This is a genomic window from Mycobacterium asiaticum (genome assembly GCF_001673635.1).
GTDB classification, from domain to species: domain Bacteria; phylum Actinomycetota; class Actinomycetes; order Mycobacteriales; family Mycobacteriaceae; genus Mycobacterium; species Mycobacterium asiaticum_C.
This window is the reverse complement of record NZ_LZMH01000073.1, coordinates 1-57,406: the sequence shown is the minus strand read 5'-3', so window position 1 is coordinate 57,406 and position 57,406 is coordinate 1. Positions and strand designations below refer to the sequence as shown.

The window sequence follows — 57,406 nt, the reverse complement described above, 5'->3', positions numbered from 1 at the left end:
TGTTCCGTGAAGGCATGGGGGAGCCGCCCCATCGGTGGTTGATGAACCGCCGTGTCGCGAAAGCCTGCGAGCTGCTGGGTAACCCCTCCTTGAGTATCGGTGAAATCGCGGAGCTATGCGGGTTCGCCAGTCCGCAACACCTGGCCACCGTGATGCGTCGGCGGCTCGCCATCACACCGACCGAATATCGGGCGAACAAGCTTGGAGCCGAAGGTGTCTGAATCGAGCGGTAGTGCCGTCGTGCTCGGGGCCGGCATTGCCGGACTGCTGGCCGCCCGGGTGCTTGCTGATCATTACGGCGACGTGACTGTCGTCGAACGTGATTCGTTACCCAACGGCCCGCTGAACCGTCGGGGAACTCCTCAGGGCGCCCTGCCACACATCCCGTCCGCACGCGCAACGCAAAGCATGGAGGAGCTGTTCCCCGGCTTTCTTACCGACCTGGTCGCCGGCGGTGCGCGGGTCTGGGACGACGGTGACCTGTCACGGCTATGCATGACCTTCGGGGGAAGCCAACTGCTGCGTTCCGGCAGGATCCCGGACCCGGGGTCGATCGTCGTCCATTACGCGCACCGACCGTTTCTTGAGTGGCGGTTGCGTCGCCGAGTGCAGGCCATTGGCAATGTGACGTTCGCCGAAGCCCACGACGCGGTACGGCTGACATCGACGCAGCAGCGCGGTCGCGTGACCGGTGTGGTGTTGGCACGGCGCGACTCTGGTGCGGAGCGAACCCTCGCAGCAGATCTCGTGGTAGACGCCACCGGCCGCGGCTCACGGACCCCAATCCTGCTCGAGCAACTGGGCTATCGTCGGCCACTCGAAGATGAACTGAAGGTCCACGTCACCTACTCAGGTTTGCCGGTCTACGTAGCGCCCGGCAGATTGCGGGAAAACATGGTCCTCACCGCGGCCGAGCCGAATCGCCCCTTGGCCTTTGCGATGTTCGCCGGCGAGAATGACAACTACATGCTGGCCGTGCAGACGCTGGCAGGTCATCCAGCGCCCACCGACCGTGCCGCGTTGTTCGACTGCCTGACAGATGTCGCACCACCACATGTGCTGGCGGCCGCGCGGTCCGCGGAACCACTTGCCGACGTCACGCAGTACAAGTTCCCGGCTAACCGGTGGCGGCGGTACGACAAGCTGCCCCACACGCCCGACGGCCTGATCGTGCTGGGGGACGCCATGTGCAGTTTCAACCCGCTTTACGGCCAAGGCATGACGATCGCCGCCATCGAGGCACTGATCCTGCGCGATTGCCTGCGCCACGGCGACGGAGATCTGCCGCGGCGATTCTTTCGCCGCGCGGCGAAAGAAGTGGGTGTGGCTTGGCGGATGGCGGTGAGTTCTGACCTCGCGCTGCCGCAGATCGCGGGGAAGCGAACCGCGTCGGTCCGGATGCGAAATGCAGTTGTTGATCGCATGGTTACCGCGGCACAGACCGATCCATTGGTGTTTCAGCGATTCCTGCACCTGATGAATATGGTCGGTCGACGTGGGCCGCTCACCACCGCATCAACGTTGCTGCGCACCGTCATTCGATGAGAAGGGACAACATGGCACGAAGTGAGAACGACACCTGGGACCTGGCGACTAGCGTGGGTGTGACAGCCACCATGGTCGCTGCGGCCAGGGCAGCGGCCAGCAGGCAGCCAAAGCCGATCATCAACGATCCCTATGCCGCACCCCTGGTCAGCGCTGCCGGTGTCGATTTCTTCGCGCGATTGGCACGCGGCGACCTCGAGTATTCCGATCTCGGAAGTGCCTGGATAGCAGATTTTTTCGCGGTAAGGGCGCACTTCTTCGACCAGTTCTTCCCGGACGCGACGGCCGCCGGTATCCAGCAGGCTGTGATCGTCGGCTCGGGGCTGGATTCGCGTGTCTACCGGTTGGCATGGCCGGCGGACGCCGTGGTTTACGAGATCGATCAACCCGCGGTGCTCGAGTTCAAGCGCTCGACATTGGCCGAGATCGGCGCGAGCCCGGCGGCCGAATTGCGCACGGTGGGAACCGATCTACGCCAGGACTGGCCAACGGCGCTGCAGGAGGCAGGCTTTGACAGCTCACGGCCCAGCGCGTGGATGCTTGAGGGACTGATGATCGGGTATCTCCCCGGTGACGCGCAGAATCACATGCTCGACGACATCACCGCACTCAGCGCCCCGGGCAGCCGACTGATCGCCGACCACTTGCCACGCGGGGCCCAGTCCATCGGAACCTTGATGGCGGAGCTGGGGGAAACCTGGCGGCAGTACGGGCTCGACGCCGACCTCAGCGGGCTGACGTATACGCATGAACGCAACGACGCGGACAATTACTTGCTAACGCACGGCTGGGCCACCAGCTCCCGCGACCTGACCGACCTGCTGCAGGCGGCGGGGGTGCCGGTCGGTGACATGGACACCAGTTCCAACGGGCAGGGCGCGATCAAATACTTGCTCGCCGCGCGGACCGCTCGATGACCCAAAGTGTGGGAAACAGGTCTCGTTGCCCTAAGTAGGTGAACGCCGGGGGCGCCGATGCTTGACGCATGAGTTTGAAGCCCCGATCCGTACCGCGATGGTGTATCGCGGCCTCGTGCGGAAGCCTGCGGGCGACCGTGCTGGTGGGCCGGGATTCGAACTCGGAAGGTGCGGCACCGCACCGGTTCGAGGAGGTGGTTCCCATGACCGAGAAGCAAGTGACGGGCCGGCGTTTGGTCTGGCATGGCATGCTGTTGTTCCTGATTGGCGTAGTGACAGGCACCCAGCAACGCCGCTTCACCAACATGCGCATGGCCCTTTCGGCGCACCTGGAGGGGGTGATGAACGGGACCTTCCTGATCGCGCTGGGTGCGGTCTGGACCCAGCTCGACCTGCCGCCCAATCTCGCGCGCGCAGCGCGCTGGACGACCCTCTACGGAACGTACGGCAACTGGCTGTTCACCACGGTTGGTGCCGCGCTCGGCACCGCTGCCGCCAATCCGACGTTGTCGCAGGGACATCACGGCAAGCCGTGGCAGGAGCGCCTGGTCCTGCTCGGTTTCCGGAGCATGCGGTACGCGTTCCTCAGCGCGGTGGTGCTGATTGTTTCGGGCTTGACGCGTGGACTGTCCGAGGAGTGATCATCATGCGTTTGGTAGTTGGCATGACCGGTGCAACCGGAGCCGCCCTCGGTATCCGTCTGCTGGAAGTTCTCCGCGACCTCGACGTCGAAACCCATCTCGTACTGAGTGATTGGGCTCGCGCGACGATAAAAATGGAGACGGATCACACGGTCAACGATGTCCGGGCCTTGGCGTCACACACATACAGTGCGCGTGACCTCGCCGCCGGCATTTCCAGTGGGTCCTTCCGCACGGACGGCATGGTGGTCTGCCCGTGCAGCATGAAAACCTTGAGCGCCATCCGAATCGGCTTCAGCGACAATCTGATCACCCGTGCTGCCGACGTAACCCTAAAGGAACGCCGCAAGCTGGTTCTGGTCGCGCGTGAGGCACCGTTGAGTGAGATCCATTTGGACAACATGCAATACCTGGCGCGGATGGGGGCGGTGATCTTTCCACCGACGGTTGCGTACTACGCGCGGCCCACCTCCATCGCCGAGGTGACCGACTACGTCGTCGGCCGGGTCATCGATCAACTCGGCATCGAGCACGACCTGATTAAACGTTGGAAAGACGGCGTGAACGGCACACGAGAGGTTGCGGGGGTGACATCGTGAGCAACGAACCGGGACCCGACCTGCGCAGTTGGCTGGCCACCCTCGATGCCGCGGGCCAGTTGCGGCATGTTACGGCCCGGGTGGACTGGGACGAGGAAATCGGCGCGATCACCCGGGCGAATCTGGCCCTGGGCGGCCCGGCGCTGCTGTTCGAGAACATCGTCGGCCACGAAGACACCCGGTGCACCAAATTTCTGACGTCGGCGATCGGGAACCGGTGTCAGATCCGGCTCATGCTGGGCCTGCCGCCGAGCGCCCCCGATGCCGCGGTCGTTCGGCACCTCAAAGACGCTTTCCTGAAACCGATTCCGCCTCGCATTGTGCAGACCGGTCCGGTCAAGGAGAACATCGTCTCCGGCGATGAGATCGACCTCTGGCAGTTTCCGGCGCCGAAATGGCATGCCGCCGACGGCGGTCGGTATATCGACACATTCTGCGGCGTCGTCACCGAGGACAAGGTGACCGGGCGCGACAACATCGGCGTCTACCGCGGCATGATCGTCGACCGGGACAAGATCGCCAAACTGTTGGCGCCCATCCAAGGGTGGGGCGGTCATCTTCAGCAGTACAAGCCGGAGCCGATGCCGGTGGCCATCGTCTACGGCTGGCACGACGTGTTGCCGTTCTGCGCCGGCAGCCCGTTCCCAAAGGATGTCTGCGAGTGGGACATGATGGGCGCGTTGCTCGGTCGGCCGGTAGATCTGGTGCCGTGCGAAACGGTGCCGTTGCATGTTCCGGCGAGCGCCGAGATCGTCGTCGAGGGGTATCTCGACCCTGACCCGGCAACCTATCTGCCCGAGGGACCGTTCGCGGAATACCCCGGGTACCTCGACGGCCACGCGGCACCGACGCCGGTGCTGCGGGTCACCCGGATCACCCATCGCAACGATCCGGTGCTGCGGGGTTCGCTGGAAGGGATGCGGCCGGGTCTTCTGGTCGAGGATTCGATGATCAACTACGCCCGCTCGGCGATCGCCTGGAATGTACTGGAAAGCCAAGGGGTTCGCGGCGTGACCGATGTCTGGATGTCGCAGGTGTCGAACGGCACCAACATCGTCGTGCAGATCCATAAGGCTTACCGCGGCCACGCGCAGCAGGTCGCTGCGGCGCTGTGGGGGACCAGCGGCTCCATCTGGTTCTACAAGAACGTGATGGTCGTCGAGGAGGACATCGACATTCACGATCCGGTGGCACTCGACTGGGCGATGGCCTACCGCGTCAACGCCGGCCTCGGTGACATCTCCTTCTATGGGCACACACTCGGCTCACCTCTGGACCCCTCCACGCCACCGCAAAAGGCGGACATGGGCAGGTATGGCAGCGGTGAGTGGACGCGGGTGCTCATCGACGCCACGCGCAGCTGGGAGTTCGAGCCGCGCCCGGAGTGGGGTGGACGCCACTATCCGGCGGTCAACAAGATCTCGCCGGCGCTGGAGGCCCGGGTTGCCGCCCGGTGGGACGAGCTGGGAATCGGCATCCCGTATCTGAGCGCGGAACGCCGTGAACTGCTGACGATGGAGCAGCTCAGCAAGCGCCTGCCGGACGTCTAGGTGCCCTTGACGTTCATGATCTGCCGCAGCGAGGTGACTATCTCGACGAGCGGTTCCGCGTCCGCCATCACCTGGTCAATGTCCTTGTAGGCCTGCGGAATCTCGTCGATCCACTCCTTGCCGTGGCGGTATTCGATACCCACCATCGCGGCGGCCAGATCCTGCTCGGAGAACAGCTGCTTGGCCTTCGTCCTGCTGTACCGGCGCCCGGCGCCGTGCGGCGCCGACCACAAGCCGTCACGGTTTCCCTTGCCGCGCACGATGTATGAGCGGCTGCCCATCGATCCGGGGATGATGCCCAGCTTGCCCTCGGTCGCGTCAATTGCGCCCTTGCGGGTCAGCCAGACTGCCTCGCCGTCGATCTTGGTCGGCGCGGTGTAGTTGTGGTGGGCGTTGACGCGGTCGACTTCCACGTGTTCGGCGGGCACGCCCAACCATTCGGCGAACACGTGGACGAACCGGTCCATCATCTCGGCGCGGTTGAGATAGGCGAATCGTTGTGCCCAGCGCAGATCCTTGATGTACCGGTCGAATTCGGGAGTGCCTTCCGTGAGGAACGCAAGGTCCCGGTTCGGAAGCTTGATCAACGGCTCCTTCGTGCACTGCTGCAGGGCGATGTTGATGTGGCGTTGGGCAATCTTGTTGCCGACACCGCGGGAACCGCTGTGCAGGAACAGCCAGACGTTACCCTCGGTGTCCAAACACAACTCGATGAAGTGGTTTCCACCACCTAGAGATCCCAACTGCTCCTTCCACTTTGGGCTGTGTGACAGGTCGACGTCGAGGTCGGCCTGCAGTCGAAGCAGTTCGTTGTGCTTCTCGGCGGTGAATGGGAAGCGTTGCAGGGTCTTGTTGTAGTTGCCGGGTGACAACGGAATCGCGTCCTCGACCAGGCGTCGCAGCGTTCTGAGCTTGGGTGTGTAGCCACCGTCGACCCTGGCGTCCAAATCGTGCTCTGTGAACCGCGTCTTGGCGGCGACCATGCCACATCCGATGTCGACCCCGACGGCCGCGGGGATCACGGCGCCCCTGGTGGGGATGACGGTGCCGACGGCCGAACCCTTGCCGAGGTGCGCGTCGGGCATCAAAGACACGTGCGGGTGCACGAACGCCATGGACGCCGTGACTTTTGCCTGCTCGACGGTGTCGTCGGCGATCTCGGTGGCGAAGCTGACCAGCTTCGGCCCGAGGCGTTGCGACATGGCCGTCTCCCTGCACAGGTTCGGTGCGGATCTCCCCGTGGTACTACCCGGTTACCGACGCCGCAAGCCGCGCTGCCGTGTGGCTGACCGCGCGATTTGGTCAGGTCCCCACGGGTTGGGTAACCTTGCGTTTACCGACGCGGGGTGGAGCAGCTCGGTAGCTCGCTGGGCTCATAACCCAGAGGTCGCAGGTTCGAATCCTGTCCCCGCTACCAGCGGAAATGGCCCTCAGGCGCAAGCCTGGGGGCCATTTTCTATGCGGTTGGGAACACTTTTGGGAACATTCGCAAAGCTAAAGACTTTTGTGGGAACGGGTCGTAACTGCGAAACCCCGTTCCGGCCGTCGTGATCGGAGCTGCGCGGTGTAGGCGCGAGTCAGCTCAGGTGCCCAGTTTGAGCTGTTCAGCGGGCGTGGCGCGGTACGTCACAGTTGGGAGATGCGTGGATAGGGCGCTGGGCGCTGGGCGCACTGTTGGGCAGCAGTCGGCGGTGTATGCGGAGCTGGAAGGTACGGACTGCGTGGTGTCAATTGATCAGTTGACGGTGACAGTTGCGATAAGACACCCGTAGGTGGCGCAGATTGCTTGTGATGAATCCCGCGCTGGGGGAGGCAACTTGCCAGGTGGGAGCGTGCCGCAAGCGGAGCCGGATCGCAAGTTGCTCCAGAAGGCGGTCGACCTTCCCGAGATCAGTCCACGCGATCGTACGGAGCGACATCAATTTGACCAATTTCACCGGCATCCCCGCGTTGCGACGGCACCCAACGCCGCTCCAATGCGCCGACGATCACAGCGATCCATTCGACCGCGTAGGGCGGGCTGGCGACACGGTACTGCATGCTGATCGCACCGCCCCCGACGACGTCGATGCAGGACTCGCAGATGGCATTAGCGAGTTGCTTGGACGCCGCATCAAAGAGCTTTGGCGGCACGGTGAGAGTGACGACTTGGTAGTCGTTATCGCCGTCCCAGGCGATATCGGAGCGGTAGTGCGACACTGCCACCACGGCAGCCGCTTCCGCATGGCCGCGAGCTTGAAGCAACTGCGCTAAAGCATGCCGTCGCCCTTCCCACACAGCCTCTTGCTCGTTGAGATCTTCTTCGGGCATTCCGAATCCCATCGCGCCGCCTCCTTCATGTCGGTGATTCACCATCGCACGCGGCACCGACAGGTCCGCGGACTTCGTAGGCGGGCGCTTCCGGCGCAACTGCCGAAAGGAACCAACCGGCGACTTCCGGTCCAAAAATCGGTTGTATTGCGCGACGTGGTTGGTGTCCCAGATGCGCTATGGACCAGCCGCCTTCGACGCTTCTGCACAACTCTGTCCGGCGAGCAATCTGTGGCTCGCGCGCATCGGCCATGTGCAGCTGACACGTCGCGCATATAGGCGTGTTACCAATCTGTTTCTGTCATAGTCGTTGTAAACTCGCTAACGCCAAAGTCACGACCTGAAGGAATGCCAACCGGGAAGAGACGCCTCTTCATGCATATTTCTAAACTTAGCTTAGTAAACTATCGGAATTTCTCGAATGGACGCTTCGTGTTCGAGTCGGGTGTCAATACAATTATTGGCGAAAACGGCTCCGGAAAAAGCAATGCACTGCGTGCGCTTCGGTTGTTATTGGATTCAAACCTTCTCGCGTCTGCATATCGAATTGGCGCCCGCGATTTTCATCGCGGGCTGGAAGACTGGCGTGGTCACTGGATTATTATCAGTGTAGAGTTCGCAGAAATATCTGCTGACGAGGCGATCCAAGCTCTGTTTGTGCATGGTACTGGAAACATTCCCGGCGACCACGTCGAACGAGCGACCTACAACCTTATATACCGGCCAAGCAAAGATGTACGTTGGCGGCTGGCGGCTCTTACGGATGGTGACCACGCCGGACTTCAAGAGATCATCGAAAGCATTACAACTGAGGACTACGAGACGGTTTTTACGGGCCGGAGTGCCGCTGACTTCAATGATGACACGGTGTATAAGTCCATTGTCGGAGATTTCGATCTTGTGAAGTTCAACGCGGAAATCGATGCATCGCTAATCGGTGCTCCAATTCCAAGACAGCTCTCTGTGACAAAGGAGATTTCTTTCACGTTCATCCAAGCCCTTCGAGATGTGGTCCAGGAGTTTCAAGATAATCGAACGAATCCGCTCAGATCCCTCCTTAGACACAAAAGCGGGGAAATCGATTTAGATGAATTCAAGGTTATTACCGACCAGGTACGAGTGTTGAATGACAAGATTGAAGGATGGCCGGATGTCATGGAAATCCGAGATGACGTCAAGCAGACTGTCATAGACACCGTAGGTGCGGCATTCTCACCTACGTCGTTGTCGATCAAGTCGGACCTGCCCGACGATGCGGATCGCCTGTTCCAGTCATTAAAACTCTTCCTCGGCGAGCATGGCGAGGAGCACGAAGGCGCGATCCACGAGCTCAGTCTTGGCGGCGCGAACCTCATCTATCTCACATTGAAGCTCCTTGAGTTCAGTTATCAGAAGGCGAATCGATCAGTAGCTAACTTCCTACTTATCGAGGAGCCTGAGGCTCACATACACACGCATATCCAACGGACACTCTTTAACCGGCTCGATTACCCCGACACCCAGGTGATCTACTCGACTCATTCACCGCAGATATCAGAGGTAAGCAATGTTCAGACGATGAATATTTTGGGCCGCGAAGGCGCCCTCTGTGAGGCCTACCAACCCTCCGCCGGCCTTGATCAGAGTCAGATTCAGAAAATTCAACGCTACTTGGACGCCATTCGAAGCAACCTCCTGTTCGCGAAGAGTGTCATCCTTGTCGAAGGCGACGCTGAAGAGATTCTCGTTCCGATACTGGTGCGGAAGGTGTTAGGCGTCAGCTTGGATGAACTCGGCGTGAGCCTGATAAATATCCGTAGCACTGGCTTCGAGAATGTGGCGGTCCTTTTTCATGACGAGCGGATCAAGCGTCGTTGCAGCATCGTCACCGATAGCGACACTGCTGTGGTGAAGGTTGACCCAGTCACTGGTGACTCAGAGGGGATGAAGAGATATCGGGAGCAGGCGCGCCGCTCGCAACTTTCGGGTGAGGCGCGGAAAGCGCAACTTGAAGACTTCGGCGCAGGGAACCCGTGGCTGGCGTCGTTTTATGCTGATCACACCTTCGAAGTCGATCTCATAACCGCTGGGAATTCGTCACTTTTCGTAGATGTGCTTGGTGATGTCTATAGCGACCAAGCCACAATCGAGGCGGCTACGGCTGCCCTGGAGAGTGGCGAGGTCTCCGTGTACGGACGTCGGGCACTTGCGATGGCGAAGAAGAGCAAGAAGGGCTGGTTCGCAATTCTCCTTGGCGGAAAGGTGAACCATCAGACGTCGATACCGCGTTATATCCTCGACGCGCTTCGGTTCGCGCAACCGGCACTCGACACCGAGACGGTGCACCACATCCTGCTTTATCGCCTTCTGTCAGGCGGCCCTACCGGCACCTACTCTGACGATACGCACGCCATCTTTCGTCCTGTCCTGGAACAGTTTCGGAGCGGTGACATCGATCTGGAGGCTATCAAGGAACACACGAAGACCTATCTCACTGACGACAGGATCGTCGATATCCTTCAGGTTTATTGATGGGCTTCACGTGGAAAGTTGGTGCGTTAACCGATGAACAAGAGGATGTAGTCAACCATCCTGGCAGCATATTCGTCATCGCGTGCCCGGGAAGTGGTAAGACCCGCACACTGACTTACAAGGTAGCAAACGAACTCGCCAAGTTAGATTCGCATAAGCGATTCGTAATTGCGATTACCTACACGCACAAAGCTGCCGACGAGATCGAGGAAAGACTTACTGGGCTCGGCGTCGGCACTGAACAGCTGTGGATAGGAACGATTCACTCCTTCTGCCTGGAATGGATTCTCAAGCCCTACCAGGGATATCATCCGCAGTTAGCGCGTGGATTCAGCGTTATCAACTCGCATGAGTCTGAGCTGATACTCACACGCCTATGCCACGGTATGGGGGTTACCTATTACGACTGCGATTTTTACTTCACGGGTACCGCATATAAGCTGGGATGTCCAAACCCCAACAAACATCATGCAATCCACCAAGTCCTTGCTGCGTATTTCGACGAGCTTCGGACGGATACCAAGATCGATTTTGAGATGATTCTTCAATACGCTTACGAGATTTTGCGGGCGAAGCCTATGATTTCAAAGATCCTCTCCGGTCTCTTTAAGTTCATCGCTATGGATGAGTATCAAGATACAAAGCTAATACAATATGAGATCTTGATGTCCGTTGTGAAAGCAAGCAACGGCCGAACAAGGACCCTGATCGTCGGCGATCCAAATCAGGAAATATACACGTCACTCGGAGGGTATGCCATGACCGCTGAAGAGGTTGGTGAACTGGCCAACCGGACGATCGAGGTGAAGCAACTCAGCAAGAACTTTCGCTCGTCAGCACGAATCGTTGATTATTTCGAGAACTTCAACACTGTCGGAACGGTGATCGAATCTTCATCGGCGGACAAACACTATCCCAGCGAGATTACTCTCAATAAGACGGTCACGATGGACGGCCTTTCGGCGGAAATTACACAGCTGATTACTCATAGTGTGTTCGATTTGGGGATCAAGCCTAGCGAGATTTGTGTACTTGCTCCCTGGTGGACGCACCTAGCCGCCATGACTCGATCACTTGTGGCACGACTCCCACAATACGAGTTCGACGGCCCCGGGCTTGTTCCCTTCGCCCGCGACGTAGACAACTTTTGGTATAAGACGGCCAGGATCGCGTTAACCGACGCATCTCCGGGACTGTATGTACGCCGACTTAAATGGGCGCGCGAGATGATTAGCGATATTAGTGACGGTGGTATTAATGTGGCCGGCTTATCATCCCGAGAGTTATTACGGGCATCTAATTCTATTGGGCTGTCGACGCAAGACGGATTAGACTATCTGGCTGAGTATTTCGAGCAGCTCATGTCGCTACTTGGGGTGCGCTTTCGTGATTCAAAGTCACTGTCCGAACAATATGATGCCTTTTTCACCAGTTCTGAAATGCGCATCGATCGACTTGAGAAAGAAGGCGCACCGCATATCCGCGACATCGCGATCTTTCGTCGGGTCTTCAGCCATCGGAGCGGAATCACCGTATCGACCATCCATGGTGTGAAAGGTGGCGAGTTTGATACGGTGATCGCATACGGATTACTGCAGGATGTTGTTCCGCATTTTCGTGATATTGACGGTGATCGGAGCGCGAAGAAACTCTTGTACGTCATTGCCTCGCGCGCGCGGAAAAACTTACATCTGATAGCGGAGAGCAACAGGCCAAGGCGGTTCGGCTCCTACTCGATCACGAGAGTCCTTGATGAAGTTGATTACGAGTACACCGTCCACTAGTGGTATACCCATTGGTGTGAGGTCGAGCTGATTACGACTCAGAACGATCGGTGTGTCGTGCGGCACCTGCTACGTCGGAGATAGCTCGTCCAGAAGAAATGAACTGGGTCGAATTCGACGGTATCGCTTTGAAACAGCCTGTTATGTATGCGCGGTGTCACCTGCATGAACCATGCCGCCCCATCACGCCCGTCGGACGCTTTCGCCGGACCCGCCGCCACTGTCATACTTCCTGATACACCCGTGAGTATGTCTGCGACCTCACCGGTGTTCTCGCGCTGCCGCCGTTGACGCTTGAGAATGTGCAACGGCCGATGCCGTCGTTCCCGAACACGAGGTGCGATGACGGCAGGAAGTTGGGGAAGTCTTACCCCGAGTTTTGAACTGGTTGTTACGCTTCTTGAGCGCTCGACCCTTAGCCCTCGCTAGTCAGCTCTACGCTGCTTTCACCAAATTCCGCGACGATCCTCAGGTATCCGCCCAGCGCAGCGACGTACGACTGCAGCGTGCCCAGTTCGGTGTGCGAGAGGTCGCCGCCTTCCAATTTTGACACCCGCGCCTGGGAAACACCCATTTGAGCTGCGACGTCGGCCTGACGGGCGTGGCCGTGCTGACGGCGTATGTCAGCTAGGCGCTGTGTACGGACGGCGTCATGCATTTCCTTGCGTGCGGCATCGGCGTGGGTGGGGTTCACCCGTCCCTGCGCGATGGCGTCAGCGCGGATCTCGCGCCACTTGCGTGCCATGATCATTCACCTCGCTCATTTGCAAGCCAGTCTTCGTAACGTCGTTCTGCTATCGGAAGTTTTCTGTCGTACCAAGCTTTCCAGCTTCCTGCCTTGTCGCCGCCGAGTAGCAGGATTGCCTGCCGTTGCGGGTCGAATATGAACAGGATCCGAATGCTGGTGCCAGCCGGCCGCAACTCCTTCATACTGTGAAACTTCGACCCAGCAACTTTGTCTACCGTCGGACGGCCGAGGGTTGGTCCTTCTAGCTCGAGTAGGTCGATTGCGCCGGTAACGGCAGCGACCGCGTCCTCATCGAGTGTGAGGTACCAGGTCTCGACCTGCTCTAACAAGAGCACTTCCCAGAAGTTCGACATTAATATAACTTCAACGTTATATGCAATACCTTGAGGTGAAACTTGTCACGCCGAGCCTCTCCCGTAGTCCCACGCGTCCCCGAGCAAGAACTCAGCGGCCTGTTCTGCTGCCTCTCGGTCGTCATCACCCAGCACGTGGGCATACGTCTCTAGAAAGGACCCGACATTCGCGTGTCCAATACGTTCGCTAATCACTTTTGGGCTGACGCCGGCCCGCAGTGCACCCGTGGCATAAGAGTGGCGCAGGTCGTGGAAAGTGATGCGCGACAGGCCTGCTGCAGCCGCCATGCGATCGAATCGCTGCCTAACAGTGTCGGGGTGTGGGGGCCGCCCGTCCTGGTAGGTGAACAGGTAGTCGCCGGGATGATATGCGTCGCCGAAGAATTCGCGCTCGCTGTCCTGTAGCTCGCGCCAACAACGAAGCGCCGCCACGGTGGCACGGTCTATGGAAATCGTCTGATCGGCGTTGCGGGTCTTACCGCCGGCCTTATCGACTGCGCGGCCGCCGACCACCACGCGATTGTCGTGCACGGTGATCAGGCCAGCGTCCAGGTCGACGTCCGTCCACTTGAGACCGCACACCTGGCCGCGACGAATGCCGGTCGTGAGTTCCAGCAGGAACAGAGCCGCGAAACGGTCGTCGCGGATCGACTTTAGGAAGGTGCGGATCTCCTCGGGCTTCCATACCGTCCTACGACTGCGCGGCCGACGCGGTGGTTTCACATTGCTTGCAGGGTTGTCCGTCAGGTACTTCCAGGATACCGCGTCAACGAGGGCCCGGTGGAGGAATGCGTGCACGTTGCGGACAGTCTCCGGCGCCAATCCAGGCGAAACCGGTTTGGGCACAATGCCTACCCGATACCGTCGCACCGCGGTACGAGCTGCATGGATTGTTGTGCCACATGCCTCCGACAGCTGCCGTGGTGTGGGTGGGGAACCGGCAGCGTTATGTTCTGACCAGTACGCATACATTGCCGAGTCGTTGTCACGCTTCACTCGGCCCTCGGTGAGCAACTTGGCGTAAAGCTTCAGCAGTTGAGGCTCGTCGAGTCGTTGCAAGCGTTCGGCGCCGATATGGGGGATGACGTACGTGCGCGCGTAGTCACTCCAGCTGCGCCACGTCGTGGCATCGAGTGCCGGTTCGACCGCAGCAAACCATTCGGTGAGGAATTGAGCAACCGTGCGGGTCGAGGGTTTGACGACTCGGCCGCGGTCCGCGTCGCGCATGGCTTCTCGGCAGGCTTTCCAAGCTTCGCGCTCGGTGTCGAAGCCGCCCTTGGTGATCCACGGATAAAGGCCAGTCGACGGGTCCCGCTCTGGTAGGCGGAACTTGTAGTACCACGCCGAGCCGCGTTGAAGGACGGTGCCTTTCACGACGCCATCAGTTCGCGCAGGCCAGCCGTTATGACGTAGATTCGGCCGCCTAGTCGACGAACCGGCAGCTCGTCAGAGGCCACCAGTCGATAGGCTGCGGCCCGGCTGATTCCCAGTAGCTGCGCTGCGTGGGGAACTGCGAGCAGCAGGGGTAGTTCATTGAACACGTTGCTTTCCAGAGTAATTCACCACCTTTCCATAAGTCTGACGGAATCTTGTACGGATGATCGGTCTCTGTGGACTTGTGGGCTGCACTGTGGACAAAAGCGTGCAGATTCCGTTCCGTCGGCGTCACTGATCGAGATTGTGCGAGAATGCGCGTCCTCGCATTCGCCACACCAGGGCAGCGTGGTCACGGGAGGATCTGGTGCCTGCCAGGCGTCGGTGAGTCGCCGAGCTAGCACGCGAACCGGGTCACGTGCCCCGTGTGGATTTTGAATTAAGTAATCGGCGAGATCTGCAGCTGGCCAGCCGGCCGCAAGCGCGGACTTGATCGCCGGTAGGAGACTGTTCGCATTTCGGGTCCTCAACTTCCACGAACTGACGACGGTCTGCAGGATCAGCGCCGCGGCGTCGCCCGGTTCGGAAGGGGTTTCGGTTGATGGATTCAAGGGGTCCCGATTTGGGACCCCCGGAGGGTGCCGCTCCGACACCGTCCCCGTCCCTCTGCGGGACGGGGACCGTGCCGACACGGGACCGGGGGGTCCCACATTGGGACTAGGGGGTCCCGGATCGGGACCGGGTGGAAGATTCTGTGCGCGAGGGTGATTCAAGTAATAGCGCGTGGAGCGGCGAGCCCCCGAGTCGTGAAACTGCGGGCGCCGCGTCATGAAGCCACGCATCTCTAGGAAGCTCAGCGCGCGCAACACCGTGCTCCTGCCGGCGCCGGACTCAGCCATCAGCGTGCGGATGGAGGGATAGCACGAGAAGTTCTCATCTGCCTTGTTTGCCAGTAGGACGAGAATGAACTTTGCGACCGGCTGGGAGATTTCTGAGTCTTTGGCCCACGCGAGCGCTTCCCAGCTCATTCTGAAGTGCGGGTTGAAGACTGCTCACCGGCAGCAGTTTCGGCAGGCTGCACCGGGCGGCGATCCGTCACGCTTCGTTTCATGGTCAAACGGTAAGTCCGCCTGACCGCGTTTCGCGACGGCCGCGTGAAATCTTTTCGACGAATTTTCTACGACACAGCCAAACTGCCGCTACCGCCGGGACGCAGTGAAACGTCGCGAAACACGCTGCTTCGCAGCGGCATTGCCAGTATTCGGACTGCGACTGACAGCGCACAGGTGCGCCGACTGTGCTTGGCGTGGATTCGTCCTCGGCGGCTGCAAGGGCTCAAATCGTTGCGACTAGCCGTGGCCTAACCATGGATGAGCCGGGCCCGGTTCAGCGAAGAGAGTAATTGCTGTGCCGCTCGCAGCGTCGGTGCGTGCGCGGCGGCGGTCAGGCGTCCCGAGTCGGCTTCTGCGGCCAACGCTTCCAACACGGTGCGGCATGCACGGGGCGACTCCAGCACAATTTGAGCGGCCTCGGCCGGGCTGCACTCAACTTGCTTTGTCTCGAACCGGACGCGCTCCACGATGCGCTCGACGGGCTTCTCAACGACCTTGACGCGCACTGCGACTGCTCTGTTCGCTGCGGCTCTCCGCTCCTCATAAGCCGCCCGCCGGCATTGCTGAGAGCACCAGATCGAGGGGCGCCCGGGACTAGGCGGCCAGGTCCTATTTGGCATGTCTGCGCCGCACCGCGGGCACTGTTTGGTGACCATGGAATCGATAGTAAGTAGACCCTATGCCATTGCGTACGGACGGAATTGCGTTATCGTTTCGTGACCTATCTGCAAGAGGTGTGATGTTCGGGGAGGCAGTGGAGATAGGGCGGCCTAAGGACGTGGTGGCGGGGTGAGGGCTCGGGGTGGGGGCGCCCACGGGACGCAGGTTGAGATAAGTGACGGTGGTCGGCCCTAAGGTCGAACGTATGAGACGACTCGTAGGTGCTGGCTTACTGGCCTCGGCGTTCACGCCGTTGGTGGCGCTGCTCGCGGTCCTCAAGTTCGACGACTTAGGTTGGGTCAGCTGGCTAATTTTGGCCGCGTCGTTGGCGGCCGTGCTTCTACTTTTCGTGGTCTTGCGCAGTCTGTCGAGAGTCCAGCAGCGCAGTGTCGAAACAACTGTTGTCAAGCGAGCCGATGAACGGGTGCTTGCATTCACCTCGAGCTACGTTGTGCCCCTGGTTGTTGCGTTGTTTGGTGGCGCGAAGGGCTCTGCCGTGGCGGCGGCGTGGGCAATGGTGGCAGTGCTAGCGATGATCTACGTTCGCGCGGGCCTTTATCACTTAAACCCCACACTCGCCTTGCTCGGATTCCGTCTTTACGAGGTGACGGCTGATAACGGTGTGATCACCATGCTCTTGTCACGGCGCAATCACATCCCGCAGCGCGGCCGGCTCGAATGTCACTATCTTGGGGACGATGTAGCGATCCAACTCAAGGGGCGACCGTGACTGCTGAATCAGCTAGAGAGGCGCTCGTCGATGCTCTCGGTGCGCAGGACGCGGCACTTGGCAATTTTGTGGTGCGCGGCGATGCGCTCGCTGGCGCTCAAGTATCACGCTTCGATTTAGAAAGCGACATGGCTTCCGGTGTCGCCAACGACGTCATGCGCGTCGCTACCAGTCTGTCTCAGAAGCAATTTCTCGATTATGACCCGTCCTACCAGACCAACTCATCTCAAGTGCTTGTAGAGAACGTCAGCGAAATCCCCGAGCTCGCTGCGGTAGATACAGAGATCCGGCGTGGCGATGTTCCCAACGACGGAGGTGGCATCCAAGCGGTCGCGATGGCCCACGCGCTAGGCGTCGGGCCGAACCAGCTCGTCGCCTACCGCCTCAAAGGGGCCGGTATCGCTACTCGCAGGACGCGGGGCATCCCATTGATACCACGTGACGGAATCTATCGACCTATTGATGCTGAAGTGCTGTACTACGAACCGCGTTTCGACGTGTTCACCTGCACGGGATTCGCCTACTTCAGCAGTGTGACGCTGATCCAGACCAAGCTGCATGCTGCTGACAAGGCACGCCAGTTGGCCCGGGAGACCCTGGCTGCAGTGACGGCGAACGTCAGGATTGACGGCTTCACAGCGTTAGAGAACGCGGTGATGGAAGACCCAAGCATGAGAGCCAAGATGGCCTACGTCGCACGGCTCGTGCAGACCGACCCCGAATATGCCGAGAACTTGACGACCCAGAAGCTGGTGGAGTTCGTCGAGTCCCACCCCGACTACGCCATCCCTGTTTCGACGATGGACGGCGCGAAGGTCCTCCTCTTCGATCCAACTCCCCAGCGCCGGCACCAGATTCCACGTCTCTTGGCCGATGATTACCTTCACAGCTACCTCACCGACCGCAGCTACGAGGCGGGATCCAAGCAGCGACTAAAGGCATAGAGCACGCGGCTACTCGTTCTGTATGCCCCCGGGGCCGAACGGCTTTCGCAATTACTGGAATCGGATGCTCTCGCTCAAGATCTCGAGCGGGAGGTCTCGAATTCCTTTGGCGTGGCCTCCGGTGCCCTCGGTCAGGTAGTCGCGCGCTGTGCGTTGGCGTTCGACGTCTGCCCACGCTGTCGCGAGTTGTTCGAGAAAACGCGCCACACCGAGAGTTATCGCCACCGTGGCGTCTGCCACCTGCGCCATGGGTGGGCTGGCGAGGTCGATGGCGAACGGTATGTACGGCCAACGGGGGGCAACGAGGGTTTTCTTCCGTGATGTCGGCAGTGCGTCGTAAATGCTTTGCAGTCGATCCCGCTCTGCAGTAACAGCGTCGACAATTTTTGTTAGATCCAGCATGCCTGCTGGCTTGATCTTGGCGGACCGCAGGGCTTCCGCGCCGGCAGGCGTAGCGACGATGTACCGGTCCCGAGTAAGTAACTCGACCTTGTGAGGCTCATCGTCAAGCACCCAAGCGCCACACATCCGGCTCATTCCAGCCGTTTCGTTGTCGACAGCGACGTGCCACAGTGCCACCTTTTCGGTGGCAGCATTGACGACTGCGATGCTCTGAATCATGCGCGGGCCTCTGCTTTGCTCTCAGCGCATGTGGGGCACCGCTTTGGCGGGCGGCCGCGGGTGCGGGCGCGCTCCCATGTGCGCATGCATATGGTGCACACCAGCGTTTCGACGGCGGGAGGCGCAATCTTTGTTGTGGCCGTATTCGATTGTTGTGCAGTTCCTTTGGTTACCCACGGAGAGGTCCGCGCTCCGCCGCGACATCCTGCACAGATCGGGTTGGTAGAACGACGTGCGGCCATCCAAGAATCACCGCACTTGCCGCAGACCTGTGCAATACCGACTGTTGTCAGCCGAGTGACGGGCAGAGCTTGGCCGGAAGCCAGCGCCCGGAGGTAGTCTGCGAGGGTGGCGACGGGCGTACCGTATCGGCGCGCTGCCTTGACCTTTGAGGATTGCGATGCAGTGTCGGCGGCGATGACGAGCCCGCAGGCTTTGGTGAAGGAGTCTTTGGGGATTAGTCCTCGGGAACGGGCTTCGGGCTCAAGGACGGCCTCTCGGTCGATGGGATTGCCGAGCTCATCGAGCGCCGCGCCTGTGAAGCAGACCTGTAACCCTGGTTCCAGGGTGATGGTGTCATCGGTGAGGCGGTACGGGTTGGTTCGCCGCGTGACCATCTCGGCATCTAGCTCGAGTAACGCTGCCACCCGACACAGTTGGTCGAGTTCGTCGTCGGTGACGATGGAGTCTTCGAGCGCGGCATCTATGAGCCCGTTGAGGAACTCGCGATGTGCGCGTTCCCGATACCGTTCGTTCAGACCGAGTTCGGCTGCCAAAGTAGCCAATTCAGTTCGTTCGGTAGCCGTGAGCTGGAGGTCAGCGACTGCTCGATCTAACAAGTTGACGTATGCGGCTACTTCGGGGTCGGCATGCACCCCCCGTGCCAGGCTGGCCAGATAGGGGACGTCGATAGACACGTGCGCGAATCCATCCCGCGTCAAGATGCGCTTCGCGGGTGCGTGATGCAGGGGAGTGACCGCGACTGGAAAGCACTTGCGAGTAAATGATTCCCAGATCGCAAATAGCAGTTGTCCGGTGGCCCTGGCATCGAACAATGCACGATGCGAGCCCTGCTGTCGGATGCCGTATTCAGCGCACGCTACGCCCAACTTGCATCCGGTGGCTTGCAGGGTGTCCAAGCCGGTGCCCCAATCTATCTGCACGCCGGTCCGACTGAATTCCTGGTCGATCATTCGAGCATCGAAGCGAAGATTGTGAGCCACAACAACGGTGCCATGTATGCGGGCGGCGATGTGTTCGGCGATGTCCTCAAAGGTCGGAGCGTCAGTAAGCATCGAGGCGGTGACACCGTGTATCCAGGTCGGTCCCGGATCGCGCAGTGGGTTGACCAGGGTGTCAAATTCTTCGATGACTCTGCCGGTGGAATCCATTGTAACGATGGCGATTTCGACGATCCGGTCGCTGCGATATAACCCTGTAGTCTCTACATCGACCACTGTCAAACGTTCAGCTCCGGCAATAAGGGTTGCGAGTCCGTCGCAAATTTCGCCCGGTCTATTGGCTACCGATCGAATTGCTTCGGCGCCGCCATCCTCAACATGGAGAGGGCCAGGCGCGGGCGTTGCCGCTGGCAATGGCGGCGCTGGTGGGTGCGTCCAAGGCGTCCACTGCGCACCGTCCCACCAACGCACCTCGGCGTGGCCCCACGGGTCGGCGTACCAACCAGGCTGTGCAGTCACGATGCCCCCGCTCTGACGTCGTTGTCGTTGGGTCTGCCGTGTGACACTACAAAGCACCGATGACAAATTGTGGTAGTTCGTCCAAGTTCGGCGAGAGTAGTCGACCGTGCTCGTCAGCCTCCGGAGTTAGGCGCGCGTGCAGGCTCGTATTTGGGAATAGATTTGGGAACCAAACTCCGCGAAACCACCCCAAATCAGCGCAACACGGCGCAACCACCCGAACACCCAACCCTTGCTGACCTGCACAAATGAGATCACGCGAACACACAAAACCCCCTGGCCCGTAGCTCATAACCCAGAGGTCGCAGGTTCGAATCCTGTCCCCGCTACCAGCGGAAATGGCCCTCAGGCGCAAGCCTGGGGGCCATTTTCTATGGCTTTGGGAAAGCCGCTGCATGTTCCGGCGTTACGCCCTCCCCGCTGAACGCCCTATGAAACGAACGCCGGCATCGATTCCCAGCCGCGGACGGCAGAGGCGGACGATAGGTGTGCGTTGTCGGTATCGATGTTCCATTCGGGGAAGCGCTTGAGGATCTCCTCGAGCGCCACCCGTGCCTCTAGCCTGGCCAGCGCCGCGCCAAGGCAGAAGTGTGCTCCCACGCTGAACGCCAGATGCTGACGCGGCCGGCGATGGATGTCGAAGCGGTCTCCGTCAGGCGGAAATTGGCGGTGGTCACGGCAGGCCGAGGCGATGAGCGGCATCATGACGCTGCCCTTGCGCACCGTATGGCCGTGCCAATCGGTATCACGGGTAACGTAGCGGGCCAGATGCGGCACGGGAGGTTCGTAGCGCAGCAGCTCCTCTATCGTCTGTGGGATCAAGTGATGATCGGCTGCGATTTCGCGCCGCTGGTCGGGGTGTTCGGCAAGGACTTTTCCGGCCCAACCGAGGAGTCGGGTCGTAGTCTCGTTGCCCGCGGCAGCGATAAGACCGATATAGAGCAGGATTTCGTCGCGGGTCAGCCGTCGGCGGACTCCTGTCTCGTCGTCGAATTCGACGTTGAGTAGCTCGGTCGTGATGTCGTCGGAGGGGTGTTCCGCGCGCCAGGCGAGATATGCGGCGAAGACCTCGTCGTGGTTGATGCCCTCCGAGGCCAAGGTCATGGGTTGGCCAGCCTCGGTAAGCAACGACGCATTTGAGCGATCCCGGACATGTTGTTGGTCCTGCTCGGGGATGCCGACCAGCATCCCGATGACTCTCATCGGCATCTGGGCGCCGAGATCCGCGATGAAATCAAAACGTCCTGTACCGACAAGAGGATCGAGACACTGTGCGCAAAACGCACGAACTTTTCCCTCGAGTTCTGCGATCTTGCGGGGAGTGAACACCCGCGAGAGCAACTTTCGGTGAATGTCGTGGAGCGGTGGATCTTCGAAAACAATGATGCCAGGCGGTATCTCAATGTTGGCTTTGATCACTTCGAGGATCATGCCGCGGGCTGAACTGAAGGTGTCGGTGTCGACCAGGGCACGACTCACGTCATCGAAACGACTGAGCGCATAGAAATCGTACTGCTCGTTGTAGTACAGCGGCGACTCCTCGCGGAGCCGCCGAAACGTGGGATAGGGATCCGCAAGAAGCCCGATGTCGTATGGGTCATATCGAATGTCGCTGGCCGCACTTGTGGTCATGGGCGTCCTCCCGGTGCACTGGAACCGCGGACGGTTCCTTGGGGTATCACACCAGAGCCGGCAGCATGTGACAAGACATCGGGACTCTCAATGTTGTGTCGTAGTCGCCCGCATTGGATCCGCCAAGTGCCAAAGTCCGCCCAAACCCGCCGGTTGGTCTTGACCCTCGGACCGGCACCGCCATACGTTCAGCATGAAATTGTCACGCCTGGGAGGGCTCGGAGCATAACAATGGATTTTTTCCATGCGTAGCCACGGATGGTCGGGTCACACGCCGACCTCCGACGAGGAAGCGGTCAACAGGATTCTGGACGCGGTTGACTCCTTGGTTGCAAATGGCGGACTCGCCGCCGTTCGCATCAGCGATCTGGCCCGGATTCTGGGAGTGAGTCGACAGACCATTTACCGATACTTTCCCGGGGCCGATGCGTTAGTGGTTGGCAGTCAAATCCGGGCTGCTAATGGGTTTCTCGATCGCTTGGCCACCCACTTGCGTGGCTGGAAGAATCCGGCCGCTGCCGTCGTCGAAGGGGTAGCGTTCGCAGCCGAAGAACTCGCCGACGACCCGCGGATGGCGCGCGTCTTGGAGACACGGTTACCTGGCGGCTCGACAGCCTCGTTTACCAGCGGTGCCGCAATCGGCCTCGGACGCGAGATGTTTCGACGATATGACGTCGACTGGGAAGGTCACGGCTTTGATCAACATGCGATCGACGACCTCATCGAACTCGCTGTGCGCACCTTGCAATCGGTTCTGCTCGACCCTCCCGAGCCGCCATCTAATCCAGCAGCACTCCGCAGACTGTTGAGCAGATGGCTTGGGCCCGCCGTGCTGTACCAACAGCTGACCCGTGACCTCGACGCACTAACCGCTCTCGCGCTGACCAGCCGCGAAATGGCTCCCAGCACTCGGGACTTCGTCAAGCCGGCGTGACCGCGATCCGTGAATCGCATCTCCAGGGTTACCGCCTGGCCCCGACGTTGCTGTGCAGGTGCTCTCGCTGGAAGCTAGCCGACGCGGTTCGGCTTTCCCGCCGAACGTGGGCCCCACGCACGTCCGCGCGCCGATTTTCATCCATAACCCACACGCTCGGCGAGCATCCATCGCCGCCATCGATCAATTGCCCCGACTTTGTCGCGCAGAGCTGGGCAACAAGAACACATTGTCCGCTGGGGTGACGCATGTGACAGATGTGACCGGCAACCCCCGCGAAGCCCTTACCCCGCCTCGGCGAATTTCCGCCGCTCAGCGCCGTTGCGCAATGTCTGCAACGCCTTGGCCAGCAGCCGAGACACATGCATCTGTGAACACCCGATGCGCTCGGCGATCTCGCTCTGAGTCAGCTCGTCGAAGAACCGAAGCTTGATGACGGTGCGCTCCCGGTCCGGCAGTGCCGCGATCAGCGGCCGCGCCGTCTGCACGCTCAGCACCTTCTCCAGACGCGCATCGACTCCGCCCATGGTGTCGGCAAGCGAGTGGTGCTCGTCGGCCTCACCGCGCGGTGCGTCCATCGACAACACCGAGTAGTTGCTGCTGGCGATCATCGCGTCGACGACCAGGGCACGGTCCACGCCCAACCGCTCGGCAATCTCAGAAGCGTTGGGTGCCCGGTGCAATTCCCGCGTGAGATCGTTTGTCGCCGCGGTCAATTGAGCTTGTAGGTCTTTGATTCGCCGCGGCACCTTGACCGCCCACCCGTGGTCGCGGAAGTGTCGGCGTACCTCGCCGGTGATGGTGGGAACGGCGAAGGACAGAAATTCCGACCCGTTCTCGACATTGAATCGGTCGACCGCGTTGACCAAACCTATCCGCGCCACCTGAACGAGATCCTCGAAGGCCTCGCCACGGTCCCGGTATCGCCGGGCGATGTGGTCGGCCAGTGGCAAGCAGCGGCCGATGATCGAGTCCCGCTGCCGCCGATGGGCGGGAGTTCCGGGTTCAAGCTCCCGCAATACCTTGAACAGCGGCGTTACGTCGGCATACTCACCCGTCGATCCCACGATCATCCTCCGGCCATAAAAGTTCTGGGGGTCCGGGCTCTGATCTGAACTCGACGAGTCCGTTTACCCCGTGAGCCACCAAACGAAACGTGGTCGGGCTTGGTCACGGTCGGCTAACGTCTCGCGACACGTGGCCTGGCGGGCGAAATTCGACTGGCCAGCAGACCACAATGCGGGCATGACGGTACCGCGCAAACCGCGCGAGATCTCGCGGCAGACGTTCTTGCGGGCTGCCGCCGGAGCGTTGGCCGCGGGCACGGTTTTCGGCTCGGTGCGCGCCACCGCGGACCCGGCCACCTCCGGCTGGAGCGGACTCGCCATCGGCGGACAGGTGCTTACCCCTGGTGACGGTCAATTCGCAACGGCCAAAAGTGTTTTCAACACCAATTACAACGGTTCGACGCCCGCCGCGGTGGTCGTCCCGACGTCGGCCGCGGATGTGCAGAAGGCCATGGCGTTCGCCGCCGCGCGCAATCTCAAGGTCGCGCCGCGCAGCGGTGGGCATTCGTACGTGGGAGCGTCCACGCCCGACGGCGCGATGGTGCTCGACCTGCGCCAACTCCCCGGGGACATCAAATACGACGCCGCCACCGGCCTCGTCACGGTCACGCCCGCCACCAGCCTGTACGCGGTGCATCAGACACTGGCCGCGGCGGGGCGGGGGATTCCGACCGGCACCTGCCCATCCGTCGGCGTATCCGGACACGCACTCGGCGGCGGCCTCGGCGCACAGTCCCGGCACGCCGGCCTGTTGTCCGACGCGCTGACCTCGGCGTCGGTGGTACTGCCCGGCGGCCAGGCCGTCACCGCGTCGGCAAGCAGCCAACCCGACCTGTTCTGGGCGCTGCGGGGCGGCGGGGGAGGCAACTTCGGGGTAACGACGTCGATGACGTTCGCCACCTTCGCCACCAGCGACGTCGATGCCGTCAATCTCAATTTCCCCGCGCAATCATTCGCCCAGGTGCTGGTCGGGTGGCAGAACTGGCTGCGCACCGCCGACAAGAACAGCTGGGCACTGGCGGATGCCACGATCGACGGGATGGGAACGAGCTGCCGCATCCTGGCGACCTGCCCGGCCGGGTCCGGAGCCAGCGTGGAGAGCGCGATCGTGAAAACCGTTGGCCTGCAACCGACCGGGACCGAGCATCACACCTTCAACTATCTGGATCTCGTCCGGTATCTGGCCGTCAACAATCTCAATCCGTCGCCGCTGGGATATGTCGGAGGGTCCGACGTGCTGCCGGTCATCAACGCGGCTGCGGCGCAGGGCATCGCAAAGGCGGTCGAGGAGTTTTCTCGCGAGGCGGGCCGCGGGCTGGTGATCATGCATGCGCTGGACGGCGCGCTGGCCACCGTGGCACCTACGGCCACGGCCTTCCCGTGGCGGCAACAGGCCGCGCTGGTGCAGTGGTATGTCGAGACGGGTTCGCCATCGGCGGCCACCGGCTGGCTGAATACCGCGCACCAAGCGGTACGCGGGTCCTCGGTCGGTGGCTATGTGAACTACATCGAGGCCAACCAACCGGCGTCACGGTACTTCGGATCGAACCTGGCCCGCCTCAGCGCGGTCCGGCAGAAGTATGACCCAAACCGAATCATGTTCTCCAGCTTGAACTTCTGAGGCCAGAGCCTCATGACACACCCGGCCCGACCGCCCTGGCGCACCCACGTTCTCCCGCGCCTGTTGGTGGCATTCCTGCTCGGTGCCGCTGCTCTCGTCCTGATGGGATTCACCGCCGGCTGGGAGTACGCGTCGAGCGCGGGCTGGATCGCCGCGGCCGGTGTCTATCTGGTGTGGACGTGGCTGGTCGTATTGCCGATGGATGCCGACAAGACGCGCGAGCACGTGCGGCCCGAGGCGCCGCCACGTCATTGGATGACCGACGCCGTCCTCCTGACGGCGAGCGTGGCGAGTCTGGCCGGCGTCGCGCAACTGTTGGCCGCCGGTTCAAAGGCGGGGGCGGAGAAGAACATCGCCGCCGGCGTCGGGGTGGTCAGCATCATTGCGGCGTGGTGCGTCGTCCACACCGTGTTCAGCCTCCGCTACGCCGACGTCTACTACTCGAACTCCGCGGGCGGAATCAACTTCGACGGCACCGAAAATCCGCGATTCTTCGACTTCTTCTATCTAGGATTTACCGTCGGCATGACCTACCAGGTCTCTGACACGAATCTGCAGACCGGCCAACTGCGCCGCATCGCGCTGGGCCAGGCCCTGCTGTCCTATCTGTTCGGAGCGGTGATCCTCGCCGTCACCATCAATCTTGTTGTCGGGCTTGGAAACCCGCTGGGATGACGAGAAGGGAACACCCATGACGGGGTCGGACGAGGAGCGCAGAGCCCGCAGGGCAGCGGTGGTCATCGAGCATATGCAAAGCGAGAACGTGCAGCAGTGGGACCGCACCATGGCCACCTTCAGTCACCCCCGCTACGAACTGCCGGACGGCACGGTGTTCGACGGCCCCGACGAGGTGATGCAGTTCTGGCTTGACGGCCGCACCGCGGTGCCAAATCAGACCAACGAGCTCATCGAACTCACTCACCTCGACGACGGGGATGTCTTAATCGAGTTCTGGCTGCGCGGCGCCCCGGTCGCGACCGGTGAACCGTTCGAGGTCCGGCTCTGGGCAATCTTCGGCTTTGACGACGACGACCTCATCACCGGCGAACGCGTGTACGCGCAGCCACCGGGGGGACGCACCGCATGAATGAGGTTTCCGACAGCTGTTCGACGGGAACGAGGACGTGTGCCTGACGCCCCCATCCGCAGCCTGATTCCCGCCCGCATCGACCGGTTGCCCTGGTCGCCCTTCCATACGCGGCTGGTGGTGGCGCTCGGGGTGGCGTGGATACTCGACGGGCTGGAGATCACCGTGGCCAGCGCGGTCGCCGACACCCTGACCCAACCCGAAACCCTGCACCTTTCGTCGACGGCGGTCGGGTTCCTCGCCACCGTCTACCTGGCCGGAGAGGTGATCGGTGCGCTGTTCTTCGGTCGCATGTCCGACAAGCTCGGCCGGCGAAACCTGTTCATGATCACCCTGGCCGTTTACCTGGTCGGCAGCGGCCTCACCGCTTTCACGCTGGGCAACAGCGCGGGCTGGCTCGTGTTCCTGTACATCACCCGGTTCATCGCGGGAACAGGCATCGGCGGCGAATACGCGGCCATCAACTCAGCGATCGACGAACTCATTCCGGCGCGCTACCGCGGGCGCGTCGACATAGCGGTCAACGGGACCTACTGGGCGGGCGCCGTCCTTGGGACGTTGGGCACCTTCGTCTTCCTCAAGGTCATCGACCTGAGTCCGGGCTGGAGGCTGGCCTTCCTCATCGGCCCGGTGCTGGCCGTGGTCATCGTGCTGGTTCGGCGAAACCTGCCGGAAAGCCCGCGCTGGCAGGTCATGAACGGACGCACCGAGCAAGCTGAGCACACCATCTCTTACATCGAGCAGGAGGTGCGGGCGACCGGGACGACGCTGCCAGAGGTCGACGAGTCCAAGGCCATCTCGTTGCGGCCCGCCGAACAGATCGGCTACCTCGCATTGACCCGGGTGCTGTTCCGCGACTACCCGAGCCGCGCTGTGCTGGGTGCCACGTTGATGATCAGCCAGTCGTTTCTCTACAACGCTATTTTCTTCACCTACACCCTGGTGCTGGGCAAGTTCTACGGCGTGCCTTCGGCGTCGACACCGCTCTACCTGATCGCATTCGCGGTAGGGAACCTGCTGGGACCGTTGACCATTGGTCATTTCTTCGACACGATCGGCCGCCGGAAGATGATTGCCGGCACCTACGGGCTGTCCGGGCTGCTACTCGCGGTCAGCGCAGCGTTGTTCCAAGCCGGGGTGTTCAACGCCATCACCCAGACCATCGCCTGGTGCGTCATCTTCTACGTCGCCTCGGCCGGCGCCAGCGCGGCCTACCTCACCGTGAGCGAGATCTTTCCGCTGGAGGTCCGTGCTAAGGCCATTGCGGTGTTCTTCGCGATCGCCCAGTGTTTCGGCGCCCTCGGGCCGGTGATCTACGGCGCGCTCATCGGCGACGCCAAGGAATCGCTGCCCCTGTTCTTGGGCTATCTGCTCGGCGCTGTGGTGATGACGGCCGGTGGTCTGGTCGCCTGGTTCCTGGCGGTCGACGCCGAGGGCAGGTCGCTGGAAGACATCGCTACCCCTCTGTCGGCCAGCAACGAAGGTTCGACATACTAAACGCCGGGTAAATGTCCGACCGCATTGAGCCAACAGTGCACGACCATTCCACGGGAAACCCCACCTGAGAGGGACGCCAGTGGTCTTCCGCGCAGACCAGGAGATCGGACGCGATCTGGCCGCGGTCGACTGGGCGTCCACCCCGCTGGGACCGGTCGAGGACTGGCCGCAAAGTCTGCGTACGGCGGTGAGCATCCTGCTGTCGTCCCAGTTTCCGATGTGGATGGGCTGGGGCCCGGAACTCACCTTCTTCTGCAACGCCTCCTACCGCCGTGACACCCTCGGCCGGAAATACCCGTGGGCCCTCGGGCGTCCGGCCAGCGAAGTCTGGGCCGAGATATGGGCGGACATCGGGCCGCGGGTTGATCGCGTCCTGTCGACCGCCGAAGCGACCTGGGACGAAGCACTGATGCTCATCCTGGAGCGGTCCGGTTATCCCGAGGAGACCTACCACACCTTCTCCTATAGCCCGCTGCGTGACGAAGATGCCAGCGTCGTCGGCATGCTGTGTGTCGTCAGCGAAGACACCGAGAGGGTAATCGCGGAACGGCGGATGGCCACGCTGCGGGACTTGGGTTCGGACCCGAGCGTGGTCCGCACCGAGCGGCAGATGCTCGATTTCGTAGCCGAACAACTCACGAACAATCCATACGATCTGCCCTTCGCGCTGACCTACCTGTTCGGGAACGACGGCGACGCGCACCTCGCCGGTGGCAGCGGTATCCCGCGTGGGCATTCCGCCGCTCCGGAAACACTGCCGCGCGACGGAGGTGGCGTCTGGCCCATCCAGAAAGTGGCACAGGGAGACCCCGAGCTGGTCGAAGTCGACGGCGCCGCAATGGAACTACCGACCGGTGCCTGGACGGAGCCGCCTACTCAGGTATTGCTGGTGCCGCTGTTGCAACGCGGCGACGCACCCGTTGGTTTTCTGGTCGCGGCGCTGAACCGGCATCGTGAAATCGACGATGGCTATTGGGGTTTCGTCGAGCTGGTGGCCGGATATATCGCCGCGGGGGTGGGTAGCGCGCGCAGTTACCAGACTCAGCAGCGGCGCGCCGAAGAACTCGCCGAACTCGACCGTGCCAAGACCACCTTCTTCTCCAATATCAGCCACGAATTCCGCACGCCGCTCACGTTGATTCTCGGACCGGTCGACCAGCTGCGCAGCGGGGCCGGCGGTGTCGACGAGCCGGCCCGACAACAGCTGGAGTTGGTGTATCGCAACGGTTTGCGGTTGGCGAAGTTGGTGAACACGCTGCTCGACTTCTCCCGCATCGAGGCCGGTCGGATGCAAGCCCGGTTTGAACCCGTCGAATTGTCTTCGGTGACAGCCGAATTGGCCAGCGTGTTCCGCTCGGCGATCGAGCAGGCCGGGTTGACGTTCACCGTGGAGTGCCCGCCGCTGGGCGAGCCGGTGTACCTGGACCGCGAGATGTGGGAGAAGGTGGTGCTGAACCTGCTCTCCAATGCGCTGAAGTTCACCTTCGACGGCGAGATCAGCGTCCGGGTCACCCGCGACAGTCAAGCGGTGGTCACCGTCAGCGACACCGGGATCGGGGTGCCGTCCGCCGAGATGCCCCGGCTGTTCGAGCGTTTCCACCGCATCGAATCCGCGCGGGCCCGCTCGGCCGAGGGCAGCGGTATCGGGCTGGCTCTGGTCAAAGAGCTCGTCAGCCTGCACGGCGGCACCATCACTGCGGACAGCCGCGAGGGAGCCGGCACCAACTTCACCGTGCGGCTGCCGTTCGGTTCGGCTCACCTTCCGACCGAGGATCTCGCCCCACCGTCGGAGACCCGCTCGGCGACCGGGGTGATCGCGGCACCGTACGTGCAGGAGGCGCTACGTTGGCTGCCGGGGGAGACCGGGAGCACTCCGGCTGTGCCCGCCCTCGCGCCTGCGGCCGCTCACGGCGAACGCGAAGGCCTGCGGGCGCGCGTGCTGATCGCTGATGACAACGTCGACATGCGCGAGTACCTATCCAGCCTGCTCGCCGCCTCGGGTTACGAGGTAAGTGGTTACGGCGACGGCCTTTTGGCGTTGGAGGCGATCCGATCCCGGCTGCCCGATCTGGTCATCAGCGACGTCATGATGCCGGGCCTGGACGGTTTACAGCTCCTGGCGGCGCTGCGCAAGGATCCGCGCACCGCCGCACTGCCGGTGCTGCTGCTCTCCGCGCGTGCCGGCCAGGAAGCCTCGGTCGAAGGCCTGCTGGCCGGAGCCGACGATTATCTGGTCAAACCCTTCGCTGCGGCGGACCTGCTGGCCCGGGTGCGTGCCAACGTTCAGTTGGCGCGTCTGCGCAACTATCACGCTCGTTGGCGCACCGCGCTGGTGGACTCGTTGCAGGAGGCGTTCTTCGTGTGCGACGAGGATGGCACTGTCGTCGAGATCAACGCTGCCTTCACCGAAATCCTGGGCTACGGGCCCGAACACCTGCCATACGAACCCGTGCATCCCTGGTGGCCGGACGCCGAAGCCGAGTCGGACTCCCGCCAGCAGGTCGAGGCTGCGTTCGCCGAGCTGTTGACAAATACGCAAGGAGCCTTCACGGTGCCGGTCACCCATCGTGACGGTCATCGCCTCTGGATCAACGTCAGTTTCAATCACGCCAACGATCCCGACTCCGGACAGCGAGTCATGGTCGGCACGTTCCGCGACGTCACGGCCGAGCATTACGCCGTGCAAAGCCAAACGGCCCTGGCCGGTCTCAATCAGCAACTGGTGCAAGCGGATACGTTGCCTCAGGCGCTGCAGGGTGCACTCGAGGTGCTGAGTGGGGTGTGGCGGGCCCGGCGGGTCCTGGGTGCGACGTTTGCCGGCGAATTATCGGAGAACCCCACGCCGAACCTGCTGTGCGCCGGCGAGCCGGCCAAATGGTCAGAGCTGACAGCACACCAGCGGGAGCTGATCGAATCCCTGCGAGACGCCGATCTGCTGAGCGTCATCGCCGAAGCCGGTGCGGCCGGCATTGCGTTGCAGCATCCACAGGGACGGCTGGTGGTCTGGGTGGAGCTGTCCGAGCATCGTCGCTTCACCCGCGAGGATCGCACCCTGCTCACGGTGCTGGGCGGTCGGCTCAGCCAGGGACTGCAGCGCGTCTACCAGCTGGACGAACAGCGGGAAACCGCCGTAGCACTGCAGCATGCGATGCTCGGCCCGGCGCGGTTGCCGGACGGATTCGCGGTGCGCTACCGCCCGGCCAGTCACCCGCTGCAGGTCGGCGGCGACTGGTACGACGTCGTCGAACTCGACGACGACCGCGTGGCATTGATCGTGGGTGACTGCGTCGGCCACGGTTTGGCAGCCGCGACCGTCATGGGTCAGTTGCGCAGCGCCTGCCGCGCACTGCTGCTCGAACAGCCCAGTCCGGGCGCCGCGCTGGGCGCGCTCGACCGCTTCGCGGCGCGACTGCCCGGGGCGCGCTGCACCACCGCCTTCTGCGCCGTGCTGAGCCGTGACACCGGCGAGTTGGTGTATTCCAGCGCCGGGCATCCGCCGCCGATCATGGTGTACGCCGACGGCACCACGGTCATGCTCGGCGGCGAGCACGGATTGCCGCTGGCGCTTCGGCCGCAGTGGAACCGACCGGAGACCCACCTGGTCATGCCGCCGCGCGCGACGCTGCTGCTCTACACCGACGGCCTGATTGAGCGGCGCGGTGTGTCACTCGACGACGGCATGGCCCGGGCCGCCGACGTCGTGCAGGACGGCCGCTCAGACGGACTGGAAGAGGTTGCGGATCACCTCATGTCCGTGCTGGAGCCCGGCGGTGGCTATCCAGACGACGTAGCCATGCTGCTGTATCGGCAACCGGCGCCCTTGGCCATGGAGATCTCCGCGGACGCCAGCGAACTCGCCCCGAGCCGAGCTGCCTTGCGCAGCTGGCTGACTCAGGCTGGAGTCGACCCAGACCAGATTCAGGACGTACTTGTCGCCACCGGTGAAGCCGTCGCCAACGCGATCGAACACGGTCTGCGTGACCGCCCCACGGGCACCGTCTCATTGCGGGCGACGGCGATCGTCGACCGGTTACAGGTCACCGTTGCCGATACTGGGGCCTGGAAGCCACCGGCCGAAATTCCGGGATTCAGCCGTGGCCGCGGCATCGACCTGATGCGAGTCCTGATGGAGGATCTCAGCATCCATTCCAGTGAAGCGGGAACGACTGTTCACATGTACGCAAGGATCACCTGATGGCCACACCGCTCACGCTGACCACGGACCGCGACGCCGACGGGACGCCGCGATTGACGGCCATCGGCGAGATCGACCTGAGCAACATCGACGTCTTCACTCGCGCGCTCGCCGCGGCCAACGGGGGTAGCCGTGATCCGATCACCATCGATCTGAGTGCGGTCAGATATCTGGACAGCGCCGGTATCAACGCACTTTTCGATCATGCCGACGTGGTCGACAACCTGCGCGTGATAGTTCACCCGTTGCTGGTGCGCGTGCTCACGGTGAGCGGTTTCAGCAAGATTGCAACCGTCGAAGCGGGCGGGTAACGGCCTGAAAGACCGTGCCAGTAACCGTCTTCGACTCACGGTGACTTATATGAACTCGGTGTGTGCCCAGTCGCGACGGCGGCGGTGCCCAGCCACCCGGGACCCGTCGTGACGTGCGGCGCGTCCTGCCCGCGTCCATAGACTCCCCCCAGTTGACGCCGTCGGCTCGACATGCCGACGCCCGTGGCCTCTGTTAACTTTCGCGCATGCAGACGGAGGCGAGCGTTTCGGAGCGTCGCGCCGTCGTGCGCTGTTGTCGCTGACTCCCGTGCCCGTGCGCGGTGTGGTGTGGTGTCGAGCCGACACGCAGCTCATGCAAACCCTCTCCGCAGCAACGGGATCCGTATACGTAATTCCCGTCGGAAGGCCGTCCATGGTTCGCACCGCATCCCGCTGGCGACATGTCGCCGTCCTGGTTGCGATCACCGGTCTCGTCGCGGCGTGCCACGGGGGTGCCAGCGACGCCATAGACGGCGGCTTTATCGACGCGGTGAACACCAGCATCACCCTGGTCGCCTACTCCGTCCCGGAACCGGGCTGGAGCAAGGTGATTCCGGCGTTCAACGCCTCCGAGGAGGGGCGCGGTGTACAGGTGATCACCTCTTACGGTGCCTCCGGCGACCAGTCCCGCGGCGTGGTGGCCGGGAAGCCGGCGGACATCGTGAACTTCTCGGTGCAACCCGACATCAATCGACTGGTCAAAGCCGGCAAGGTCGCGGCGGACTGGGACACCGAAGCCAGCAAGGGCATCCCATTCGGGTCGGTGGTGACGCTGGTGGTGCGCAAGGGCAACCCGAAGAACATCAGGAATTGGGACGACCTGTTGCGTCCGGGCGTCGAGATCATCACCCCCAGCCCGCTGAGCTCCGGATCGGCGAAGTGGAATCTGTTGGCGCCCTACGCCGTCAAGAGCAATGGTGGCCGCAACCCGCAGGCCGGCGTCGATTTCATCGGCAGCCTGGTGCGCGATCACCTCAAACTCCGGCCCGGATCGGGCCGAGTGGCAACGGATGTGTTCATCGAGGGCAGTGGTGACGTGTTGATCAGCTATGAGAACGAGGCCATCGCCGCCGAGCGGCAGGGACAGGCGGTCGAGCACGTCAACCCGCCGCAGACCTTCAAAATCGAGAACCCGGTAGCGGTGGTGAGCACCAGCCCACACCTCAATGCGGCCAGAATGTTCAAGAACTTCCAGTACACCTCGGTCGCGCAGCGGTTGTGGGCCGAGGCTGGCTTTCGCCCTATCGATCCGGCCGTCGCCGCCGATTTTCGGAACCAGTTTCCCGTGCCGGTGAAATTGTGGACGATCGCCGACCTGGGCGGCTGGGGGACCGTCGACACGCAGCTGTTCGACCGCAACTCCGGCAGCATCACCCGGCTCTATCTGAAGGCAACCGGATGACGGCTACTCTGCCCCGTCCTGCCGTGGTGGTGCCGAAACCGCCGGCGAGCACTTCACTTCGGGTCGGCGCCGCCACGTTGTGGCTGTCGGTAATCGTGCTACTGCCGTTGGCTGCGATCGCCTGGCAGGCAGTCGGCGGAGGCTGGGAGCATTTCTGGCTCGCGGTCACCTCGCACGCCGCCCTGGAGTCGTTCAAGGTCACGTTGATCATCTCGGTCGTCGTGACGGTGCTGGACGTGATCTTCGGTGTGCTGGTCGCCTGGATGCTGGTGCGTGACGATTTCGCGTGGAAAGGCTTGCTGGACGCGGTCATTGACCTGCCGTTCGCGCTGCCGACCATCGTTACCAGCCTGGTGATGCTGGCTTTGTACGGTGCGAGCAGTCCGATCGGTTTACACCTGCAGCACACCCCGCCCGGCGTGGCGATGGCACTGGCCTTCGTGACGTTGCCGTTCGTCATTCGGGCCGTTCAGCCGGTGCTGCGTGAGATCGATCGGGAAGTAGAAGAGGCCGCGGCATCTTTGGGCGCCGCTGGACCAAGGGTTTTCACTTCGGTGGTGCTGCCGGCGTTGCTACCGGCCATCCTGTCCGGCGCGGGTCTGGCGTTCTCGCGGTGCATCGGCGAGTTCGGTTCGGTGGTGACGATCGGCGGCGCGGTGCCGGGCAAGACCGAGGTGTCGTCGCAGTGGATACGCGCTTTGATCGAGAACGACGATCGCGCCGCAGCTGCCGCGATATCCATTGTGCTGCTGTCACTCTCGTTCGGCGTCCTGTTTGTTCTGCGGGTCATCAGCGGGCGAACCACCAAGCGCGAGGAGCGAGCCGAGTGACCACCTCGACATGGGCCCGCTACCTGATCCGCTACGTGGGATCGGGCTACATCGTGGTGATGCTGATCGTCCCGGTGTCGTTGATCCTGTGGCGGACGTTCCGGCCCGGCTTCCATCAGTTCTACGTCTGGATCACCACGCCGGCGGCCATCTCGGCGCTGCATCTGTCCCTGCTGGTGCTGGCGATCGTGGTGCCGCTCAACGTGATCTTCGGGGTACCTACTGCAATGTTGCTTGCCCGTAACAAGTTCCGCGGCAAGGGGGTGTTGCAGTCCATCATCGATCTGCCGTTCGCGGTATCTCCGATCATCGTTGGCGTGGCATTGATCTCGGCGTGGGGAACGGCCGGCGCGCTTGGCTTCATCGAGCGCGATCTCGGCTTTCGGATCATCTTCGGCGTGCCCGGCATCGTGCTGGCCAGCATCTTCGTCACCCTGCCGTTCATCGTGCGCGAGGTGCAGCTGGTGCTCAACGAGGTGGGCACCGAACAGGAACAGGCGGCGGCAACGCTGGGATCCAGCTGGTGGCAGACGTTTTGGCGCATCACACTGCCATCGATCCGCTGGGGCCTCACCTACGGCGTGGTGCTTACCGTGGCGCGCACGCTCGGTGAGTTCGGCGGGGTCATCATGGTGTCATCCAACCTGCCGGGCAGTACCCAGACACTCACCTTGCTCGTCAACGACCGCTACAACCGCGGGCACGTCTACGGCGCCTACGCGTTGTCGACCCTGATGATGGGCGTTGCCATCGCCTTCCTGATCGTCAAGGTGGTCCTGTTCATTCGCCGGAAGCGGAGCGCCGACGGCTGAACTGCATGTCCAGGCTGCGCAGGTGCGTGTGCAATCCGGCGTCCTGAACCGGGATCAGATGTGCCGGCGCGCCGGACTCGTTGTAGTGCGCGTGCCACATTCCCGGTGGGGTGGTGAACGCCCCGCCGGGCTGCCAGTCCACCCGGATCGGGTCGGCGATCTGACCGCGGTCGTCGAGCCGGGTGCCCAGCAACGTGTAGCAACCGGGCTGCGCGTCGAGGATCAGGTCCAGCGCGACGGACTGGTGACGGTGTGGGCGCTGCTCCCGGCCGGGCGGCAGCACGCCGAACATCGCCCACAACACATGCGTCAGGGTCAGCGTCTGCCGCTGCTCGGCGTTGGCCAGCAGCACGCTCACCCGGTTCTTGGTGTTGGCCCCGGGCTGCGCGGCGATCTGCTGGAGTTCTGCGACGGCGTCCGCGCGATGGAACTTGGTGGGGCGGAAGCGCGGCTCGGTGGCGCGGACGCCGAGATACCGCAGCAGCGGCTCGTCGTGCACCCAGTACATCGCCGCGTCGGCGTCGGCGTAGAACACCGTGTGCGCGCCTGCGGGCAGAGTCAGAAAGTCGCCCTTCTCCCACTGGACCAGCCGGCCGTCCACCGCTGCCATGCCGCGCCCGTACAGGACGTAGTACAGCTGCGAGGTGGCGTTCGGGTTCGTGTCGATCTGCTCACCGGCCCGGATCCGCACAAAGTTGGCCAGCAGCGCCGGGCTGGTGGCGTCACCGGTCGTAATGCCCATGTCATCGGACAGGTCCAGCGGGATGATGCCGGTGGGCTGGTCCTGGTAAAGCTCGGAGCTGAACTGGGCGATCGGTACCCGCGGGGTGTGCCCGGATCCGATGGGGTCGGCGGCTTGGGTGTACTCGAAGTAGCGGGCGTCATCGGCCCAGTCCTCGAACCTGCCCTCGAATCCGAACTCGGCGACATCGGCCATCGGTGCCGGGATGGTGGGGTCCAGCGTGTCCGTCGTGATTGTCATGGCCTCGTCTCCTTGCCTCGCCTACTTCCATCTCAATAGTATCTATCTTGTATCTAAGATGCAAACGATGGTCGCCGCTACAGTCGGGATACGACTCAGCCGCAAGGAGGCCGGCATGGCGTTGGAGACGGCCCGCGGGCCGGGCGCTGCGAAGGATCGAGCGTTGGACTACGTGAAATCCCGGGTGCTGACCGGGGCATTTCCCGGCGGCGAGTTGATCAGTGAGGGGGAAGTGGCCAACGCGTTGGGTATGTCGCGGACGCCGGTGCGGGAGGCGTTTCTGCAACTCGAGGCCGCGGGTCTGCTGCGGCTGTATCCCAAGCGCGGTGCGCTGGTGGTGCCGGTTTCACCGGACGAGGTGCGCGGGGTGCTGGAAGCGCGGCTGGTGCTGGAAGACTTCGCGGTCCGTGCCGTACTGCAGCGGGGTCCGCAGGCGGGAGCCGCACTCTACGAACAGCTTTCGACAGAGCTGCAACGGCAACGCGAGGCCGCCGCCGCGTCCCGGCTAGCGGACTTTCTGGAATCCGATCGCGCCTTCCACCAGCTCACCCTGGACGCGGCGGGCAACTCGATCCTGGCCGGTTTCTACGCCACGTTGCGTGACCGCCAGATGCGCATGATCGGTGAATCGGCGCGCGACGGGCAGCGCTTGGTCAACATCATCGGCGAACACGAGCGGATCGCGGCAGCGCTGCGCGACGGCGATCTGGACGTTGCTCGCGAGGCGGTGCGTGCCCACCTGGCCAGCACCACGCGAGCCCTCGGGTTGCTATGAGTGATTGGCGGCGCGCCGTCGTCGCTGCCCAAGCTGGCGCCGGCCGGCGACCGGACCATAACGACTGGCCGACCACCATGGAGGACGCCGCCCAAAGCGCCTCGCGCGCAGTCGATCTGATCCATGCCGAATCGGGTCGGGCAGCGGTCCCGAGCCGGGCATCGGCAGTGTGACAAGCTGAGCCCTGTGGCGAAGCTGCGAGGACGACGGGTCGCCATCACGGGCGGTGCGCAGGCTTTGGAGCGTTTCCACCACCACCCTGTCGGCTCCCGTCGTCGATGCCGGCGGCGTCGTATCAGGCGCGCATCGAAGATGAGGAGTAGCCATGGGGGACACCAACACGCGTATCGAACTGACCGGACTGCGGGGAGTGCCGGAGACCGCCCTCAGCGCGGCACTGGTCGCATCCCTGCCGGCTAACGAGGCGCCGGCACCGTGGGAGTGCCGTTGTTCCGCGCTGCTGTGGATGGGTCGCGGCGGGCGCGCCGCGGCCGCCGCGTTGTCGCCCGCCCTGGCCGGCAGCCCAGCGCTGGCCACCGTCGGCGGGTTCGTCCGCTACACCGACACACCGGTTGGCGCCTACGACGAGGTGCTCGGCATGATCGCGTCCCGTACCGGCGTCCGGCCGTGGGGCAATGTGGCCTTTATGTCGGTTAATTCCGAGTCGAGCCTGGTCGGCGGCCGCACCAACTGGGCGATGCCCAAGACGCTGGCCCGCTTCGACGGCGAACTGGCCAATGGGGGGCTGATCACCGGCACCGGCCTTGACGAAGTGTCTTGGACGGTCAGCGCGACACCCCGAATCGCCGGGCCGGCGATCCCGCTGAAGACCAAGGCCACCGCGCGCCAGGAGTTCGCCGACGGCCGCGTCGGCGATTCGCTGCTGACCTTCTCCGGCCGGATTCGGCCCGCGTTCATCACCGTGGGCGTCTCCTCGGCCGGACCGTTGACGACGTGGCTGCGGCCGGGGCTGCACCTGGGCGCTTTCGTCGAAGACGCCACCTTCACCCTGGGTAAACCGAGGTTTTAGTCCATCTCGCCGTACTCGTCGAACCAGTGCGCAAGCTTGCCGCGTCGGCTGACCGCGCGGAGCCGAGCCTCGGCGGCGGCCCGGGTCTTGCTCGTGGTCACGATCAACAGTTCGTCACCGCTCTCGATCCGGGTGTCCGGCTCGGGGACGAAGGTGTGGCCGTCCCGAATGATCAGGGTGATGACGGCCGGATCGGGCAATCGCAGTTCCAGGATGGTGACGTTGTGCAGGCGGGACGGCCTCTGCACGGTCATGGTCAGCAGTTCGGCGTCCAACATGTCCAGCGGCGCGGCTTCCACCTGGATCTCGCGGGTGGCTTCGCGCGAGATCAGGCCCAGAACGCGTGCGATGGGCCGCAGACTCGGACCCTGGATGAGGGTGAAGACGAGCACCAGCACGAACACGATGTTGAGCAGCCGCCCACTGCCGGCCACGCCGGCGACGATCGGGAACGTCGCCAACACGATGGGCACCGCGCCGCGCAGCCCGGCCCATGACAAAAACGCCTGGTCGCGCCACGGAATGCGGAACCAGACGAGCGTGCCCACTACCGACAGCGGGCGGGCCACCAGCAACAGCACCAGTCCGATGACCACCGCTGGGACCACGTCGCCGGCCAGCTCGCTGGGGTCGACGAGCAGCCCGAGCAGGACGAACAGCCCGATCTGCGCCAGCCAGCCGACCCCCTCGGCGAATGAGCGGGTCGCCGAACGGTGCGGCAAACCCAGGTTCGCCAATACCACCGCGGCCACATAAGCGGCGATGAAGCCGCTGGCATGGGCGTCGCCGGCGGACGCGAACGCGACGAGGCCCAGCCCGAACGTCGCGATCGGATACAGCCCGGACGCGGGCAGTGCGATGCGGCGCAGCCCGAAAGCTCCGAGATAGCCGACGATTAATCCGATCGCGGTGCCGGCGACCAGCTCATATACCAGGTCGATAGCCGCGCCTTCGGGCTCGAGCACAAAGGGCACCACGCTGAACATCAGCACCAAGATCACGCCGGGCGCGTCGTTGAAGCCGGATTCCGCCTCCAGCAGCCCCGCCAGGCGCCGCGGCAACGGCAGGACCCGCAACACCGAGAACACCGCCGCCGCGTCGGTGGAGGAGACGATGGCACCCAGCAGCAGCGCAAGCTGCCAGTCGAAGTGCAACAACACGTGGGCGCCGACCGCGGTGACCAGCGTGCTGATGACCACCCCGCCGGTTGCCAGGGCGGCGGCGGGCGCCAATACCTTGCGGATGTCACTGAAGCGAGTCGTCAAGCCGCCCTCCACGAGGATGACGGCCAGCGCGGCGGTGCCGACGTTTCTGGCCAGCACCACGTCGTCGAACTGCAGGCCCAGCCCGTCCTCGCCGATCGCCACCCCGACCAGCAGGAACAGCAGCAGGCTGGGGAACCCCACGACCGTGGCCACGCGGGTACCGACAATGCTGGCCAGCAGCACCAGGCCGCCGACCGACAGAGTCAGGTACAGCTGCTCGAGGGTCATTTTGTTCCAGTTCACACGCGACCGCGGCAGCGATGGCTGCCACGGCTTGTACGGACGGGGGCGCCGACTTCGGCGTGCTGTCATTAGATCAGCCCGGACCTACGGCCCGCTCGGTGCACAGTCATACGCAAAGATGGGGTGTGGCCAAGCGGAAGTTACGGATCGGGATTGCCGGCGCCGGCAATGTCGGCCGCTCCGTTGCCCAAGAGCTGCTGGACGCCGGGCACAAGATCCTGCTGATCGAACGCCAGCGCCGCAACTTCGAGCCGCACAAGGTCCCCGACGCTGACTGGCTCTATGCCGACGCCTGCGAGATGTCTTCGTTGGAGGAAGCCGGCGTGCAGACGTGCGATGTGCTGATCGCGGCGACCGGCGACGATAAGGCCAACCTGGTCGTGGGCCTGCTGGCCAAGTCCGAGTTCGGTGTGCCCAGGGTGGTGGCCAGGATCAACGACGTCCGCAATGAGTGGCTGTTCGGCCAGTCGTGGGGCATCGACGTCGCGGTCTCAACCCCGGGTGCCATGGTGGCCGGCATCGAGGGCGCGATCGACGTGGGCCACCTGGTCCGCTTGATGGGACTGCGCGAGGGCCGGACTGCCTTGACCAAATTGACCCTTCCGGACGACAACCCTCTGGTCGGTCAGCAGGTGGCGGAGCTGAAGCTGCCGAAGAACACCGGCCTGGTGAGCGTGGTGCGGGGTGACGCCGTAATCGTTCCGGGGCCCGACGATGTTCTGGAGGCGGGCGACGAGATGCTCTTCATCGCCGACAACGCCCGTGAGCGTGCCTTGTGGACGGCGATCAACCGGGCCAGACGTGCCCGCTTGCCCATCAACCCGTCTTAGGCTGGCGCGGTGTCCGTCGCGCTGCTTCGTGAGATGTTCGACCGAATGGTCGTTGCCAAGAATGCCGACCTGATCGAGCACTACTACCACCCGGACTTCGTGATGACCTCCGACGGTCTCAGTCAGGATCTCGCCGCGTTCCGCGACAGCCATAGGAAGCTGTACGCGACCGCCATCACCTATCAGGTCGAGTACGACGACCAGGCCTGGGTGCAAGCCGCGGACAAGGTTGCCGGACGGGTATGGATCACGACGGCACGGCCCGGTGAGCAGCCCACCCGGATCGAGGTCGTGCTCATCGCCGCCTATCGCGACGGGCGGATTTACCGAGTGTGGGAGACCACCTGGCCGAGCTGGCGCACCGCGGCGGCGTTCGAAAGTTACTGAGAAACAGCGTCAGCCCAGGCGGCGCAGCAATTCGGCTGCCGCGTGCCGGCCGCTGAGCAGCGCGCCGTGGACGGTCGCGGGGTTGTCCGAACCCACCGCCTCACCGGCCAGGTAGATGCGGTCGCTGACCGGTTCCTGCAGCCGACGCCGGTCCTCGGGCCCGGAACCGGGCGCGTGGTAGGAGTACGAACCCAGGGCATAGGGGTCGACTGTCCACCTCGAGGATCGGACGTCGACGAGGTCGGCGCCGAACAGCTGTTGGGCGATGGGTGCTGCCCCGGCCAGCAGCTCGGCGGGCGGAGCCGATTCCACGTATCGCCCGGTGCGACCGGGATTGAACGCCAACACAATTGGTCCGGCCGCGGCGGGGAGGGTGAACCACTGCGCCCATCGGTTATCCGCCGCGCCCAGATACTGGTAGAAGGCGTTCTCCTGATCCCAATTGCGCTGCCGGAACCGGAAATAGCTCTTGGACAGCACACCGAATCCCAATGCGGTCACGGCATGAGCGTGTGCCTCCGGCAGCGGCGGGTCGAACGTGATCGCCCCGGATTTCAGCACACCGAGCGGCACCGTGATAATGGCTGCGGGTCCGTGGAATATTCTGTCGCCGGCTCGCACGGTAATCGAATCACCTTGTTGAGCAACAGAATTGACAACAGCATTGAAGATGATCTGGAGGCCGTCGGCCAGCGAGTGCGGGAATGCGTCGTAGCCGCTGGTCACCACGGACTGCGGGCCGCCGGTATAGCTGCCCTGGTCGAACGTGCTGACCGAGAGCTGGTCTGCGTCGGCGGCGTACTCGTCTTCGATCTCGGTGGTGACGTAGTAAGCAAGCTCGGCACGTTCCCGGTCGGAGAGTTCCTCGCGGTCGGCCTGCGCGGCGACGGCGGCACCGAGGCTGCCGCCCACGGCCTCCTCACGCGCGTCGGACACGAGGTCGCGCCATGCTTTGGCGTCGAAGGTGATCGGTTGCAAGGGCTGGTCGATCGCGAGTTTGACCGGGTGGTTGTAGTCGGTCGGCACGATCTGGGCGTGCACCTTGTCGGCCAGTTCCAGCAGCGGGTTGTTCGTGGTGCCGTGGATCCACGACGCGCCCATTTCCAGCGCTGTGCCCCATTCGCGATTTGTGTCGATCCGCCCGCCGATCCGGTTGCGGGCCTCGATGATCCGCACCGGCCGGCCCGCGTCGGCGAGGCTGCGCGCCGCTGCCAACCCCGCCATGCCGGCACCGATGACCAGGACCGACTTGTTATCCACCGGACGCGGTTCGCAGCCCGCGGCCAGCCCGGCACCCGCCATGACGGCACTTGCCGCCAGGAAGTCCCGACGGGACATGGGGGACACGAGTGTCAGGGTCCCATACGCCGTTACCGTTTTGTGTTCTTGGAATGTGATTGGCCGCACATCGCGTGCGGGTAAACTCGCGGGACACCGGAGGGCGGCAACGGAGCCGCCGAGGGGGGAGCGACGATGAGTGCTCGAAAGTCCACTGACCGTGGCAGATCGGGTCAGCAACTGCCCGTCGACCTACCGCCCAGCCGCATCCTTTCGGTCCGCGCGGCCGACGGCACCACGCTGCACGCGGAGGTGTTCGGGCCGCCGGACGGCTACCCGATCGTTTTGACGCACGGCATCGTCTGTGCCATCCGGGCCTGGGCCTATCAGATCGCTGATTTGGCAACCGAATATCGCGTCATCGCATTCGATCATCGCGGCCATGGCCGCAGCGGCGTGCCGCGGCGTGGCGGCTACAGCCTCAAACACCTTGCCTCCGACCTCGATTGCGTGCTGGATGCCGCACTCGCCCCGTACGAGCGTGCGGTGATCGCCGGGCACTCGATGGGCGGCATGACCATCCAGGCCTGGTCGGCGCGCTACCGGCACAAGGTCGCGCGGCGAGCCGATGCGGTTGCGCTGATCAATACGGCCAGCGGGGACCTGCTGCGCCAGATCAAGTTGCTGTCGGTGCCGCGGGGTTTGTCGCCGGCCCGTGTGCTGGCCGGCCGCACCCTGATCAATGCCGTTGGGGGACTGCCGCTTCCCGCGCTCGCCCGGATACCGAGCCAGCACCTGGTGGCGATGATGGCGGTCGGCGCGGGCACCGATCCTGCCACCGCCCGGCTCGTGTACGAACTCTTTGAGCAGACCTCCCCGGCGGGGCGCGGCGGTTGCGCCCGGATGCTGATGGCCGAGGTGGGGTCGCGTTACCTCAGCCTCGACGGACTGACGGTGCCGACGCTTGTCATCGGCAGCCAGCGGGACCGGCTGACACCGATCAGTCACTCCCGCCGGATCGCGCGCGACGCACCTAATGTCATCGGCCTGGTCGAACTGCCCGGCGGTCACTGCTCGATGCTGGAACGGCCGGCGGAGGTCAACCGGGAACTTCGTGGCCTGGCCGAATCAGCCATGGCCCGGCACGACCGCTTCCGGTTGATCAGCTCATAGCAACGCAGCTACTTCGGCAGCGGCACGCTGGCCGGATCTGACCGCGCCGTCGAAGTACCCGGTCCAATTGTCAGCCGTCTCGGTACCGGCCCAATGGATAGGGCCGACCGGTGCGCGCAGCACCCGTCCGTACTTCGTCCACGAACCGGGCGGCACCGCGGCAGTCGGGCCGCCGGGTGCGAATTGCTCTGCGCCCCAACGGTGGTCGGCATAGTCGAGGGGTTGGAATGCTTCATCCCCGAACAGCGCGGCGAAGCACTGCAGCGCCTCGCGGCGGCGCTGATCGGGTGACAGCGAGTCGAAGCTGCGGGAATCGACGAAACCCAGCAGCAGGCCGGGGCCGTCGGGGTGCGGGCTCAGGTCGAAGGTGATGAACACCGGGCCCTGGTCAGACAAGGACTGGCCGGAAAATCCGTTCTTTCGCCAGAACGGTGTCGGGTACGCCGCGTAGGCCTTGCTGAGCCGGCCCTGGGGCCAGTTGTTGGCGAGTTGCTTGTATTCGGGCGGCAGCGGGGGATTGAACTCGATGGCGGCCCGGTGGGCGGGTGGGACGGCGACGATCACGAAGCCGGCCTCGACCTGGCCTTGCTCGGTGGCGAGCGTGACGCCCGAGCCGTGCCGGTCGATACGACGAACGGGTGCGTTGAGCAGCACCCGGTCGCCGAGTTCGGCAGCCACGGCCAAGGCGATCTGTTGAGTGCCACCCGGAAAATGGTCCTCCTGCGCGCCGTTTCGGGTATCGAGCAACCGGTTCATACCGCCGGCCGCGCGGACATAGCGCGCGGCGTGCAGCAACGACACGTCGTCGGGCTCACATCCCCAGGTCACCCGGGTCATGATCGCCATCAGGTCATGCGAGGAGGCGGTGGCGCGGATCAGGCGCAACCACTGGGCCAGTGACAACTCGTCGAGTTGCTGCGCCCGCCGCGCATTCCAGGGTGCCGCCACCGGCACGGTGCGGGAGATCCGCTCGAATTGCCACTGTAATCGCGCGATATCGAGCAGGCCGAGCAGCGAGAGCCGGGGGATGGTGCCCCGGTAGGGGCGCGAGGAGCCGCGCCAGCGGATGACGTTCTTGCCCTCGTAATGGGTCGGTGTGGTCGGGATCCGCAGGTCAGCTGCGAGGGCTTTGACGGCGTCCTGGGTGGGGCCGACGAACGAGCCGCCCAGGTCGATGGGCAGGCCGGCGACGCTACCGGTGAACGAACGCCCGCCAACGCGGTCGCGGCCTTCGAGTACCAACACGTCGTGACCTTGTTGCGTCAGTTCGCGAGCTGCGGCAAGCCCGGCGAAGCCGGCGCCCACCACGACGACATCGACAGTCCGTGGGGGGTTTGTCACGTCCTCTAGTCAACAGCATCACGGGTGGTTCCGTACTGTTCTTTTTGCCCCGCCGTCCCCCATCACGTACCTGAGGTAGGAGCATTGAAAGTCTTCACCGCGTTGTATGGCCTTGCCGATGCGGCCGAACGGGCGCGTGAGCTGCGCGACGCCGGCGCAAGCGGTGTCGCCACCTTTGAGGGCCCGCACGACGTGTTCGCGCCGTTGACGTTGGCCGCCACCGTGGGCGGGCTGGACCTGATGACCAACGTGGCGATCGCGTTCCCGCGGAATCCGGTACACCTGGCGCATCAGGCCAACGACCACCAGTTGCTCAGCGGCGGGCGGTTCACCCTGGGACTCGGCACGCAGATCCGGCCGCAGATCGAGAAGCGATTCGGCGCCGAGTTCGACCGGCCCGTGGCGCGGATGACCGAGTTGATCGCGGCTTTGCGCGCCATCTTCGAAGCGTGGAACACCGGTGGCCGCTTGGACTTTCGCGGCGACTACTACCGGCACACACTGATGACACCGACCTTCAATCCCGGCCCGAATCCTCATGGGCCACCGCCGATCTTCGTGGGCGCACTGGGTCCCCGGCTGACCCGGGCCACGGCCGAACATGCCGACGGCCTGCTGGTGATGCCGTTCGGGTCCAAGCGGTTCCTGCAGACGAACACGCTGCCGGCGGTGCGGGCCGGTCTGCAGGCCAGTGGGCGACGGCCCGAGGACTTCACGATCATCCCGGAGATCATCGTGTCGGCCGGCGACACCGAAGAGGCATTGGAGCGGGCGGCCGCCGGTACCCGTCGACTGCTGGCGTTCTACGGGTCCACCCCCGCCTACCGTCCGGTGCTCGCCGCACATGGTTGGGAGGACCTGCAGCCCGAGCTCAACGCGATGTCCAAGCAGGGCCGTTGGCAGGAGATGGCCGGATTGATCGACGACGAGATGATGCACACCATCGCGGCGTGCGGCACTCCCGCCCAGATCGCTGCGCATATCCGCGACCGTGTGGACGGTGTGGCGGACAGCGTGTTCCTGTATCAGGCGGCGCCGATTGGCCTGTCCACGCTGGCCGAGATCATCGACGCACTCAGGCACGATGGTGACGACCCGCTTCGCCCGGCTACGCCGCCCTCGCGATCGACACTAGGGCGCGACGGTTAACCAGTCGGCGAAGCCCGACGGGTCGTGCCGGCCCAGCGCACCGTGCTCGTACAGACCCCAGCCTTCGACCGGGTCGGCGTCGCCGTCGCGGCACACGGCCCGACCGACGTGGTCGATCACACCGAAACCGGAGCGGCCGACGATCGCCGGATCGGTCATGTTGTAGGTGAGCCGTTCGACGAACTTCTCGCCCTTCCACATGCCGTGCAGCCAGTCCGAATCGCCGCCGTAGCCGCCGCCCACGTGGATCGGCACCGGCAGTTTGGATTCCACGTCGAAGTGGACCGGGGTGCCGTCGGGGCGGGTTGCATCGATGGTCGCTCCGGTCGGGATGCGGGTGCCCGAACGGTAGTGAATCTTCACCCGCGGCCAGCCCAGCTGCTCGACCCGGCCGTCGCGCCACACCCGGGTGCAGTCGTTGAGCGAGCGGAATCCGCTCGGCTCCTCCTGGATGATCAACACGATGGCGAAGTCGTCGAACGCGATTGGCACGTAGAGCCACCACATGCCCTCGAACGGCGGATCGGCCGGGCGCCCCGCGGGTTCGGGTTCACCGATCGGGCGGATGCCCCAGGATCGGTCCCGACTGCCGATCCACCGGGCGGGGTCGACTTTGATGTCTGTGCCGTCAACCGACAGGTGCCCGCTCCAGCTACCCAGCTGGGCGAACCGTTGCGCGTTGAGCGTCACCCTGTTTCCCGAGCGCAGGATGTGCGGTTGCTCCTGGACGACGTCGAACAGCCCTTCCCAGGTGAGATCGGCTGCGATGCCCTCGGTTTCATCGAGAACGATGCGCAGTTTCCGCAACGGCTCGATGACCTCGACCCGGTAGCCGTTGACGTGTTGGTGCAGCCGGTCCTGGTCGATCGCGTCGGACAGGTGCACCGCCGTCTGGGTGTCGCCGCGTCTGATCAACAGGAACGCATCCTTGACGCCCAAGTTGGGGTAGTAACCGATGCCGGTGATCACGAAGATGTCGCCGGTGCGGTCGTGGGCGTTGAAGTAGGAGCGGTCGTAGAAGTTGCGGTCGGAGGAACCGGGCCAGGCGATCGGCTGGGGGAGCTGATGGACCGGGTACTCGTCGAGTGGGCCTAGCATCACTGATCCTCTCCGATGAACCGTTTCATCAATCCGGCGTGGTAGAACAGCGATTCCACGTCGTCGGGTTTCTCGGCTTCACCGAAGTGCACCCGCCGCGCGCCGGTACGCATGAACACGCAAGCCCACATGACTCCCGAATACGCGTAGAACCACTGCAGGTCGTCCAGTTCCACGCCAGTGAGTTGCTGATACGTGGCGCGCACGTCCTCCTCGCGCATCACCTGCGGCAGACCCGGCAGCGTAGCCAGACCGGCCAGTTCCTCAAAGACTTTGTGCGCGTAGATCATCCAGGCCACGTCGAGTTCGCGCGGGCCCAGTGTCACCATTTCCCAGTCCAGCACCGCGACGGGTTCGAAGTCCCGGTACAACACGTTGCCCACCCGGGCGTCGCCCCACAGCAGGACGGATTCGCGGGCGTCGGCATCCTTGGGCCAATTGTCTTGCAGCCACTGCAGGCTGCGTTCGACCAGTGGCGACCGGCCGATGTCCGGGACCGCGAATTCGTACCAGGACTTGACCCAGTTGAAATGCCTGCGCAGCGCGGTTTCACCGGTCAGTCCCTCGGTGAGGAAACCAAACGTCTTCTCGGCCTGAGGGATCGAATGCAGCGTGGCCAGTACCTTGACGCTGGCGTCTTGCAGCTTGCGCTGTTGATCGGCGGGTGCGTCGGCAAACCAGTTGCCGCCGAACGTATACGGCATGACGTCGGGCGGCACCACGCCGTCAACGTAGTCCATCAGGAAGAACGGGGCGCCCAGCACCTCGCCGGTGTTCTCGATCCAGCGGACTCTGGGGACCGGGACATCGGTCAGCTCGCCGACTTGGCGGATGACTTCGAATTGATGGTCGAGGCGATAGGTGGGGAAGACCGGCACATCCTGGGTGGTGGGGGCTACGCGCGCCACCAGCTTCTGCTCCTGGCCTTCCCACCGGGCCGTCAGGATGATGGTCTCCGAGGACATGCCCGTCGAGTCCACACCGCTTTCCACGGTGACCTCCGGGGCAACGGGAAGCACGGTCGACAGCCATTGCGATATCAGGCTCGGGACGGTGGCGGTGTCGCGGCTCGAGCGTTGCATGCGGCCTATCTCTTCGACCGCCGGTTCATTGGCCACGATGCTTCCTTTGCGGGGTAATTACGATACGGTAGGTAGCGTTATGAAAGCAGACCCGTCAACCCTTGACAAGGCCCCCGGTGCCGGGCGGCCCCGGGATCCGCGTATCGACTCTGCCATCCTTGCCGCGACGGCGGAACTGCTTGTGGACATCGGCTATTCGAGTCTGAGCCTGGCCGCGGTCGCCGAACGTGCCGGGACCACCAAGTCGGCGCTGTATCGCAGGTGGTCGAGCAAGGCCGAGTTGGTGCACGAGGCGGCGTTCCCGGTTGCACCGACCGCTTTGGTGGCACCCGCCGGTGACTTCGCCGCCGACATCGCGATGATGATCGAGGCGACCCGCGACGTCTTCACCACGCCGGTCGTGCGCGCTGCCCTGCCGGGGCTCGTCGCCGACATGACCGCGGACGCCGAACTCAACGCCCGGGTCATGTCCCGGTTCGCCGACTTGTTCACCGCGGTGCGGCTACGGCTGCGGGAAGCCGTGGGGCGGGGGGAGGCGCATCCGGATGTCGACCCGGACCGGTTGATCGAGTTGATCGGAGGAGCCACCATGCTGCGGATGCTGCTGTACCCGGACCGCAAGCTCGACGACTCCTGGGTGCAGCAGACCACCGCCATCATCGTGCACGGGGTCACGCGATGACGGCGGCGATAGTCACCGGTGCGAGCCGCGGGCTGGGCCGGGCGATAGCGCTGGCGTTGGCCGCCGAGGGTGTAGCTGTGGCCGTGGCCGGCCGTACCGAAGCGGTCTGGGATGACCGGCTGCCCGGCACGATCGGCGAGACCGTCGACGACATCGAGGCGGCGGGCGGACGGGCGGTGGCCGTTCGGGCCGACCTGACCGAACGCGACGACATAGTCCGGTTGGTGGACACTGCGCGAGACACGTTGGGCCCCATCACGATACTGATCAACAACGCCGCCTTCACCGCGCCCGGCCGCCCGGGCGCGCAGCCGCGTCCCAAGTCTGCGACGCCTAAGCCGAAACCCGGGTGGCCAGGCTTCGTGAGCACCCCGCTGTCCGCCTACCGCCGGCATTTCGAGATCTCGATCTTCGCGGCCTACGAGCTCATGCAGCTGGTCAGCCCCGACATGATCACCGCGGGCGGCGGTTCGATCATCAACATCACCTCGGTCGCGTCGCGGCTGCCCGGCGACGGGCCCTATCCGGACCGCAGTAGTGGCGTGCTGCCCGGATACGGTGGCTCCAAGGCAGCGCTCGAGCATCTGACCCAATGCGCCGCATATGATCTCGCGGCATACAACATTGCGGTAAACGCCCTCGCGCCGTCCAAAGCGATCATGACGCCAGGCTTGTCCTACTATGCGCGCAGCTTCGACGAAGTCAGCTCGGCCGACGAGTTCGCCCAAGCGGCAGTGCAACTCACGCGGGTGGACCCCGCCGTGGTGACCGGCCGCACCATCGGCCACCTGCAGGTGCTCGATGGCACCTTCACGCCGTTCAGCCTCTGATCAGGCGGCGTGAAGGTTGACCAGCGTGATCGCGATGCCGGTTTCGACTTCGCTGATGTCAACTCTGGGGTAGCCGGGCAGGGGTGGCGCGGTCGATCGGTACCGGGCGCCGGTGGGGGTGGTGTACTCGGCGCTGTGCCGTCCCTCGCTGGTGCCGGTGCTGACCCGCCAGCCCGGCGCTTCTTTGGTGTAGTTGCACAATTCGCACTGACCCTGGCCGTTGTCGGCACTGGTCTTGCCGCCGCGCCGCCAGGGCTGCGCGTGGTCGCGGTGGCGGATCGGGGCGTCGCAATAGGGAGTGCGGCAGGTTTGGTCGCGCAGCCCGACGAAGCGGGCGAGGCCGCGGGGGAAGGCGCGGCCGCGGGATTCCATGGCGACCAGAGCTCCGGTGCTCGGGCGTGCGTAGAGGCGGCGCAGGCTCGCCCGGGAGCGTCGGTCGGTCAGGGCGTTGGCGATCATGGTCCGGGCCACCTCGGCGGGGATCGGTCCGTAGCCGTCGAGCAGGGCGGGGCTGGTGTCCTGGCCGAGCAGTGCGGTATCGGAGATCACCACGTTGACCGCGACCGGGGCGGCGGCGTCGGCGGGGCTGCCGGTGATTCGCTCGACGACGGTGTCCGCCATGACCTGGCCGCGGGACCGGCCATCGAAGGTGGTGTCGGCGATGCGCCGCAACGTGGCATATACCCCGACGCCCTGCGCGACGGGCAGCAGAACTGACACCCAGCTCATGGTGTCGGGGGCGGGCCGGATGGTCACCGTCCGGTCCTGCGGTGCCTTGGCCGCGCGGTCGACCACCGCGCGCGGGTCGCGACGGTAGGCGATGGCTTTAGCCTCGGCCGTCAATCGTTTGTCGCCCTTGCCGGTCAACTTGTCCACGTCGGCACACATCTCACGGTCCAGGACGCGGCGGTCTTCGACGTCCAGGCATGCCGATTCGCGCACGATCAGGGTGGCCCGCCACTCAGAGAGCGCTCCGCATTCGAGGGCGGCCAGCGTGTACGGCATCTCGTGGACCAGCGCCTTGGCCAGGCCCAGGTGCTGACCGCCGCGGACCGGAGCATCCCGGCGGGCCAGGGCGATCTCGCTGGCCAGGCCGCGGCAGCGTTTGGCCGCGGGCACCCCGGCTGCGGATTCGGCGGCTCGCCGGGCGGTGGCCAGTGCCGCCGCCGCACGGGCCTGACCCGCCGCGGCCGCGCTCTTAACCTGCTCCAACGCAGTGATCCGGGCGACAAGTTCGGCTTCGCCCGCCGCTGGGTCGAGCGACGCTAATTCCACTAGTTCGAACATATGTTCGATACTACCATGCCCCGGTGACCGCCGTCGTCGCCACTGGACCGGGGCAGGCGAACGCCGCTAGCCTTCGGCTATGAGGCACTTAGTGGCCTTCCGCTGATGTTCGACAAGCCGACGGGCCGCGTGGTCGCCGTGCTCGTCTTGTTGATCGTGGCCGCTGCCGCCCTGCGTGGGTACTTACCGCCGCAGCACGACACACGGCTCGCCGACGACGGCGGCAATCGCGCTCCGCTGATGTTCCTCGTCGCGGCAATTGCGGCCACCGTGGGACTGCTGGCGTTCTCTCTTATCGCCCGCTTCCGCGACCCGCGCGCGGTGGCGCCGAGTTCGGGCAACCTTTCGGAAATGCTGGGCCGCGGCAGCGGCGAACGACCGAGCTGGCGCGTCGTGCTGATCGCGCTCGCAGTGATTGTGGCCTGGCTGGCCATCGCGCTGCTGTTGTCGCGCCTGTGGACTCCCCCTGAAATCAATCTTGATGCACCCCAACAAAGTTCGACACCGGCCCCGCCGACGGTACCGCGCGACGGCCCGCCACCGAAACAGCCGCCACACCGCGACAAAAACGGGGACACGTTGGGTGCCCTACTAGCGTTCGTACCGGTCCTGTTGATGCTGTTCGCCGGTGGAGTCATTGCTTCCCGCCGACGTCGGCGACCGGCGGCGCCCTCGCCCCCGGCTATTAATCGGAAAGACCCCCCGGCGCCGGAAGCCGCGTCCGAATCACTGGTGCGCGCAGCCGAAGTCGGCTTGGCCGAGATGGCCGACCTGAGCCGCCAGCCACGCGAGGCGATCATCGCCTGCTATGCGGCGATGGAGCGCGAGCTGGCCAATGTCCCTGGTGCCGTCCCGCAGGAAGCCGACACCCCCACCGAAGTATTGGCCAGGGCAGTGGCACATCGTGCGCTCCGCGCCGACACCGCCGTCGAGTTGGTGAATCTGTTCGAGGAAGCCCGGTTCAGTCCGCATGTGATGAACGAAGGGCACCGCGAGACAGCCGTGCGCGTGCTCGAGTTGGTACTCGACGAGATCGCGCCGCGCTCGAGTGAGGCGGTATGAAAAGGCTACTGGCCCTGGGCATTCTGCTCATCATCGGAACGGAGCTGCTGCTGCTGGTGGCGCAGGATCGCCGGTTTGTGCTACTGGCCGCCGGCGTGGGTCTGACGTTGGTGCTGCTCAGCATCCGTCGCGCCCTGGGTCACCCGAACGAGCCCGCGCCCGACCCGGACTCCGACGATCTCGCCGACTCGTTACGCCGCTGGTTGTCCAGCACCGAAACGACTATCCGGTGGTCGGATTCCACTCGCGCGGACTGGGACCGTCATCTGCGCCCAATGCTGGCGCGGCGCTTCGAACTCACGACCGGCCAACGGCAGGCGAAAGATCCGGCCGCATTCCGAGCCACGGGGGAGATGCTGTTCGGACCCGAACTTTGGGAATGGGTTAACCCGAATAACGTGGGGTATGCGGCTGCCGACCAGCCGGGGCCCGGTCGGGCGGCGCTCGAGGAGATTCTGCGAAGGTTGGAGCAGGTATGACAACGCCGGCCGCTAGGTCAGTTGAAGAAACCACCGCCCAGTGTGAGGCGGTGCTCGACGAAATCGAACGCGTCGTCGTCGGCAAGCGCGCGGCCCTCACGTTGATCCTCACCGCAGTCCTGGCCCGGGGCCACGTGCTGATCGAGGATCTGCCCGGGCTCGGCAAAACGTTGATCGCGCGTTCCTTCGCCGCCGCGTTGGGGCTCGAGTTCACACGGGTGCAGTTCACCCCGGACCTGCTGCCGGCCGATCTGTTGGGCTCGACCATTTACGACATGCAGTCGGGACGCTTCGAATTCCGGCGCGGGCCGATCTTCACCAACCTGCTGCTCGCCGACGAGATCAACCGGACACCGCCCAAGACTCAGGCGGCCCTGCTCGAGGCGATGGCCGAGGGACAGGTCAGCATCGATGGCCAAACCCACAAACTGCCAACACCATTCATCGTGCTGGCCACTGACAACCCGATCGAATACGAAGGCACCTATCCACTGCCGGAGGCGCAACTCGACCGGTTCTCGATCCGCTTGGAGCTGCGCTACCTGTCCGAGGAAGACGAGACCGCGATGTTGCGACGCCGCCTGGAACGCGGGTCCGTGGAACCAACCGTCAACCAGGTCGTCGACGCGCACGACCTGCTGGCGATGCGTGAATCCGTCGAGCAGGTATCGGTGCATGAAGACGTCCTGCACTACGTCGTTTCGCTGGCCACCGCGACCCGCCACCATCCCCAAGTCGCCGTCGGCGCCAGCCCGAGAGCGGAGCTCGATCTGGTTCAGCTCGCCCGTGCCCGCGCTCTGCTGCTCGGCCGCGACTATGTGATCCCGGAAGACGTAAAGGCGCTCGCCACCCCCGCGGTCGCGCACCGGATCACGCTGCGACCGGAGATGTGGGTCCGCAAGATCCAGGGCGCGGACGTGGTCGGCGAACTGTTGCGGCGCCTGCCCGTGCCCCGCGCCAACGAGAAGAACAGCCCGGCATGATCCAAACTCGCGACGTCGAGTTTCGTTGGCGAGCGTCACAATTGACGTTGTCGCTCGCCACCTGCGCCGGAGTCGCGCTGGTGGCCGCCGTTGTCGGTGGGCGCTGGCAGCTGATCGCTTTTGCGGCGCCACTGCTCGGCGTGCTGTGCTCACTGAACTGGCAGCTACCGGCCCCTACGGTTCAGGTGCATGCCGAGCCGGATTCGCAGCGCTGCTTCGAAGACGAGCAAGCGCGGATATCGGTGTGGGCCACCGCGGAATCCGGTTCGGACGAGTTGGCTCTGACGGTGTCATCGGTCGGCGGCATGGATGTGGAAGTGCTGGAGTCACCGAGTAAGCACGCGAAAACAGTTGCCGCCGTTGCCCAGAGGTGGGGACGCTACCCCATCCGGGTGCGCGTCGACGTTCTCGCCCGCGGTGGCCTGGTACGTGGCACCGGCACCGTTGACACCGCTGACGTCATCGTGTTTCCCCTGACACCCCCGCAGGCGACGTCGATTCCACGGACCGAGTTGCTCGACCGGTTGGGCGCCCACCTCACCCGGCACGTGGGTCCTGGCGTCGAATACGCCGACATCCGTCCGTACATACCGGGCGACCAACTGCGCGCGGTGAATTGGGCGGTCAGTGCGCGCCGCGGCCGGTTGCACGTGACGCAGCGGCTGACCGACCGGGCTGCCGATGTGGTGGTGCTGATCGACACCTATCGACAGCCTGCGGGGCCGGCGACCCAGGCCACCGAACGCGTGGTGCGGGGGGCCGCGCAGGTGGTGCAGACCGCGCTGCGCAACGGCGACCGTGCCGGGATCGTCGCGCTGGGCGGCAACCGGCCACGCTGGCTGGGTGCCGATATCGGCCAGCGCCAGTTCTACCGCGTGCTGGACACCGTGCTGGGTGCGGGCGACGGATACGAGAAAACCACCGGAACACTCGCGCCGCGGGCCGCGGTCCCGGCGGGGGCGATTGTCATCGCCTTCTCGACGCTGCTCGATACCGAATTCGCCTTGGCGCTCATCGACTTACGCAAACGCGGCCACGTCGTGGTCGCGGTCGACGTACTGGACACCTCCCCGTTCGAGGGCGAACACGACCCGCTGGTGGGCCGGATGTGGGCGTTGCAGCGTTCCGCGATGTATAGAGACATGACCAGCATTGGTGTGGACGTGCTGTCTTGGCCATCGGACCGCTCGCTCGAGCAGTCGATGGGGGCATTACCCGATCGCCGCCGTCGGGTGCGGGGCCAGTTGCGGGGCGGCGGCTGAGATGTTTGCTCAATCGGGTAACGGGGTCTTCGCGACGATGCTCGGTTTGCTCATGGTCGCGACGGCCGCCGTCGGTTCACACGACGCGGTCCTGGCGGTTGCCGTCGCCGCGGTGCTTGCGGTGGCAGCCGGGATAATTCTCCGGCTTGGCGCGACGGTTGCCGTGTTGCTGTCGGTGGTGCTGATCCTGCTCTCGGAATCTTCGCCCGGGATTGCGGCACTGTCGGGGCTGTTCGCGGCGGCCTACCTGGTCGTTCGGCATTCCGTCAGCATCGTCGATGCGGGAACGTGGCCGACAATCATTGGCGCCGTTGGCTTTACGGCTGCGGGACTGGTCGCGACGGCGTTTCCGCTGCAGGTGCCATGGCTACCATTGATCGCGCCGCTCGGGGTATTGGCGATCTACGCGCTCACCACCCGCCCGTTCTTGAACTGAGGGCCGCGCAGTGGCTAGCTAACAAGTTCACATGAGTTTGAGTCATTCGCCACAAATTGCGCGTCAGACGTCCTACAGTCCCGCTTGAGGTGGGTTTGCGGGAGCCCTTCATCGGCGGGCTTGGAGCGATTCGCCGGAAGGGGATGGCCAAGTGAGTTTCTTCGGACTGCCGCCCGAGATCAATTCCCTGCGGATGTTTGCCGGGGCCGGTTCGGGTCCGATGCTGGCGGCAGCGACGGCATGGGATGGTCTGGCCGAGGAGTTGGCGTCCGCCGCGCAGTCGTTCACGGCGGTGACGTCGGGGTTGGCGGGACAGGCTTGGCAGGGCGCTGCCGCCGAGGCGATGGCGGCGGCCGCCGCACCCTATGCGGCATGGTTGAGCGCAGCAGCGTCCCGAGCCGCCACGGCGTCGGGGTCGGCCAACGCGGTGGCGGCGTTGTTCGAGGCGGCGCGGGCAGCGACGGTGCACCCGCTGGCTGTGGCGGCGAATCGAAATGTGTTCGTGCAGTTGGTGTTTTCCAATCTGTTCGGTCAGAACGCGCCGGCGATCGCGGCGGCCGAAGCCCTCTACGAGGAGTTCTGGGCCGCCGACGTCGCGGCGCTGGTGGGTTACCACGGTGGGGCGTCCGCCGCAGTGGCGGCTTTGTCATCGTGGGGGACGACATTGGCGAGTCTGCCGGCGCTGAGCCAGGTAGCGGCGCTAGCGGCTCCCGCTGCGGCGGTGGCCGCTTCAGTGATCCCTGGTATCAACACCGGTCTGGGAAACGGTGGCTTCTGGAACCTGGGCGGGGGCAACCTCGGTGATTACAACCTGGGCAGTGGCAACTTCGGCAGCGTGAATCTCGGTGGCGGAAACACGGGTAACCTCAACTTCGGCAGCGGCAATTTCGGGTCCTACAACCTGGGTTTCGGGAATACGGGCTTCACCAACCTAGGCCTGGGTAACCTCGGTCGGTTGAACTTCGGTTTCGGCAACAATGGCAACGGCAACTTCGGCTTCGGCAACTTCGGCGACGGCAACTTCGGCGTCGGCAACAACGGCGACGGCAACTTCGGCTCAGGCAACCGAGGCAGCTTCAACCTGGGCAGCGGCAACCTCGGGTTCAACAACGTCGGCTTCGGCAACAACGGCAATCTCAATTTCGGGTTTGGGAACAATGGCAACAACAACATCGGGTTCGGTCTCACCGGTGACAATCAGGTGGGCATCGGGGCGCTGAACTCGGGAGCGGGCAACTTCGGTTTCGGAAATTCGGGGAACAACAACATCGGATTCTTCAACTCCGGTGACGGCAACTTCGGCTTCTTCAACTCCGGCGTCGGAGGCTTCGGCTTCAGCAACTCCGGCACGACCGATACCGGTTTCTGGAACTCGGGCGCATTCGCCTCTGGTGCCGGAAACTCGGGGTTCTCGAACTTCGGACTCGGTAACGCGGGTGCCAACAATATGGGCCTCGGCAACTCCGGCAATTTCAACGTCGGGTCAGGGAACAGCGGCAGCGACAACACCGGTTGGCTGAATTCCGGCTCCGGCAACACAGGACTGTCGAACGCCGGCTACACCAATACCGGCTACGGAAACGCGGGAGACACCAATACCGGTCTGCTCAACTCCGGCAACCTGAACACCGCCGTTGGTAGCTCAACCACCCCGGTAGGTGTCACCTCTTCCGGTTTCGGCAACACCGGCACCGGGACCTCGGGCTTCTACAACTCCGCGGATTTCTCCTCCGGTTTCCAGAATGTCGACGGTCCGCTCGGTTTCGGCGGAATCTCGGGTTTCAACAACTCGAACTCGTTTACCACCGGATTCGGCAACTCCGCTTTTGGCAGCACGGGCATCGGCAACACCGGCAGCAGCGTCGGTTTGTTCAACACCGGCGACAACAGCGTGGGCATTTCGAACTCAGGCAATTTCAGCACCGGAATCGGCAACTCCGGCAACCAAAGCGCCGGAGCTTTCAACGAAGGCGACAACCAAGCCGGGATATTCGGCCGCGCCAGCGCGCCGGCCTTCCTGCTCGACCTTGGTCCGTTGGCGCCGGCGGTCGCGGCACTGGCAGCGCCGGGAGCGGTCTTCGCGCTGCCCGGCATCAACACCGGCCTTGGCAACCTCGGCAATTGGAATTTGGGTGCTGGCAACGTCGGCGACCTCAACCTGGGCATCGGCAACCTCGGCAATGTAAACCTCGGTGGCGGCAACATCGGCAACCTCAACCTGGGCAGCGGAAACTTCGGGTCCTACAACCTGGGCAGCGGCAATAT

The 57,406-nt window shown here is 63.9% G+C and carries 53 protein-coding genes, 1 tRNA gene and 2 pseudogenes (1 of these 56 cut by a window edge); 36 read left to right on the top strand and 20 right to left on the bottom strand.

Annotated elements, in window-relative coordinates:
- The 6 genes from A5645_RS22010 to A5645_RS21985 all read left to right on the top strand — a co-directional run.
- Positions 1–221 carry the end of a helix-turn-helix domain-containing protein gene (locus A5645_RS22010; protein ID WP_065131022.1) on the top strand. 703 nt of this gene lie to the left of the window's left edge, so only the last 221 of its 924 coding nucleotides appear in the window; its start codon lies beyond the left edge, outside the window; the stop codon is at positions 219–221.
- Positions 214–1,545 carry an FAD-dependent oxidoreductase gene (locus A5645_RS22005; protein WP_155768118.1) on the top strand — a complete coding sequence of 444 codons (1,332 nt, stop codon included), beginning with the start codon at positions 214–216 and terminating at the stop codon, positions 1,543–1,545. Before A5645_RS22010 ends, A5645_RS22005 begins: the two co-directional genes overlap by 8 nt.
- 11 nt (positions 1,546–1,556) lie before the next feature.
- The gene (locus tag A5645_RS22000) at positions 1,557–2,462 is read left to right on the top strand and encodes an SAM-dependent methyltransferase (RefSeq protein WP_065131020.1); all 906 of its coding nucleotides are present in this window, start codon (positions 1,557–1,559) and stop codon (positions 2,460–2,462) included.
- Positions 2,463–2,665: 203 nt separating this feature from the next.
- Positions 2,666–3,103, top strand: coding sequence for a styrene oxide isomerase (locus A5645_RS21995; RefSeq protein WP_065035336.1), 438 nt, complete (start codon positions 2,666–2,668; stop codon positions 3,101–3,103).
- A 5-nt stretch (positions 3,104–3,108) separates the two neighbouring features.
- Positions 3,109–3,702 (top strand): UbiX family flavin prenyltransferase, encoded by a 594-nt coding sequence (locus A5645_RS21990; RefSeq protein WP_065131066.1) that lies wholly within the window; start codon positions 3,109–3,111, stop codon positions 3,700–3,702.
- Positions 3,699–5,252, top strand: a complete 1,554-nt coding sequence (locus A5645_RS21985; protein ID WP_231123086.1) for a UbiD family decarboxylase — start codon at positions 3,699–3,701, stop codon at positions 5,250–5,252. Before A5645_RS21990 ends, A5645_RS21985 begins: the two co-directional genes overlap by 4 nt.
- On the opposite strand, the gene A5645_RS21980 is transcribed toward A5645_RS21985, so the two are convergent.
- Positions 5,249–6,454, bottom strand: a complete 1,206-nt coding sequence (locus A5645_RS21980) for an RtcB family protein (protein WP_065131019.1) — start codon at positions 6,452–6,454, stop codon at positions 5,249–5,251. The genes A5645_RS21985 and A5645_RS21980 overlap by 4 nt on opposite strands.
- Positions 6,455–6,592: 138 nt before the next feature.
- On the opposite strand from A5645_RS21980, the gene A5645_RS21975 reads away from it, so the two are divergent.
- Positions 6,593–6,669: transfer RNA gene (locus A5645_RS21975), tRNA-Met, on the top strand.
- A gap of 473 nt (positions 6,670–7,142) precedes the next feature.
- Here A5645_RS21975 and A5645_RS21970 read toward each other — a convergent pair.
- Positions 7,143–7,574 carry a hypothetical protein gene (locus A5645_RS21970; protein WP_065131018.1) on the bottom strand — a complete coding sequence of 144 codons (432 nt, stop codon included), beginning with the start codon at positions 7,572–7,574 and terminating at the stop codon, positions 7,143–7,145.
- 336 nt (positions 7,575–7,910) lie between these two features.
- Here A5645_RS21970 and A5645_RS21965 point away from each other — a divergent pair, with 336 nt between their 5' ends.
- The 3 genes and pseudogenes from A5645_RS21965 to A5645_RS28880 form a co-directional block, all read left to right on the top strand.
- On the top strand, positions 7,911–10,073 hold the full coding sequence (locus A5645_RS21965; RefSeq protein ID WP_216638334.1) for an ATP-dependent nuclease: 2,163 nt from the start codon (positions 7,911–7,913) through the stop codon (positions 10,071–10,073).
- Complete coding sequence (locus A5645_RS21960; RefSeq protein WP_065131017.1) at positions 10,073–11,857, top strand: UvrD-helicase domain-containing protein; 1,785 nt, start codon at positions 10,073–10,075, stop codon at positions 11,855–11,857. The genes A5645_RS21965 and A5645_RS21960 overlap by 1 nt, the downstream gene beginning before the upstream one ends.
- A gap of 236 nt (positions 11,858–12,093) precedes the next feature.
- A pseudogene (locus A5645_RS28880) lies at positions 12,094–12,240 on the top strand (hypothetical protein); the annotation flags it as partial.
- A 32-nt stretch (positions 12,241–12,272) separates the two neighbouring features.
- Here the strand turns inward: A5645_RS28880 and A5645_RS21955 are convergent.
- From A5645_RS21955 to A5645_RS21940, 6 genes are all read right to left on the bottom strand, one after another.
- Positions 12,273–12,608, bottom strand: coding sequence for an XRE family transcriptional regulator (locus A5645_RS21955; protein ID WP_065131016.1), 336 nt, complete (start codon positions 12,606–12,608; stop codon positions 12,273–12,275).
- On the bottom strand, positions 12,605–12,958 hold the full coding sequence (locus A5645_RS21950) for a type II toxin-antitoxin system RelE/ParE family toxin (protein WP_065131015.1): 354 nt from the start codon (positions 12,956–12,958) through the stop codon (positions 12,605–12,607). The genes A5645_RS21955 and A5645_RS21950 overlap by 4 nt, the downstream gene beginning before the upstream one ends.
- A gap of 45 nt (positions 12,959–13,003) precedes the next feature.
- Entirely contained in the window at positions 13,004–14,332 is a 1,329-nt protein-coding gene (locus A5645_RS21945; RefSeq protein WP_155768117.1) for a site-specific integrase, read from the bottom strand.
- Positions 14,329–14,499: a helix-turn-helix domain-containing protein gene (locus A5645_RS29160; RefSeq protein ID WP_301337000.1), complete on the bottom strand. Its 171-nt coding sequence runs from the start codon at positions 14,497–14,499 to the stop codon at positions 14,329–14,331. Before A5645_RS29160 ends, A5645_RS21945 begins: the two co-directional genes overlap by 4 nt.
- 18 nt (positions 14,500–14,517) lie before the next feature.
- On the bottom strand, positions 14,518–15,360 hold the full coding sequence (locus A5645_RS27315) for a helix-turn-helix domain-containing protein (RefSeq protein WP_081288491.1): 843 nt from the start codon (positions 15,358–15,360) through the stop codon (positions 14,518–14,520).
- 332 nt (positions 15,361–15,692) lie between these two features.
- On the bottom strand, positions 15,693–15,950 hold the full coding sequence (locus tag A5645_RS21940) for a hypothetical protein (RefSeq protein WP_065131014.1): 258 nt from the start codon (positions 15,948–15,950) through the stop codon (positions 15,693–15,695).
- 359 nt (positions 15,951–16,309) lie between these two features.
- On the opposite strand from A5645_RS21940, the gene A5645_RS21935 reads away from it, so the two are divergent.
- Both A5645_RS21935 and A5645_RS21930 read left to right on the top strand, forming a co-directional pair.
- Positions 16,310–16,834 (top strand): KwaA family protein, encoded by a 525-nt coding sequence (locus A5645_RS21935; RefSeq protein ID WP_065131013.1) that lies wholly within the window; start codon positions 16,310–16,312, stop codon positions 16,832–16,834.
- The gene (locus A5645_RS21930; protein WP_155768115.1) at positions 16,831–17,778 is read left to right on the top strand and encodes a DUF4868 domain-containing protein; all 948 of its coding nucleotides are present in this window, start codon (positions 16,831–16,833) and stop codon (positions 17,776–17,778) included. The genes A5645_RS21935 and A5645_RS21930 overlap by 4 nt, the downstream gene beginning before the upstream one ends.
- Before the next feature lie 51 nt (positions 17,779–17,829).
- Here the strand turns inward: A5645_RS21930 and A5645_RS21925 are convergent, their stop codons facing one another.
- The 4 genes and pseudogenes from A5645_RS21925 to A5645_RS21910 form a co-directional block, all read right to left on the bottom strand.
- The gene (locus tag A5645_RS21925; RefSeq protein ID WP_065131011.1) at positions 17,830–18,399 is read right to left on the bottom strand and encodes a hypothetical protein; all 570 of its coding nucleotides are present in this window, start codon (positions 18,397–18,399) and stop codon (positions 17,830–17,832) included.
- Positions 18,396–19,856: a 3'-5' exonuclease gene (locus A5645_RS27310; RefSeq protein ID WP_253867108.1), complete on the bottom strand. Its 1,461-nt coding sequence runs from the start codon at positions 19,854–19,856 to the stop codon at positions 18,396–18,398. The genes A5645_RS21925 and A5645_RS27310 overlap by 4 nt, the downstream gene beginning before the upstream one ends.
- A 144-nt stretch (positions 19,857–20,000) precedes the next feature.
- A pseudogene (locus tag A5645_RS29325) lies at positions 20,001–20,099 on the bottom strand (DUF2510 domain-containing protein); the annotation flags it as partial.
- A 429-nt stretch (positions 20,100–20,528) separates the two neighbouring features.
- Entirely contained in the window at positions 20,529–21,731 is a 1,203-nt protein-coding gene (locus A5645_RS21910) for a cytochrome P450 (RefSeq protein WP_065131008.1), read from the bottom strand.
- A gap of 244 nt (positions 21,732–21,975) precedes the next feature.
- On the opposite strand from A5645_RS21910, the gene A5645_RS21905 reads away from it, so the two are divergent.
- Complete coding sequence (locus tag A5645_RS21905) at positions 21,976–22,665, top strand: TetR/AcrR family transcriptional regulator (protein WP_065131007.1); 690 nt, start codon at positions 21,976–21,978, stop codon at positions 22,663–22,665.
- 284 nt (positions 22,666–22,949) lie between these two features.
- Here A5645_RS21905 and A5645_RS21900 read toward each other — a convergent pair whose 3' ends face one another.
- On the bottom strand, positions 22,950–23,738 hold the full coding sequence (locus A5645_RS21900) for a SigB/SigF/SigG family RNA polymerase sigma factor (protein WP_065131006.1): 789 nt from the start codon (positions 23,736–23,738) through the stop codon (positions 22,950–22,952).
- A gap of 172 nt (positions 23,739–23,910) precedes the next feature.
- Here A5645_RS21900 and A5645_RS21895 point away from each other — a divergent pair, with 172 nt between their 5' ends.
- The 9 genes from A5645_RS21895 (at position 23,911) to cysW (ending at position 35,487) form a co-directional block, all read left to right on the top strand.
- On the top strand, positions 23,911–25,353 hold the full coding sequence (locus tag A5645_RS21895) for an FAD-dependent oxidoreductase (protein WP_065131005.1): 1,443 nt from the start codon (positions 23,911–23,913) through the stop codon (positions 25,351–25,353).
- A gap of 12 nt (positions 25,354–25,365) precedes the next feature.
- Positions 25,366–26,028 (top strand): DUF1345 domain-containing protein, encoded by a 663-nt coding sequence (locus A5645_RS21890; RefSeq protein ID WP_065131004.1) that lies wholly within the window; start codon positions 25,366–25,368, stop codon positions 26,026–26,028.
- A 16-nt stretch (positions 26,029–26,044) separates the two neighbouring features.
- Positions 26,045–26,440: a nuclear transport factor 2 family protein gene (locus A5645_RS21885; RefSeq protein ID WP_155768114.1), complete on the top strand. Its 396-nt coding sequence runs from the start codon at positions 26,045–26,047 to the stop codon at positions 26,438–26,440.
- Positions 26,441–26,479: 39 nt separating this feature from the next.
- Positions 26,480–27,937, top strand: coding sequence for an MFS transporter (locus tag A5645_RS21880; RefSeq protein ID WP_253867102.1), 1,458 nt, complete (start codon positions 26,480–26,482; stop codon positions 27,935–27,937).
- A gap of 79 nt (positions 27,938–28,016) precedes the next feature.
- The gene (locus tag A5645_RS21875) at positions 28,017–32,132 is read left to right on the top strand and encodes a SpoIIE family protein phosphatase (RefSeq protein WP_253867101.1); all 4,116 of its coding nucleotides are present in this window, start codon (positions 28,017–28,019) and stop codon (positions 32,130–32,132) included.
- Positions 32,132–32,443 (top strand): STAS domain-containing protein, encoded by a 312-nt coding sequence (locus A5645_RS21870; protein WP_065035282.1) that lies wholly within the window; start codon positions 32,132–32,134, stop codon positions 32,441–32,443. The genes A5645_RS21875 and A5645_RS21870 overlap by 1 nt, the downstream gene beginning before the upstream one ends.
- Before the next feature lie 373 nt (positions 32,444–32,816).
- Complete coding sequence (locus tag A5645_RS21865) at positions 32,817–33,845, top strand: sulfate ABC transporter substrate-binding protein (RefSeq protein ID WP_065131000.1); 1,029 nt, start codon at positions 32,817–32,819, stop codon at positions 33,843–33,845.
- Positions 33,842–34,675 carry an ABC transporter permease gene (locus tag A5645_RS21860; RefSeq protein ID WP_065130999.1) on the top strand — a complete coding sequence of 278 codons (834 nt, stop codon included), beginning with the start codon at positions 33,842–33,844 and terminating at the stop codon, positions 34,673–34,675. Before A5645_RS21865 ends, A5645_RS21860 begins: the two co-directional genes overlap by 4 nt.
- Positions 34,672–35,487, top strand: coding sequence for a sulfate ABC transporter permease subunit CysW (gene cysW / locus A5645_RS21855; protein ID WP_065130998.1), 816 nt, complete (start codon positions 34,672–34,674; stop codon positions 35,485–35,487). The genes A5645_RS21860 and cysW overlap by 4 nt, the downstream gene beginning before the upstream one ends.
- On the opposite strand, the gene A5645_RS21850 is transcribed toward cysW, so the two are convergent.
- Complete coding sequence (locus A5645_RS21850; protein WP_065130997.1) at positions 35,456–36,469, bottom strand: cupin domain-containing protein; 1,014 nt, start codon at positions 36,467–36,469, stop codon at positions 35,456–35,458. The two genes, cysW and A5645_RS21850, sit on opposite strands and share 32 nt — an antisense overlap.
- Before the next feature lie 67 nt (positions 36,470–36,536).
- On the opposite strand from A5645_RS21850, the gene A5645_RS21845 reads away from it, so the two are divergent.
- Together A5645_RS21845 and A5645_RS21840 are read left to right on the top strand one after the other, a co-directional pair.
- Positions 36,537–37,244 carry a GntR family transcriptional regulator gene (locus A5645_RS21845; RefSeq protein WP_253867100.1) on the top strand — a complete coding sequence of 236 codons (708 nt, stop codon included), beginning with the start codon at positions 36,537–36,539 and terminating at the stop codon, positions 37,242–37,244.
- Positions 37,245–37,569: 325 nt separating this feature from the next.
- On the top strand, positions 37,570–38,274 hold the full coding sequence (locus tag A5645_RS21840; RefSeq protein WP_065130996.1) for an acetoacetate decarboxylase family protein: 705 nt from the start codon (positions 37,570–37,572) through the stop codon (positions 38,272–38,274).
- Here A5645_RS21840 and A5645_RS21835 read toward each other — a convergent pair.
- Positions 38,271–39,767 carry a potassium/proton antiporter gene (locus tag A5645_RS21835; RefSeq protein WP_065131062.1) on the bottom strand — a complete coding sequence of 499 codons (1,497 nt, stop codon included), beginning with the start codon at positions 39,765–39,767 and terminating at the stop codon, positions 38,271–38,273. The genes A5645_RS21840 and A5645_RS21835 overlap by 4 nt on opposite strands.
- A gap of 140 nt (positions 39,768–39,907) precedes the next feature.
- Between A5645_RS21835 and A5645_RS21830 the strand changes: the two genes are divergently transcribed.
- Positions 39,908–40,612, top strand: a complete 705-nt coding sequence (locus A5645_RS21830) for a potassium channel family protein (RefSeq protein ID WP_065036446.1) — start codon at positions 39,908–39,910, stop codon at positions 40,610–40,612.
- Between the two features lie 9 nt (positions 40,613–40,621).
- Positions 40,622–40,999 carry a nuclear transport factor 2 family protein gene (locus A5645_RS21825; RefSeq protein WP_065036447.1) on the top strand — a complete coding sequence of 126 codons (378 nt, stop codon included), beginning with the start codon at positions 40,622–40,624 and terminating at the stop codon, positions 40,997–40,999.
- A 9-nt stretch (positions 41,000–41,008) separates the two neighbouring features.
- Here A5645_RS21825 and A5645_RS21820 read toward each other — a convergent pair whose 3' ends face one another.
- The gene (locus A5645_RS21820) at positions 41,009–42,346 is read right to left on the bottom strand and encodes an FAD-dependent oxidoreductase (RefSeq protein ID WP_065130995.1); all 1,338 of its coding nucleotides are present in this window, start codon (positions 42,344–42,346) and stop codon (positions 41,009–41,011) included.
- A 126-nt stretch (positions 42,347–42,472) separates the two neighbouring features.
- Between A5645_RS21820 and A5645_RS21815 the strand changes: the two genes are divergently transcribed.
- Complete coding sequence (locus tag A5645_RS21815) at positions 42,473–43,450, top strand: alpha/beta fold hydrolase (RefSeq protein ID WP_065130994.1); 978 nt, start codon at positions 42,473–42,475, stop codon at positions 43,448–43,450.
- Here A5645_RS21815 and A5645_RS21810 read toward each other — a convergent pair.
- Positions 43,445–44,791, bottom strand: coding sequence for a flavin monoamine oxidase family protein (locus tag A5645_RS21810; protein WP_065130993.1), 1,347 nt, complete (start codon positions 44,789–44,791; stop codon positions 43,445–43,447). The genes A5645_RS21815 and A5645_RS21810 overlap by 6 nt on opposite strands.
- A gap of 84 nt (positions 44,792–44,875) precedes the next feature.
- On the opposite strand from A5645_RS21810, the gene A5645_RS21805 reads away from it, so the two are divergent.
- Positions 44,876–45,940, top strand: coding sequence for a TIGR03617 family F420-dependent LLM class oxidoreductase (locus tag A5645_RS21805; protein WP_081288488.1), 1,065 nt, complete (start codon positions 44,876–44,878; stop codon positions 45,938–45,940).
- Here the strand turns inward: A5645_RS21805 and A5645_RS21800 are convergent.
- Both A5645_RS21800 and A5645_RS21795 read right to left on the bottom strand, forming a co-directional pair.
- Positions 45,923–47,038 (bottom strand): Rv3169 family protein, encoded by a 1,116-nt coding sequence (locus A5645_RS21800; RefSeq protein ID WP_065036451.1) that lies wholly within the window; start codon positions 47,036–47,038, stop codon positions 45,923–45,925. The genes A5645_RS21805 and A5645_RS21800 overlap by 18 nt on opposite strands.
- Positions 47,038–48,156 (bottom strand): phosphotransferase family protein, encoded by a 1,119-nt coding sequence (locus A5645_RS21795; protein WP_065130992.1) that lies wholly within the window; start codon positions 48,154–48,156, stop codon positions 47,038–47,040. Before A5645_RS21795 ends, A5645_RS21800 begins: the two co-directional genes overlap by 1 nt.
- Positions 48,157–48,199: 43 nt before the next feature.
- Between A5645_RS21795 and A5645_RS21790 the strand changes: the two genes are divergently transcribed.
- Together A5645_RS21790 and A5645_RS21785 are read left to right on the top strand one after the other, a co-directional pair.
- Positions 48,200–48,802: a TetR/AcrR family transcriptional regulator C-terminal ligand-binding domain-containing protein gene (locus A5645_RS21790; RefSeq protein WP_065130991.1), complete on the top strand. Its 603-nt coding sequence runs from the start codon at positions 48,200–48,202 to the stop codon at positions 48,800–48,802.
- Positions 48,799–49,632, top strand: a complete 834-nt coding sequence (locus A5645_RS21785) for an SDR family NAD(P)-dependent oxidoreductase (protein ID WP_065130990.1) — start codon at positions 48,799–48,801, stop codon at positions 49,630–49,632. The genes A5645_RS21790 and A5645_RS21785 overlap by 4 nt, the downstream gene beginning before the upstream one ends.
- Here the strand turns inward: A5645_RS21785 and A5645_RS21780 are convergent, their stop codons facing one another.
- Positions 49,633–50,919 carry an HNH endonuclease gene (locus A5645_RS21780; protein ID WP_065130989.1) on the bottom strand — a complete coding sequence of 429 codons (1,287 nt, stop codon included), beginning with the start codon at positions 50,917–50,919 and terminating at the stop codon, positions 49,633–49,635. It abuts the gene before it with no gap.
- Positions 50,920–51,024: 105 nt separating this feature from the next.
- Here A5645_RS21780 and A5645_RS21775 point away from each other — a divergent pair, with 105 nt between their 5' ends.
- The 6 genes from A5645_RS21775 to A5645_RS21750 form a co-directional block, all read left to right on the top strand.
- Entirely contained in the window at positions 51,025–51,981 is a 957-nt protein-coding gene (locus A5645_RS21775; protein WP_065130988.1) for a DUF4129 domain-containing protein, read from the top strand.
- Positions 51,978–52,460 carry a hypothetical protein gene (locus A5645_RS21770; RefSeq protein WP_065130987.1) on the top strand — a complete coding sequence of 161 codons (483 nt, stop codon included), beginning with the start codon at positions 51,978–51,980 and terminating at the stop codon, positions 52,458–52,460. Before A5645_RS21775 ends, A5645_RS21770 begins: the two co-directional genes overlap by 4 nt.
- Positions 52,457–53,443, top strand: a complete 987-nt coding sequence (locus tag A5645_RS21765; protein WP_065036458.1) for an AAA family ATPase — start codon at positions 52,457–52,459, stop codon at positions 53,441–53,443. Before A5645_RS21770 ends, A5645_RS21765 begins: the two co-directional genes overlap by 4 nt.
- On the top strand, positions 53,440–54,705 hold the full coding sequence (locus A5645_RS21760; protein WP_065036459.1) for a DUF58 domain-containing protein: 1,266 nt from the start codon (positions 53,440–53,442) through the stop codon (positions 54,703–54,705). Before A5645_RS21765 ends, A5645_RS21760 begins: the two co-directional genes overlap by 4 nt.
- A gap of 1 nt (position 54,706) precedes the next feature.
- Positions 54,707–55,141: a hypothetical protein gene (locus A5645_RS21755; protein ID WP_065036460.1), complete on the top strand. Its 435-nt coding sequence runs from the start codon at positions 54,707–54,709 to the stop codon at positions 55,139–55,141.
- 151 nt (positions 55,142–55,292) lie between these two features.
- The coding region (locus A5645_RS21750) for a PPE domain-containing protein (RefSeq protein WP_065130986.1) at positions 55,293–57,406 on the top strand (2,114 nt) is incomplete at its 3' end.

Bases quoted from the DNA above. Each gene is read 5' to 3' on its own strand.
- A5645_RS22000 (WP_065131020.1), top strand. From the start codon at position 1,557: ATGGCACGAAGTGAGAACGACACCTGGGACCTGGCGACTAGCGTGGGT.
- A5645_RS21995 (WP_065035336.1), top strand. From the start codon at position 2,666: ATGACCGAGAAGCAAGTGACGGGCCGGCGTTTGGTCTGGCATGGCATG.
- A5645_RS21990 (WP_065131066.1), top strand. From the start codon at position 3,109: ATGCGTTTGGTAGTTGGCATGACCGGTGCAACCGGAGCCGCCCTCGGT.
- A5645_RS21980 (WP_065131019.1), bottom strand. From the start codon at position 6,454: ATGTCGCAACGCCTCGGGCCGAAGCTGGTCAGCTTCGCCACCGAGATC.
- A5645_RS21970 (WP_065131018.1), bottom strand. From the start codon at position 7,574: ATGGGATTCGGAATGCCCGAAGAAGATCTCAACGAGCAAGAGGCTGTG.
- A5645_RS21965 (WP_216638334.1), top strand. From the start codon at position 7,911: ATGCCAACCGGGAAGAGACGCCTCTTCATGCATATTTCTAAACTTAGC.
- A5645_RS21960 (WP_065131017.1), top strand. From the start codon at position 10,073: ATGGGCTTCACGTGGAAAGTTGGTGCGTTAACCGATGAACAAGAGGAT.
- A5645_RS21955 (WP_065131016.1), bottom strand. From the start codon at position 12,608: ATGATCATGGCACGCAAGTGGCGCGAGATCCGCGCTGACGCCATCGCG.
- A5645_RS21950 (WP_065131015.1), bottom strand. From the start codon at position 12,958: ATGTCGAACTTCTGGGAAGTGCTCTTGTTAGAGCAGGTCGAGACCTGG.
- A5645_RS27315 (WP_081288491.1), bottom strand. From the start codon at position 15,360: ATGAGCTGGGAAGCGCTCGCGTGGGCCAAAGACTCAGAAATCTCCCAG.
- A5645_RS21935 (WP_065131013.1), top strand. From the start codon at position 16,310: ATGAGACGACTCGTAGGTGCTGGCTTACTGGCCTCGGCGTTCACGCCG.
- A5645_RS21925 (WP_065131011.1), bottom strand. From the start codon at position 18,399: ATGATTCAGAGCATCGCAGTCGTCAATGCTGCCACCGAAAAGGTGGCA.
- A5645_RS21910 (WP_065131008.1), bottom strand. From the start codon at position 21,731: ATGACCACAAGTGCGGCCAGCGACATTCGATATGACCCATACGACATC.
- A5645_RS21905 (WP_065131007.1), top strand. From the start codon at position 21,976: ATGCGTAGCCACGGATGGTCGGGTCACACGCCGACCTCCGACGAGGAA.
- A5645_RS21900 (WP_065131006.1), bottom strand. From the start codon at position 23,738: ATGATCGTGGGATCGACGGGTGAGTATGCCGACGTAACGCCGCTGTTC.
- A5645_RS21895 (WP_065131005.1), top strand. From the start codon at position 23,911: ATGACGGTACCGCGCAAACCGCGCGAGATCTCGCGGCAGACGTTCTTG.
- A5645_RS21890 (WP_065131004.1), top strand. From the start codon at position 25,366: ATGACACACCCGGCCCGACCGCCCTGGCGCACCCACGTTCTCCCGCGC.
- A5645_RS21885 (WP_155768114.1), top strand. From the start codon at position 26,045: ATGACGGGGTCGGACGAGGAGCGCAGAGCCCGCAGGGCAGCGGTGGTC.
- A5645_RS21870 (WP_065035282.1), top strand. From the start codon at position 32,132: ATGGCCACACCGCTCACGCTGACCACGGACCGCGACGCCGACGGGACG.
- A5645_RS21865 (WP_065131000.1), top strand. From the start codon at position 32,817: ATGGTTCGCACCGCATCCCGCTGGCGACATGTCGCCGTCCTGGTTGCG.
- A5645_RS21860 (WP_065130999.1), top strand. From the start codon at position 33,842: ATGACGGCTACTCTGCCCCGTCCTGCCGTGGTGGTGCCGAAACCGCCG.
- A5645_RS21850 (WP_065130997.1), bottom strand. From the start codon at position 36,469: ATGACAATCACGACGGACACGCTGGACCCCACCATCCCGGCACCGATG.
- A5645_RS21845 (WP_253867100.1), top strand. From the start codon at position 36,537: ATGGTCGCCGCTACAGTCGGGATACGACTCAGCCGCAAGGAGGCCGGC.
- A5645_RS21840 (WP_065130996.1), top strand. From the start codon at position 37,570: ATGGGGGACACCAACACGCGTATCGAACTGACCGGACTGCGGGGAGTG.
- A5645_RS21835 (WP_065131062.1), bottom strand. From the start codon at position 39,767: ATGACCCTCGAGCAGCTGTACCTGACTCTGTCGGTCGGCGGCCTGGTG.
- A5645_RS21815 (WP_065130994.1), top strand. From the start codon at position 42,473: ATGAGTGCTCGAAAGTCCACTGACCGTGGCAGATCGGGTCAGCAACTG.
- A5645_RS21800 (WP_065036451.1), bottom strand. From the start codon at position 47,038: ATGCTAGGCCCACTCGACGAGTACCCGGTCCATCAGCTCCCCCAGCCG.
- A5645_RS21790 (WP_065130991.1), top strand. From the start codon at position 48,200: ATGAAAGCAGACCCGTCAACCCTTGACAAGGCCCCCGGTGCCGGGCGG.
- A5645_RS21785 (WP_065130990.1), top strand. From the start codon at position 48,799: ATGACGGCGGCGATAGTCACCGGTGCGAGCCGCGGGCTGGGCCGGGCG.
- A5645_RS21780 (WP_065130989.1), bottom strand. From the start codon at position 50,919: ATGTTCGAACTAGTGGAATTAGCGTCGCTCGACCCAGCGGCGGGCGAA.
- A5645_RS21775 (WP_065130988.1), top strand. From the start codon at position 51,025: ATGTTCGACAAGCCGACGGGCCGCGTGGTCGCCGTGCTCGTCTTGTTG.
- A5645_RS21770 (WP_065130987.1), top strand. From the start codon at position 51,978: ATGAAAAGGCTACTGGCCCTGGGCATTCTGCTCATCATCGGAACGGAG.
- A5645_RS21765 (WP_065036458.1), top strand. From the start codon at position 52,457: ATGACAACGCCGGCCGCTAGGTCAGTTGAAGAAACCACCGCCCAGTGT.
- A5645_RS21760 (WP_065036459.1), top strand. From the start codon at position 53,440: ATGATCCAAACTCGCGACGTCGAGTTTCGTTGGCGAGCGTCACAATTG.
- A5645_RS21755 (WP_065036460.1), top strand. From the start codon at position 54,707: ATGTTTGCTCAATCGGGTAACGGGGTCTTCGCGACGATGCTCGGTTTG.